The sequence below is a fragment of the Lysobacter hankyongensis genome, from assembly GCF_039543145.1.
In the GTDB taxonomy this organism is placed as follows: domain Bacteria; phylum Pseudomonadota; class Gammaproteobacteria; order Xanthomonadales; family Xanthomonadaceae; genus Lysobacter_I; species Lysobacter_I hankyongensis.
On record NZ_BAABJE010000023.1, the window covers coordinates 114586 to 172256 of the forward strand.

The 57671-nt window shown below is 67.5% G+C and carries 42 protein-coding genes and 1 tRNA gene (2 of these 43 only partly in view); 20 read left to right on the top strand and 23 right to left on the bottom strand.

From position 1 onward, the window contains the following. From proB to ABD974_RS17695, 9 genes are all read right to left on the bottom strand, one after another. Positions 1–830, bottom strand: the 5' portion of a protein-coding gene (gene proB / locus ABD974_RS17655; RefSeq protein WP_345304709.1) for a glutamate 5-kinase. Its footprint begins 376 nt before the window's first position; the window shows 830 of its 1206 coding nt (coding positions 1–830); it begins with the start codon at positions 828–830; its stop codon lies off the left edge, out of view. Then, positions 805–2118 (bottom strand): argininosuccinate lyase, encoded by a 1314-nt coding sequence (gene argH, locus ABD974_RS17660; protein ID WP_345304658.1) that lies wholly within the window; start codon positions 2116–2118, stop codon positions 805–807. The genes proB and argH overlap by 26 nt, the downstream gene beginning before the upstream one ends. Before the next feature lie 137 nt (positions 2119–2255). Further along, the gene (argC, locus tag ABD974_RS17665) at positions 2256–3242 is read right to left on the bottom strand and encodes an N-acetyl-gamma-glutamyl-phosphate reductase (RefSeq protein ID WP_345304659.1); all 987 of its coding nucleotides are present in this window, start codon (positions 3240–3242) and stop codon (positions 2256–2258) included. Further along, positions 3235–3852 carry a GNAT family N-acetyltransferase gene (locus ABD974_RS17670; RefSeq protein WP_345304660.1) on the bottom strand — a complete coding sequence of 206 codons (618 nt, stop codon included), beginning with the start codon at positions 3850–3852 and terminating at the stop codon, positions 3235–3237. Before ABD974_RS17670 ends, argC begins: the two co-directional genes overlap by 8 nt. Positions 3853–3854: 2 nt before the next feature. Beyond that, complete coding sequence (locus ABD974_RS17675) at positions 3855–5222, bottom strand: acetylglutamate kinase (protein WP_345304661.1); 1368 nt, start codon at positions 5220–5222, stop codon at positions 3855–3857. Continuing rightward, positions 5219–6349: an acetylornithine deacetylase gene (locus ABD974_RS17680; RefSeq protein ID WP_345304662.1), complete on the bottom strand. Its 1131-nt coding sequence runs from the start codon at positions 6347–6349 to the stop codon at positions 5219–5221. Before ABD974_RS17680 ends, ABD974_RS17675 begins: the two co-directional genes overlap by 4 nt. After that, positions 6336–7535, bottom strand: coding sequence for an argininosuccinate synthase (locus ABD974_RS17685; RefSeq protein ID WP_345304663.1), 1200 nt, complete (start codon positions 7533–7535; stop codon positions 6336–6338). The genes ABD974_RS17680 and ABD974_RS17685 overlap by 14 nt, the downstream gene beginning before the upstream one ends. 121 nt (positions 7536–7656) lie before the next feature. Continuing rightward, complete coding sequence (locus ABD974_RS17690) at positions 7657–8661, bottom strand: N-acetylornithine carbamoyltransferase (RefSeq protein ID WP_345304664.1); 1005 nt, start codon at positions 8659–8661, stop codon at positions 7657–7659. Between the two features lie 255 nt (positions 8662–8916). Then, entirely contained in the window at positions 8917–9330 is a 414-nt protein-coding gene (locus tag ABD974_RS17695) for a hypothetical protein (protein WP_345304665.1), read from the bottom strand. A 104-nt stretch (positions 9331–9434) separates the two neighbouring features. Here ABD974_RS17695 and cysS point away from each other — a divergent pair, with 104 nt between their 5' ends. The 4 genes from cysS (at position 9435) to ABD974_RS17715 (ending at position 13617) form a co-directional block, all read left to right on the top strand. Beyond that, complete coding sequence (cysS, locus tag ABD974_RS17700; RefSeq protein ID WP_345304666.1) at positions 9435–10835, top strand: cysteine--tRNA ligase; 1401 nt, start codon at positions 9435–9437, stop codon at positions 10833–10835. Between the two features lie 291 nt (positions 10836–11126). Then, positions 11127–11570 (top strand): SufE family protein, encoded by a 444-nt coding sequence (locus tag ABD974_RS17705; RefSeq protein ID WP_345304667.1) that lies wholly within the window; start codon positions 11127–11129, stop codon positions 11568–11570. Beyond that, positions 11567–12868, top strand: a complete 1302-nt coding sequence (locus ABD974_RS17710; RefSeq protein ID WP_425562730.1) for an MFS transporter — start codon at positions 11567–11569, stop codon at positions 12866–12868. The genes ABD974_RS17705 and ABD974_RS17710 overlap by 4 nt, the downstream gene beginning before the upstream one ends. A 107-nt stretch (positions 12869–12975) precedes the next feature. Beyond that, a complete protein-coding gene (locus ABD974_RS17715; protein ID WP_345304668.1) occupies positions 12976–13617 on the top strand; it encodes a CDGSH iron-sulfur domain-containing protein in 642 nt (213 codons plus the stop codon). 184 nt (positions 13618–13801) lie between these two features. On the opposite strand, the gene dksA is transcribed toward ABD974_RS17715, so the two are convergent. After that, positions 13802–14827, bottom strand: a complete 1026-nt coding sequence (gene dksA / locus ABD974_RS17720) for an RNA polymerase-binding protein DksA (RefSeq protein WP_345304669.1) — start codon at positions 14825–14827, stop codon at positions 13802–13804. Positions 14828–14952: 125 nt separating this feature from the next. On the opposite strand from dksA, the gene yidD reads away from it, so the two are divergent. Genes yidD through ABD974_RS17735 form a run of 3 tightly spaced genes read left to right on the top strand, consistent with a single transcriptional unit; the run spans position 14953 to position 17437 of the window. After that, complete coding sequence (gene yidD, locus ABD974_RS17725) at positions 14953–15195, top strand: membrane protein insertion efficiency factor YidD (RefSeq protein ID WP_425562731.1); 243 nt, start codon at positions 14953–14955, stop codon at positions 15193–15195. Beyond that, positions 15192–16553 carry a dihydroorotase gene (locus tag ABD974_RS17730; RefSeq protein ID WP_345304670.1) on the top strand — a complete coding sequence of 454 codons (1362 nt, stop codon included), beginning with the start codon at positions 15192–15194 and terminating at the stop codon, positions 16551–16553. The genes yidD and ABD974_RS17730 overlap by 4 nt, the downstream gene beginning before the upstream one ends. A gap of 14 nt (positions 16554–16567) precedes the next feature. Next, complete coding sequence (locus ABD974_RS17735) at positions 16568–17437, top strand: M23 family metallopeptidase (RefSeq protein WP_345304712.1); 870 nt, start codon at positions 16568–16570, stop codon at positions 17435–17437. Positions 17438–17481: 44 nt separating this feature from the next. On the opposite strand, the gene ABD974_RS17740 is transcribed toward ABD974_RS17735, so the two are convergent. The 8 genes from ABD974_RS17740 to efp all read right to left on the bottom strand — a co-directional run bounded on the left by ABD974_RS17740 (position 17482) and on the right by efp (position 25247). After that, the gene (locus tag ABD974_RS17740) at positions 17482–17928 is read right to left on the bottom strand and encodes a GIY-YIG nuclease family protein (protein WP_345304671.1); all 447 of its coding nucleotides are present in this window, start codon (positions 17926–17928) and stop codon (positions 17482–17484) included. A 75-nt stretch (positions 17929–18003) separates the two neighbouring features. Beyond that, entirely contained in the window at positions 18004–19554 is a 1551-nt protein-coding gene (locus ABD974_RS17745; protein WP_345304672.1) for a hypothetical protein, read from the bottom strand. A gap of 318 nt (positions 19555–19872) precedes the next feature. Beyond that, on the bottom strand, positions 19873–20805 hold the full coding sequence (folE2, locus tag ABD974_RS17750) for a GTP cyclohydrolase FolE2 (protein ID WP_345304673.1): 933 nt from the start codon (positions 20803–20805) through the stop codon (positions 19873–19875). A gap of 85 nt (positions 20806–20890) precedes the next feature. Beyond that, a complete protein-coding gene (locus tag ABD974_RS17755) occupies positions 20891–21598 on the bottom strand; it encodes a phytoene/squalene synthase family protein (protein WP_345304674.1) in 708 nt (235 codons plus the stop codon). An 11-nt stretch (positions 21599–21609) separates the two neighbouring features. Then, the gene (locus ABD974_RS17760; RefSeq protein WP_345304675.1) at positions 21610–22302 is read right to left on the bottom strand and encodes a phosphoglycolate phosphatase; all 693 of its coding nucleotides are present in this window, start codon (positions 22300–22302) and stop codon (positions 21610–21612) included. A 94-nt stretch (positions 22303–22396) separates the two neighbouring features. Continuing rightward, entirely contained in the window at positions 22397–23107 is a 711-nt protein-coding gene (ubiG, locus tag ABD974_RS17765; protein WP_345304676.1) for a bifunctional 2-polyprenyl-6-hydroxyphenol methylase/3-demethylubiquinol 3-O-methyltransferase UbiG, read from the bottom strand. 17 nt (positions 23108–23124) lie between these two features. Further along, complete coding sequence (locus ABD974_RS17770) at positions 23125–24483, bottom strand: TRZ/ATZ family hydrolase (RefSeq protein ID WP_345304677.1); 1359 nt, start codon at positions 24481–24483, stop codon at positions 23125–23127. A 197-nt stretch (positions 24484–24680) separates the two neighbouring features. Beyond that, entirely contained in the window at positions 24681–25247 is a 567-nt protein-coding gene (efp, locus tag ABD974_RS17775; protein ID WP_345304678.1) for an elongation factor P, read from the bottom strand. Positions 25248–25386: 139 nt separating this feature from the next. Here efp and epmB point away from each other — a divergent pair, with 139 nt between their 5' ends. Further along, the gene (gene epmB / locus ABD974_RS17780) at positions 25387–26406 is read left to right on the top strand and encodes an EF-P beta-lysylation protein EpmB (protein ID WP_345304679.1); all 1020 of its coding nucleotides are present in this window, start codon (positions 25387–25389) and stop codon (positions 26404–26406) included. A gap of 18 nt (positions 26407–26424) precedes the next feature. Here the strand turns inward: epmB and ABD974_RS17785 are convergent, their stop codons facing one another. Both ABD974_RS17785 and ABD974_RS17790 read right to left on the bottom strand, forming a co-directional pair. Next, a complete protein-coding gene (locus tag ABD974_RS17785) occupies positions 26425–26952 on the bottom strand; it encodes an SMI1/KNR4 family protein (RefSeq protein WP_345304680.1) in 528 nt (175 codons plus the stop codon). Further along, positions 26942–41152 carry a putative Ig domain-containing protein gene (locus ABD974_RS17790; RefSeq protein ID WP_345304681.1) on the bottom strand — a complete coding sequence of 4737 codons (14211 nt, stop codon included), beginning with the start codon at positions 41150–41152 and terminating at the stop codon, positions 26942–26944. Before ABD974_RS17790 ends, ABD974_RS17785 begins: the two co-directional genes overlap by 11 nt. A 271-nt stretch (positions 41153–41423) precedes the next feature. Here ABD974_RS17790 and ABD974_RS17795 point away from each other — a divergent pair, with 271 nt between their 5' ends. Next, the gene (locus tag ABD974_RS17795; protein ID WP_345304682.1) at positions 41424–43508 is read left to right on the top strand and encodes an EAL domain-containing response regulator; all 2085 of its coding nucleotides are present in this window, start codon (positions 41424–41426) and stop codon (positions 43506–43508) included. 154 nt (positions 43509–43662) lie between these two features. Here ABD974_RS17795 and htpX read toward each other — a convergent pair whose 3' ends face one another. Then, positions 43663–44568, bottom strand: coding sequence for a protease HtpX (htpX, locus tag ABD974_RS17800; protein ID WP_345304683.1), 906 nt, complete (start codon positions 44566–44568; stop codon positions 43663–43665). A gap of 126 nt (positions 44569–44694) precedes the next feature. Here htpX and gluQRS point away from each other — a divergent pair, with 126 nt between their 5' ends. The 5 genes from gluQRS (at position 44695) to ABD974_RS17825 (ending at position 48228) form a co-directional block, all read left to right on the top strand. Next, a complete protein-coding gene (gluQRS, locus tag ABD974_RS17805; RefSeq protein ID WP_345304684.1) occupies positions 44695–45615 on the top strand; it encodes a tRNA glutamyl-Q(34) synthetase GluQRS in 921 nt (306 codons plus the stop codon). An 88-nt stretch (positions 45616–45703) separates the two neighbouring features. Beyond that, on the top strand, positions 45704–46444 hold the full coding sequence (gene phbB / locus ABD974_RS17810; protein WP_345304685.1) for a beta-ketoacyl-ACP reductase: 741 nt from the start codon (positions 45704–45706) through the stop codon (positions 46442–46444). A 188-nt stretch (positions 46445–46632) separates the two neighbouring features. Beyond that, positions 46633–47136, top strand: coding sequence for a polyhydroxyalkanoate synthesis repressor PhaR (gene phaR, locus ABD974_RS17815; protein WP_345304686.1), 504 nt, complete (start codon positions 46633–46635; stop codon positions 47134–47136). A gap of 91 nt (positions 47137–47227) precedes the next feature. Then, positions 47228–47968 carry an acetoacetyl-CoA reductase gene (phbB, locus tag ABD974_RS17820; protein ID WP_345304687.1) on the top strand — a complete coding sequence of 247 codons (741 nt, stop codon included), beginning with the start codon at positions 47228–47230 and terminating at the stop codon, positions 47966–47968. An 86-nt stretch (positions 47969–48054) separates the two neighbouring features. Next, complete coding sequence (locus ABD974_RS17825) at positions 48055–48228, top strand: hypothetical protein (RefSeq protein ID WP_345304688.1); 174 nt, start codon at positions 48055–48057, stop codon at positions 48226–48228. 10 nt (positions 48229–48238) lie between these two features. Here ABD974_RS17825 and ABD974_RS17830 read toward each other — a convergent pair whose 3' ends face one another. Beyond that, positions 48239–49147, bottom strand: a complete 909-nt coding sequence (locus ABD974_RS17830) for a M48 family metallopeptidase (protein ID WP_345304689.1) — start codon at positions 49145–49147, stop codon at positions 48239–48241. A gap of 96 nt (positions 49148–49243) precedes the next feature. Next, the gene (locus ABD974_RS17835) at positions 49244–50995 is read right to left on the bottom strand and encodes an SUMF1/EgtB/PvdO family nonheme iron enzyme (RefSeq protein ID WP_345304690.1); all 1752 of its coding nucleotides are present in this window, start codon (positions 50993–50995) and stop codon (positions 49244–49246) included. A gap of 224 nt (positions 50996–51219) precedes the next feature. Here ABD974_RS17835 and rnd point away from each other — a divergent pair, with 224 nt between their 5' ends. The 6 genes from rnd to ABD974_RS17865 form a co-directional block, all read left to right on the top strand. Further along, positions 51220–52317: a ribonuclease D gene (gene rnd, locus ABD974_RS17840; protein WP_345304691.1), complete on the top strand. Its 1098-nt coding sequence runs from the start codon at positions 51220–51222 to the stop codon at positions 52315–52317. A gap of 31 nt (positions 52318–52348) precedes the next feature. Next, positions 52349–52424: transfer RNA gene (locus ABD974_RS17845), tRNA-Ala, on the top strand. 136 nt (positions 52425–52560) lie between these two features. Continuing rightward, positions 52561–55341, top strand: coding sequence for a type I restriction endonuclease subunit R (locus ABD974_RS17850; protein ID WP_345304692.1), 2781 nt, complete (start codon positions 52561–52563; stop codon positions 55339–55341). Then, on the top strand, positions 55338–56939 hold the full coding sequence (locus tag ABD974_RS17855) for a restriction endonuclease subunit S (RefSeq protein ID WP_345304693.1): 1602 nt from the start codon (positions 55338–55340) through the stop codon (positions 56937–56939). Before ABD974_RS17850 ends, ABD974_RS17855 begins: the two co-directional genes overlap by 4 nt. Next, complete coding sequence (locus tag ABD974_RS17860) at positions 56936–57103, top strand: hypothetical protein (RefSeq protein ID WP_345304694.1); 168 nt, start codon at positions 56936–56938, stop codon at positions 57101–57103. The genes ABD974_RS17855 and ABD974_RS17860 overlap by 4 nt, the downstream gene beginning before the upstream one ends. Continuing rightward, positions 57100–57671 carry the beginning of an AAA family ATPase gene (locus ABD974_RS17865; RefSeq protein ID WP_345304695.1) on the top strand. It continues 622 nt past the right edge of the window, so the window shows 572 of its 1194 coding nt (coding positions 1–572); the start codon lies at positions 57100–57102; its stop codon lies off the right edge, out of view. Before ABD974_RS17860 ends, ABD974_RS17865 begins: the two co-directional genes overlap by 4 nt.

Here is a 57671-nt window from a genome sequence, read left to right on the forward strand (position 1 = left end):
CCGGCGACCAGCCGGGTGCCGGTGAGCCGGTCCTCGCCGAGCGCGTGCGCGACCGCGGCGCGGGTGCCGTTGAACAGCACGGTATCGATGCCGGCCGCGCCCGCGCGCTGCGCAGCCAGGATCTTGGTGCGCATGCCGCCGGTGCCGACCGCACTGCCGGCGCCGCCGGCCATGGCGAGAATGTCGTCGCCGGGCGCGACCACCGTCTGCATCGGTCGCGCATCGACGTTGGCGCGCGGATCGCGGTCGTACAGGCCATCGATGTCGGTGGCGATGAACAGCACGTCGGCATCGATCAGCGCGGCGACGATCGCGCCGAGGGTGTCGTTGTCGCCGAGCTTGAGTTCGTCGACCGAGACGGTGTCGTTCTCGTTGACGATCGGCAGCGCGCCGCAGCGCAGCAGTTCCTGCAGCGTGGCGCGCGCGTTGAGATAACGGCGGCGGTTGCGCACGTCGTCGTGGGTGAGCAGCACCTGCGCCACCGGCTGCGCGAACAGGCCCTGCCAGAACGCCATCAGCTTCGCCTGTCCCAGCGCCGCCAGCGCCTGGCGCTCGGCCATCGCCGCGCCCGGCCGCGGCGCGGCATGCAGCATGGCGCGCCCCGCGGCGACCGCGCCGGACGACACGATCACCACCTCGCGCCCCTGCGCGCGGCAGGCGTGCACGAACGCCGCGAGATGCACCGCATGCCGCGGCGACAACCCGCCATCGCCGGCGAGCAGGCTGCTGCCGATCTTGAGTACCGCGCGCTTCCACGCGGGAATCGTCTGTTCGGCGAACGCGATGCGCGTGGTCATGGTGGCCTCAGGCGTCGCCCGATCGCGCGACATGCCGTACGGCGCGCAGTCGCGCGGCGAGCGCATCCAGCCGCAGATCGGCCGCAGCGCCGGGCGACACGCGCGCCTGCAGACTGGCCTCGGGATCGCCCTCCGCCCAGCGCGCGGGATCGGCGGCCTGTTGGTAGGCCTCGCGGAACGGCAGGCCCTGGCGCGCGAGATCGACCGCGAGATCGGTCGCGTACATCGACGGATCGAGCGCGGCGCGCATCGCGTCGGCCTTCCATTCGAGGTTGCGCAGCAGATCGGGCAACAGTTCCAACGCGCCGAGGCCGCGGCCGAAGGCGTGGAAGATCGCGCCCTTGCCGAACTGCAGATCGCGGTGGTACCCCGACGGCAGCGACAGCAGTTGTTCGATTTCGGTGCGCGCGGCGGCGGCGCTGGCGTAACTCGCACGCATCAGTTCGACCACGTCGGGGTTGCGCTTGTTCGGCATGATCGAACTGCCGGTGGTGTACTGCGCCGGCAGCGCGACGAAGCCGAACTCGGCGCTGGTGAACAGGCTCAGGTCCCAGGCGAGGCGGCGCAGATCGAGCAGCGCCGAGCACAGCGCCTCGATCGCCGCCATCTCGAATTTGCCGCGCGACAGCTGCGCATAGGCCGCGGAGACCTGCAGCCGGTCGAAACCGAGCGCGCGGGTGACGTGATCGCGATCCAGCGGCAGGTTCACGCCATACCCGGCGGCGCTGCCCAGCGGATTGGCGTCCACCCACGCCAGCGTGTCGCGCGCGCGCTGCGCGTCGTCGATGAAACCTTCGGCCCAGGCCGCCCACCACATGCCCAGCGACGACACCACCGCGCGCTGCAGGTGGGTGTAGCCCGGCAGCGGCACCGACGCTTCGGCATCGGCGCGCGCCAGTGCGACCTCGGCGCTTTCGATGCACAGCGCGTGCAGCCGCGCGAGCCGGTCCTTCAGCCACAGCCGGGTCGCGACCAGGATCTGGTCGTTGCGGCTGCGTCCGGTGTGGATCCTGCGTCCGGCATCGCCGAGGCGTTCGATCAGCCGCGCCTCGATCGCCGAATGGCCGTCTTCGAAACGTTCGTCGAGGACGAAATCGCCGTTGCCGAAATCCTCGGCGAGATTCGCCAGCTCGATCTTGATGCCCGCGAACTCGTCGGCGGCGAGGATGCCGATCCGCAGCAGGCCTTCGGCATGCGCGAGACTGGCCGCGATGTCGAACGGAAAGAATTCGCGATCGAGGATCACGTCTTCGCCGGCGAGGAAGCGCTGGATGCGCGCATCGACCTTGACGCCGGGTTTTTGCCAGAGGAGATCGCTCATGGGGCTGTTCTCGGAAAAGGGGGTTTGCAGATCAGCGGAGGCAGCGAAGGAAACCCACCGTCATCCTCGCTTGCGCAAGGATGACGGCCATTCGGCATTGCGCAGGATCGAACTCACGCGCGCAACAGAATTCGCGTTCACGGCGGAATACCCGTCATCTCGTCCAGACCGAACGCGAGATTGAGATTCTGCAGCGCCTGCGTCGCCGCGCCCTTCAGCAGATTGTCCTCGGTCGACACCACGACCAGGCGACGGCCGTCCTCAGACAGCGCGAAACCGCCGATCTCGACGTGATGCCGGCCGGCGATGCGGCTGACCCACGGCGCCTCGTCGAACACCCGCACCAGCGGCTCGCCGGCGTAGGCCTCGCGATAGCGCGCGCGCACCGCGTCGAGCGTGGTCGCTTCGGCCAGATGCAGGTTGGCGGTGATCGTGAGCCCTCGGAAATGCGGCGCGACGTGCGGCATGAACTCGACCGGATGGCCGAGCTGCCGGGTCACTTCGCGTTCGTGGATGTGCCCGGTGAGCGCGTACGGCATCAGATTGTCGCGCAGCTTATCCGGATCGTTCTTGTCCGACGGCGACGTGCCGGCGCCGGAATAACCGGACACGCCGAAACACTGGACAGGCCCGGCGAGCAGGCCGCGCATCGGCGCGATCGCGAGCTGCATCGCGGTGGCGTAGCAGCCGGGATTGCTGATCCGGCGCTGGCCGGCGTAAGCGCTGCGGGTCAATTCGGGCAGGCCGTAATACCAGCCATCGTCGAAGCGATAGTCGGCGGACAGATCGACGATGACGGGCTGTACGAAACCGGGCCGTGCGGAAGCGTGATCCGCGATCGCGGCATCGAACGCGGCGACGCAGGCCGCGGCCTTGCCGTTCGGCAACGCCAGCACCACCGCATCGGCGCCGAGCGCCGGCAGCGTGTCGTTCGCCGGTGACGAATAGCGCAGTTCGCCGCGATAACTGTCGATGTGATCGGCGAGTCGCTGGCCGTCGAGCTCGCGCGAGCCGACATAGGCCAGCGCGAAGCGCGGATGCGCGGCGATCAGGCGGACGAGCTCCGCGCCGACGTGGCCGCGGGCGCCGACGATGCCGACGTGGATCGGAGTGGAATCATGCATGGTCTGGGGTGTCCGGCTTGCGGTCCAGCTTGCGGCGCAGTGCATCGGCGATCGCCGGCCATTCGTCGCGGAGGATCGAGAACACGTGGGTGTCGCGCAAGGTGCCGTCGCGATGGCGCATGTGCGCGCGCAGCACGCCGTCGCGACGCGCGCCCAGACGCAGGATCGCCGCCTGCGAGCGCAGGTTCTCGTGACTGGTTTCGAGCGTCACCGACGCGCACGCCCAACGCTCGAAGGCATGGCCGATCAGCAGCAGTTTCGCTTCGGTGTTCAGGCCGGTGCGCTGCGCGCGGCGCGCGTACCAGGTGTAGCCGATCTTGACCCGCGGCACGCTGCGGTCGATGTCGTAGAAGCGCGTGCTGCCGACGATATCGCCATCGGCATCGAACACCGCGAACGGCAGCGCCATACCGGCATCGCGCTGGGCCAGCGCGGCATCGATGTAGGCTTCGGCGTCGCCGGGCTGCGGGCCGGGCACGCTGGTGTAACGCAGCGTCCACAGTTCGCCGTCGGCCGCGGCGCCGCGCAGCGCATCGGCCTGCGCGGCCTGCAGCGGCGCCAGCCGCACGTGGCGGCCGGTCAGCGTCGGCGTGGTCCAGACCTTGTCCATGGTCAGTCCGTCAGCGTCGCCGGGCGCTGCCGGCAGTGTTCGAGACAGGCCTTGATCGTCGCCGCACCGTCGCCGTCGAGATCGCCCAGCCCGTACCAGTAACTGCGCCAGCGCGCCTGTTTCACGCTGCCGTCGGCCTCTGCGTCGTAGAACGCGTTGACCTGATTGCCGTGGCGCGAACGCCAGAACAACCGCGGCTCGGCCTCGCGCATCAGTTGCCACACCGCGCGCCCCAGGCCTTCGCCCTGGGCGTCGTCGAGCACCGCGAACTTGTCGAGGTAAGGCACGCCGCCCTCTTCGGTGAGGATCACCGCGGCACGGTAGTTCTCGCTGACCCAGGCGCGATGCAGCGCGGTGCGCTCGAAGTAATCCGCGACCAGCGTGCGGCCGAAGGCGGATTCGATCAGCCCGCGCAGGCGCTCGGTGTCGAGCTCGTCCCAGCGCGCCGCCTGCAGCACGCGCTCGCCGCGGCGCACCAGCGTGCCGGAGCCCTTGTGGGTGAACAGCTCCTTCGCCAGCTCGTCGGGACGCGTGATCGACACCGACGACGACAGCGGCAGGTGATCGAGCAGTTGCTTGATCTGCTCGATCTTCACGCGCATGCCGCCGTTGATCCACGGCTGCGCCATCAGCGCGTCGTACTCGGTGGACAGGTTGATCGAGTCGATCACCTTGCCGTCGCCGTCGAGCAGGCCGCCGGTGCCGGTGAGGAACACGATCTTGTACGGTTGCAGCACCTGCACCAGTTCGTTGGCGGCGAAGTCCGCGTTGACGTTGAGGATCTGGCCTCCGACGGTCTCGCCGAGACTGGCGATGACCGGGATCGAACCGGCCTGCAGGCTGGCGTGGATCGGCGCGAGATCGACCCGCCGCACTTCGCCGACCAGGCCGTAGGTGTCGCGATCGAGATACTCGGCCTCGAACACGCCGCTGACGATGGAGGTCGCGCGCGCATCCTGCGCCTGCAGCGCTTCGACCAGTTTGAGGTTCTGCGCATGGAACACGCGACGGACGATGGCGAGGGCTTCGGGCGTGGTCACGCGCAGGCCGTTGACGGTCTGCTTGACGATGCCCGCGGCCGACAGTTCCTCGTCGAGCTGCGGACCGGCGCCGTGGATCACGATCGGCGTGAGACCCACGTCCTGCAGGAACGCCAGCGACGAGGTCAGCGCGTCGAGATCGTCGCGCAGCACCGCGCCACCGACCTTGACCACGGCGAAACGCGCGGCGTCGAGCTGCGAGAACCGCTTCAGATATTGCGATATTTCCTTCGCGCCGCTCATGCCGGACAACAGACGGACGATGGTCTGGCGGGTCTGCGGGTCGTGGACCTTGTGGTCGATGGCGGCGTGCTTGAGGATGGGCGTCATTGCGGCGGTGTCCCGTCGAGCATGCGGACGATCGACGCGGCGTAGCGTTCGAGCTGATCGAGCGCGACCCATTCGTCGGCGGTGTGGGCCTGGGCGATGTCGCCGGGCCCGTAGACGATGGCATCGAGGCCGCCCGCGGAGAACAGCGAGGCCTCGGTCCAGAAATCCACGGCGTTGCCGATCGGCAGGCCGAGTCCGTCGGCGAGATCGCGGGCGGCGAGACGGCGCTCTTCCGCAGCAGCGACGTCGCCCGCCGGCAGCGGCGGGCCGCGGAAAGTCTCCTGGTAACGCTCCAGACTGCCGGCCGCGGCGCAGGTGCCGAAACGCGCATGCAGTTCGTCGATGTCGTGCGACGGCAGCGGCCGGAAACCGAAACGCACTTCGGCGCTGGGCGCGATCACGTTCGCCTTGATCCCGCCCTCGACCTTGCCAATGTTGAAACGCAGGCCGGTGAGCCCGCCGAAACGGCGATGCGATTCGCCCTCGACCAGATCCAGCGCCTTCGCGCCCCAGCGCATCGCGTGATGCAGGGCGTTGCTGTGCATCGCGTTGGCGCCGGAGGCGTGACCGGCGGCGCCGCGGAACTTCAGCAGCACCGAGCTGATGCCGCGATGCGCGAGCACCGCCTCGCACTGCGTCGGCTCGGCGACGATGGCTTCGCGGAAACCGTGGTCCGACGCGAGGAACGCGGCGATGCAGCGCGCATCGTTCGCTTCCTCATCGGTGGTGAACAGGAACGCAGCATCGCCGGTGGTGCGCTGCGCGGCCACGATCAGGCCCGCGGCGGCGCCCTTGATGTCGCAGGCGCCGAGCCCGATCGCGCGGCCGTCGGCCACGCGCAGCGTCAGCGGATCGGTGCTCCACGCTTCCGACGAGGGCACGGTGTCGAGATGCACGTTGAACACGCGTGTGGGCCGGCCACGCACGGCGAGCAGCGAGACCGCGCCGTCGCCATGATCGGTGACCGTGCAGGCGAAGCCCGGCAACTGCGCCTGCAGGTAATCGAAGATGCCGCCCGACGGCAAGATCTCGCGCGGCGGGTTGCGTGTGTCGAAGGACACCAGGGCTTCGAGGTGCTTGAGGATCTCATCGAGCATGTCGGTCGCCACGTGATCAGTTGCCGCCATTGACTTCGGCCCACAGCGTACTGCTCATGCCGAACAACTTGATGAAGCCTTCGGCCTCCTCCACGCCCCAGTCGGCGGACTGCGCATAGGTCGCGCCCTTGGCGTTGAGCAGGTGCGGCGAACGCACGGCGACGGCATCGACGCGACCGCCGCGGGTTTCGAGCACGACCTCGCCGTTGACCATCGCCTGCGACGATGCGAGGAAGGCTTCGAGATCGGTCTTCAGCGGGTCGTGCCAGAAGCCCTCGTAGACCAGCTCCACCCACTTGCGCGCCACCTCCGGCTTGAAGCGGTTCTGCTGCTTGGTCAGCACCGCTTCCTCCAGCGCGCGATGGGCGACGAGCAGCGCGGTCAGGCCCGGCGCTTCGTACACGATGCGGCCCTTCAGGCCGATGGTGGTATCGCCGGTGTACATGCCGCGCCCCACGCCGTAGGGCGCGAACAGCGCGTTGAGTTTCGCCAGCAGCTGCGCGCCGGGCAGGTCGGTGCCGTCGAGCGCGACCGCTTCGCCGTTGACGAAGCGCAGCGTCGTGCGCAGCGGCGCCTCCGGCCACTCGCCGCGCGGCGCGCACCAGCCGCGCGCGCCTTCGCCCGGGGCTTCCCACTTGTCGATCTCGCCACCGGACATCGTCAGTCCGAGCAGGTTTTCGTTGATGGTGTAGGCCTTCTGCTTGGCGCGCACGCCGAAGCCGCGTTCTTCCAGATACGCCTGTTCGTAGGCGCGGGTCTGGGTGTGTTCCTTCTGGATCTCGCGGATCGGCGCGACGATGCGGTAATCGCCGCTGGCCTTCACCGCCAGATCGAAACGGACCTGATCGTTGCCCATGCCGGTGCAACCGTGGGCGATGGCGTTGGTGCCCAGCGCCCGGGCGCGCGCCAGCGATGCGTCGACGATCAGGTAGCGGTCGGAGACCAGCAGCGGATACTGGCCCTGGTAGGCCTCTCCGGCGCGCACGAACGGCTTCACGAAGCCGTCCCACAGCGCCGGGCCGCCGTCGATGGTGAGATGCGAAGCGACGCCCAGTTCCGCGGCGCGCGCTTCGATGAAGGCACGCTCTTCGGCATCGACGCCGCCGGTGTCGGCGAAGACGGTATGCACGTTCCAGCCGCGCTCCTTCAGATAGGGCACGCAGAAACTGGTGTCGAGGCCGCCGGAAAAGGCGAGGACGATGTCTTGGCTGCTCATGGATCTCTCTCGTGGTTTGCCCCCTCCCCCGCATGCGGGGGAGGGTTGGGGTGAGGGCATCGGGCGGGAGACGTGTCCCCATCCCGACCTTCTCCCGCGCTGCGGGAGAAGGAGAAAAGCATTACTGGTTGGCGAGTGCCGCCATCACCGCCTTCTGCACGTGCAGGCGGTTCTCGGCCTCGTTCACGGCGATGCAGTACGGCGCGTCCATCACCGCATCGGTGGCCTTGATGTTGCGGCGCAGGGGCAGGCAGTGCGAGAACACGCCGTTGTTGGTCAGCGCCATCTTCCGTTCGTCGACGATGAAGTGTTTGTACTGGTCGCGGATCGGCTTCTCGGGCTCCCAGTTGCCGAAGAACGGCAGCGCGCCCCAGCTCTTCGCGTAGACCACGTCGGCACCGGCGTAGGCGCTGTCGATGTCGTGGCTGACCTGCAGCGAACCGCCGTTTTCGGCGACGTTCTGCGCCGCCCAGCCCATATAGCGCTCGTCGAGGAGGTAATCGGCCGTCGGACACAGCAGGGTCACGTCCATGCCCATGCGCGTGGCGATGGTCAGCGCCGAGTTCGCGACCGCGGTGTTCAGCGCCTTCGGATGGTAGGTCCAGGTCAGCACGTACTTCTTGCCGCGCAGGTCTGTGGTGCCGAAATGTTCCTGCAGCGCCAGCGCATGCGCCAGTTCCTGGCAGGGATGGGTGATCGTTTCCATGTTGATCACCGGCACGGTCGCGTACTTCGCGAACCCCTTGAGCACCTTGTCTTCGCGGTCGCTCGCCCAGTCGACGAACTTCGGGAACGCGCGCACGCCGATCAGGTCGACATAGCGGCTCAGCACCTGCGCGACTTCGGCGATGTGCTCTTCGGTGTCGCCGTCCATGACCGTGCCCAGGTCGAACTCGATCGGCCAGGCGTCCTTCCCCGGGGCCAGCACCACGGCATGGCCGCCGAGTTGGAAAGCGCCGAGCTCGAAGCTGGTGCGGGTGCGCATCGACGGGTTGAAGAACACCAGGGCGATGGACTTGCCCTTCAGCGCATCGCCGATCTTCTCGCGCTTGAAGCGCGCGGCATCGGCCAGCACGGCATCCAGTTCGGTGCGGCTCCAGTCCTGGGTATTCAGGAAATGCTTCATGGCGGGTCTCGTTGGGGAGGAAGGTCGGAAGGCGATGCGCGAAAAAGAAAAGGCCCGGCGGGAGCCGGGCCTGATCTTGGAGTCTCTGTCGTTGCGAAATGACGACGGTCCGGATCACCCAGCTGGCGTGTGGGGTTCCGGTCGGCGCGCGCGCGAGGTCATGCCGGAAGCCATCCGGGCACTGGACATCGACAGGGGCTGCGGGGTCGTCATGAGGTCGGCATGCTCGCATGCGGACCCGGCCGGCGCAAGCGGCTAGCGCCTTTCCCCGGGCGGCATATCCGGCGTCACCGTGATGCGCACCCGCAGGCGTTTGCCGGGGTCCATGGGCAGCCGCGAGCGGTATTTCACGCCGCCATGGATGTAATCGACGTCATAGGCCACCGGACGCTGGAACTGCCGCTCCACCCGCACCGGGCGGCAATCGCGATTGGTCGGGGCGACGCCCGTCGCTTCGGCGGGATGGTCGCAGCGCTGCTCCACCGCCTGGGCCCGCAGGGTCTGGTAGACCGGCTCCACCCGCAGCACCTGCGCATACTCGGTGCGCACGTTCGGGGTCTGTCCGCTGGCGTTCTGGGCCTGCACCGATGAAATCGTCGTCATGCACAGGACCGCCGCGAAGAGCGGCAGGCAGATGGCACGGCGGAGGAAGGCGTTGGGTGCTGGCATCGGCCGGCCAGTGTAGGTGCCCCCGACGAAAGCTGGCTGAACCCACGCTGTCGTAAGGATGGCGAGACGGCTAGAATCGGGTCATTCCCCCATATCGATGAAACATGGACCTTCATCTCTACAACAGCCTGACCCGCAGGGTCGAGGCCTTCGAGCCGCTCGACGCCATCGCTGGACCGACGATGTACGTCTGCGGGCCCACCGTCTACAACTATGTGCACATGGGCAACGCGCGCGGCCCGGTGGTCTTCGGCGTGCTGGCCGCATTGCTGCGCCGCCGCTACGGCAAGCTGCGTTATGCGCGCAACATCACCGACGTCGACGACAAGATCAACGCAGCTGCGAAGGCACTGGGCGTGCCGATCTCGACGATCACCGACAAATACGCCGCGGCCTACCGCGAGGACATGGCCGCGCTGGGCGTCTCCGGGGATTTCGCGCCGGACATCGAGCCGGCCGCGACCGCGCACATCCCGCAGATGATCGCGATGATCCAGCGCCTGATCGACCTGGGCCACGCCTACGCCGCCGAGGGCCACGTGCTGTTCGCGGTGGACACGTTCGCGGAGTACGGCAAGCTCTCCGGTCGCGATCCCGACGAAATGCTGGCCGGCGCGCGCGTCGAAGTCGCGCCCTACAAGCGCAACCCGGGCGATTTCGTGCTCTGGAAGCCGTCCACCGACGATCTGCCCGGCTGGGAATCGCCGTGGGGCGTGGGCCGGCCGGGCTGGCACATCGAATGCTCGGCGATGGCCGAAACCCATCTCGGCGAGACCATCGACATCCACGCCGGCGGCGGCGATCTGCAGTTCCCGCATCACGAGAACGAAGTCGCGCAGAGCGAATGCAGCCACAAGCACGCCGACGGCAGCCACCGGCTGTTCTCGCGCTGGTGGGTGCACAACGGCATGCTCACGCTCAACGGCGGCAAGATGTCGAAATCCGAAGGCCGTCTGCGCCTCGTGCGCGAGGAACTGGCCGAGCATCCGCCGGAAGCGCTGCGCTATGCGCTGCTGTCCGCGCATTACCGCCAGCCGCTGGAGTGGTCAGACGCGCTGATCGACCAGTCCGTGCGCACCCTCGACCGCCTCTACGGCACGCTGCGCGATCTGGCCGACATCGACGCGCTGCCGCGCATTCCGGCCAGCGTCGAAGCGGCGCTGCTGGACGACGTGAACACGCCGCAGGCGCTCGCCGAACTGTCGCGCATCGCCGGCGAAGCGCGCCGCAGCGACAATCACGAAGAACGCGCGCGCCTGAAATCCGAACTGCTCGGCGCGGGCGTCGCATTGGGTCTCCTGCGGCAGGCCTCCGCGAGCTGGTTCGCGCGCGGCGTGTCGGGCGACGACGATGCGCGCATCCAGTCGCTGGTCGACGAGCGCAACGCGGCGAAACAGGCCAGGGACTTCGGCCGCGCCGACGCCATCCGCAAGCAACTCGCGGACGAAGGCATCCTGCTGGAAGACACGCCGCAGGGCGTGCGCTGGGTGAGGAAGCGCGTCTAGAGCGTGTTATGCACTTTTTCATATGCCGCGTTGCGCAGCCTGTGGCGCCGAGACAAGGTTCCGCGGCGCAGCCTTGGCTGGTGGCCAAGGCAAGCCGCGGGCCGCCGGATCGGGCCCGCAGACGGCCTTCGCGGCATATGAAAAAGTGCATAACACGCTCTAGCCGATACGATGTTGCGCCAAGCACGGCAGCGAAGGCATGTCCATCCCGAATGCCATGCATGAATCGCCCTGCGAGCCGCAGAGGCGCTTTCCGGAATCCTTTGCGACTTCAATTCAAAGAAACGACAGATGTCCAGCTTCCCGCTCGAACCCACCGCCGCCGAAGCCCAGGATGCGATCCGCGATGAATTCGCGTTCTTCGGCGACTGGTCCGAGCGCTATCAGTACCTGATCGATCTCGGCCGCAAACTGCCGCCGATGGACGATGCGCTGAAGACCGAGGCGAACCGCCTGCTCGGCTGCCAGTCGATGGTCTGGATCGTGGCCTCGGGCGACGCCGAGCGGCTCGATTTCGCCGCCGCCAGCGACTCGGCCATCGTCTCCGGACTGATCCAGCTCGCGCTGCGGGTCTATTCCGGGCGCAGCGCCGACGAGATCCTCGCCACCGAAACCCGCTACATCGCCGACATCGGCCTGGCGAAGCATCTGTCGCCCACCCGCAACAACGGCCTGGCGGCGCTGCTGGCCTTCATCCGCGCCACCGCGCAGCGCGCGGTCGACGCCCGGACGTGAGCGCGAACGACGTCGACGCGGCCGCATCGGTGGCGCCGCTGCGCAATCGCAGCTTCGTCGCGCTGATGAGCTATCGGCTGCTCACGATCCTGTCGTACCAGATCGTGGCGGTCGCCGCGGGCTGGCATGTGTACGAACTCACCGGCGATCCCTGGAAATTGGGCCTGCTCGGGCTCGCCGAGGTGATCCCGTTCTTCTGCGTGGCGCCGTTCGCGGGCTATCTGGTCGATCACCTCCCCAAGCGTCGCCTCGGCATCGTCGCCTGCATCGGACTCGCGCTGACGCCGCTGATCCTGATCGCGGTCGCGCTGGGCTGGGTGTTCGCCGCGCCCGGCGAAGGCGGCGCGAAACTGTGGCTGATGTATGCCGCGATCATGTTCACCGGCGGCGTGCGATCGTTCCTCGGCCCGGTCCACAACACGCTGTTCGCGTGCATCCTGCCGCGCGAACAATTCACCCGCGCCTCGGGCATCGGCAGCGTGGTGTTCCAGTCCGCGCTGGTGCTCGGTCCGGCGATCGGCGGCGGCGTGATCGGCCTTGTCGCGCGTCTCGGCGATTTCCCCGAGGGCGCGACGGTACCGGCCGGGCCGGCCTATGCGCTCGGCGTGGTGTGCGCGCTGGGCGCCGCGCTCGCGCTCGCGGTCCTGCGCACCACCGAACCCGCGCTGTCGCACGAACGCCAGCCGATCTTCGCCAGCATCGGCGAGGGCCTGCGCTTCGTCCTCCGCACGCCGGTGATGCTGGGCGCGATGGCGCTGGACATGTTCGCGGTACTGTTCGGCGGCGCGGTGTCGCTGGCGCCGGCCTTCATCAAGGACGTGCTGCATGCCGGCCCGGAAGCGCTGGGCCTGCTGCGCAGCGCGCCCGCGGTCGGCGCGGTGCTGGTCGGCCTGTGGCTGGCGCGCCACCCGATCCAGCGCCATGCGGGACGGTTCCTGCTCGGCGCGGTCGCGGGTTTCGGCGCGTGCATCATCGGCTTCGGGCTGTCGGAAACCTTGTGGCTGTCGGTGGCCTTCATGTTCCTGTCCGGCGCCTTCGACGGCATCTCGGTGGTGCTGCGCTCGACCATCCTGCAGTTGGCCACGCCCGATCACATGCGCGGCCGGGTGTCGTCGATCAACAGCATCTTCATTAGTTCGTCGAACGAACTCGGCGCGTTCTACGCCGGTTCGATGGCGCGCCTGCTCGGTCTGGCCCATGCGGTGGTGCTCGGCGGCTGCGTCACCCTGGCGGTGGTCGCGTTCACGGCACTGAAATCGCCGACCGTGCGGCGCCTGGACCTGCGCGATCTCCATTGAGGGGAGGATTTTCGATCGCCGGCCGAGCGACCCGAGGCGACGAAAGACGCGGCCATCGGCGTAGACTCGACGTGCCCGGCTGGACGGGCGCGCACCGGGAGCGGGTCATGGGCAAGGAAACGGTAAGCGGCAGGGACGTCGTGATCCACTTCGACGGACAACGCTGCATCCACGCCCGCAACTGCGTACTCGGACATCCGGATGTCTTCGTGCCGAACGTGGACGGCGAATGGATCCACCCGGACGCGGTCTCCGCCGAGGAAGTCGCGCTGACGGCGCGGCAATGTCCGTCGGGCGCGATCCAGTACGAGCGCCTCGACGGCCAGCGTGGAGAACCCGCGCCGGTGGTCAATACCGTATGCCTTCGCGAGAACGGGCCGCTCGCGCTCAACGCGCCGCTGACCGTCGCCGGCGAAGCCATCGGCTACCGCGCGACGCTGTGTCGCTGCGGCCTGTCCAAGCGCAAACCCTATTGCGACAACAGCCATGCCGAAGGCGGCTTCATCGCCAGCGGCGAAACCGCGCCGAAAGAATCGCAGCCGCTCGCGGCCCGCGACGGCGCGCTGGCGATCGAACCGCAGAAGGACGGCCCGCTCAAAATCGTCGGCAATCTCGAAATCGTCACCGGCACCGGCCACACCGTCGACCGCTGCAGCCAGACCTGGCTGTGCCGCTGCGGGCAGTCGGGAAACAAGCCGTATTGCGACGGTTCGCACCGCAAGGCGGGGTTCGCGGCGGAGGGCGCCTGAATATCGGGCGATGACAGGCGGTTCGAGCCGCTCATCCACGAAAGCAGCCGGATGCACGAGAACACCCGACGCTGTCTGGATGAGATGAACAAACCAGCAGCATCGGCGGGAAAGTCGGATGGCGAAAACAGAAAAGCCCCGCCGAAGCGGGGCTTTTCGTTGGGATCCGCAACGACGGCCGGGATCAATCGCCCTGCTGCTTCTGCAGGTGCTCCCAGCGTTCCTGCTCGTCGATCGTGCGCTCCGCGGTGAGGCGGGCTTCGAGGCGATGCAGGCCGATCTCTTCGCCGGAATCCACGCTGTAGCCGTATTCGCCGGCTTCCAGGCGCTTGAGCGTGCTGTCGATCTTGCCGATCAGCTTGCGGTAGCGGTCGCGGGTGCGCAGTTCCAGCGAGTTCTCGGTTTCGCGGGTGGCGCGTTCGGCATCGTCGCCGACATCGCGCACTTCGTCCTTGAGATTCTCGATGGTCTGCTTCGACTCTTCGATGAGGTCCGCGCGCCACTGCAGCAGGCGCTGGCGGAAGTACTCGAGCTGCAGCGCGCTCATGTACTCCTCGTCGACGCTGGGCTTGTAGCCGTCGGGCACGATCGGGCGGCCGGTGGCCTCGTCGGTCTTGTACGGCACGACCTTGATCTGGGCCTTGGGCGCGGGCGCGGCGGGACGCGAGGTCACGGCGACCGCGACCTTGCCGGCGGCCGGACGCGGCGAGACCGCAACCGGCTTGGCGGCGCTCTTCGGCGGATCGTTCGGGTTCGGCAGCGGGCCCGGCACCGGGGGCTTGGGCGGCTTCGGCGGCTTGGGCGGCGGCTGCGGGGTCGGCGGCGGCGCGGGCGTCGGACTGGGCGTCGGGACCGGTGCCGGCTTCGCGGCGGCCTTGGGCTCGACCTTGGCCGGCGGCTTGGGCGCGGGGGCCTTCGCAGCCGGTGTCTTGGCCGGCGCAGCCTTGATGTCCGCCTTCGGGGCGGGCTTGGCGACCGGCGTCGACTTGGCGGCGGGCTTCGCCGCCTGCTTGGCGACGGCCTTCTTGGCCACGGGCTTGGCGGCCGGCTTCGCGACCGCCTTCTTGGCCACGGGCTTGGCGGGGGCCTTGGCAGCCGGCTTCGCGGCGGGCTTGGCGGCCGACTTGGCCACGGGCTTCTTGGCGGCCGCTTTCGCGGGCTGCTTGGCGGCCGGCTTCGCGGCCTTCTTTGCGGGTTTCTTTACTGCCACGTCCGAGAATCCTCGTATCTTCCCTTGAGGCGGGAAAGCGGGCTGTTATACCCTGCAAAGACTGCAGCGGCAACCTTGCATTTCAGCGGGTCCCGCACGCTGCAATCCCCCGCAGGACCTCCTCCTTGATCGACCGCCTGCTGATCGCCGCACTCCGCTTCTACAAACGCTGGGTGAGCCCCATGCTGGGCCAGCGCTGCCGTTTCGTGCCGACCTGTTCGGAGTACTCGATGGAAGCCATCCAGCGCTTCGGCGCAGTCCGCGGCAGCTGGCTGACCGCCCGTCGGCTGGCCCGCTGCCATCCGTTCTGCCCGGGCGGCCACGACCCGGTTCCGCCCGCCCCCGACCGACCGAGGCCTCCCGCATGAACGACTCCGCCCCCCCGCCGACCCTGATCGTCAACGCCCGTCTGGTCAACGAGGGCCGCGAGTTCGACGCCGACCTGCGCATGGCCGATGGCCGCATCGAGGCCATCGGCAGCGGCCTGAGCGCCCGCCCCGGCGAGACCGTGATCGACGCCGGCGGCCGTCGGCTGCTGCCCGGGATGATCGACGATCAGGTGCACTTCCGCGAACCCGGGCTGGAGTACAAGGGCGACATCGCCACCGAATCTGCGGCGGCGGCGGCCGGCGGTCTCACCAGCTTCATGGAGATGCCCAACACCAGCCCGCCGACCCTGGACAGCGCGGCGCTGGAGGACAAGTACCGCCGCGCCGCGGGCCGCGCCTGGAGCAATTACGCCTTCTACCTCGGCACCAGCACCGGCAACATCGAGGCGATCCGCGCGCTGGACCCGAAGACCGCGCCGGGCGTCAAGGTGTTCATGGGCGCCTCCACCGGCAACATGCTGGTGGACGATCCGGAAGTGCTGGACGCGGTGTTCCGCGACGCGCCGACGCCGATCATCACCCATTGCGAGGACACGCCGACCATCGACGCCGAGCTGGCGAAGTACCGCGAGAAGTACGGCGACGCGATTCCGGTGGAGTACCACGGCGAGATCCGCTCGCGCGAGGCCTGCATCAAATCGACCCGGCTCGCGATCGAACTCGCCCGCCGCCACGATGCCCGCCTGCACGTGCTGCACATCTCCACCGCCGACGAACTCGCCCTGTTCGAACGCGGGCCGCTGATCCGCGCCGACGGCAGCCGCAAGCGCATCACCGCGGAGACCTGTGTGCATTTCCTGCGCTTCGACAGCCGCGACTACGCAACCCGCGGCAACTTCATCAAATGCAATCCGGCGATCAAGGACAGCACCGATCGCGAAGCGCTGATCGACGCGCTGGCCGGCGATGTCATCGACGTGCTCGCGACCGACCACGCGCCGCACACGCTGGAAGAAAAGCAGCACGGCTATCTGCGCGCGCCCAGCGGCCTGCCGCTGGTGCAGTTCGCGCTGTCGGCGGCGCTGGAATGCGTGCACGAAGGCCGGCTGAGTACGGCGCAGGTCGTGCAGAAGTTCGCGCACGCGCCGGCGCAGTTGTTCGACGTCAGGGAACGCGGCTTCCTGCGCGAGGGCTATCGCGCCGACCTCGTGCTGATCGACGACACGCCGTTCACGGTCGAGCGTTCGCAGGTGCTGTCGAAATGCGGGTGGTCGCCGTTCGAGGGCACGACCTTCCGTTCGCGCGTCGCATCGACCTGGGTCAACGGTCATCTCGTCTGGGACGGGCGCGCACTGGTCGGCAGCCCGCGCGGCCAGCGCCTGGAATTCGACCGTTGAAACGCACGGCGACAGTGCGTGCCGTCGTCATCGCAATGCTGACGATGGCGTTGTCGGCCTGCGGCGGCACGACCGTCGTTCGCGAGCCATCGCCACCGCCCGCTGGTGGCGGCGCGATCCCCGTCCGCGCCACCATGCTGCCCGCATCGGTGCAGCAGGGCACGCTGATCGTCGGCAGCACCGACCCGGGCGCCATCGTCGAATACGCCGGACGCACGGTGCGGGTGTCGCCGTCCGGGCGCTTCGCCTTCGGCGTCGGTCGCGATGCGGTCGGCCCGTTGGCGGTGAACGTACGCTCGCCTGCGACCGGCACGATCGCGCATCGCATCGAAGTGACGCCACGCGACTGGCCGATCGAACGCATCGACGGCGTGCCGCCGGCGACGGTGAATCCGCCGCCCGACATCGCCGAGCGCATCGCCCGCGAACAGGCGCAGGTCGCCGCGGCGCGCGCGCGCGACGATGCCCGCGAGGATTTCGCGCAGCGGTTCATCTGGCCGGTGGAAGGCCGCATCAGTGGCCGCTTCGGCAATCAGCGCGTGTACAACGGAGAAGCCAAGGCACCGCATTCGGGCATGGACATCGCCGCCGCGCAGGGCATGCCGGTCAAGGCGCCGGCGGCGGGCATCGTGACCTTCGCCGCGCCGGATCTGTATCTCACCGGCGGCACCGTGCTGATCGACCACGGCGCTGGCGTCAGCTCGAATTTCCTGCATCTGTCGCGCATCGACGTGCGGGTGGGCGACCGCGTCGAACAGGGGCAGGTCTTCGCCGCGGTGGGCTCGACCGGGAGATCGACGGGACCGCATCTGCATTGGGGGATGAATTGGTTCGACGTACGTGTCGATCCTTTATTGGTGCTGGAACGCGACGAGGAGCAATAGTTCATCCGCACATGATGCGTTAGTTGACGATCTGAGGCGACGTACTATCGAAGATGCAGCTTGGCCGAAATCGGCAAAAACTGCTTGAGCTCCCCCCTCTCTGATCTGATTTCATGGTGCCTTAAACGGGTGCCCTTGATGTTGACGAGGCCGTGCCCCAGAGCCAAATAGTGAGAGATGAAGGTCTCCTCAGTAATTTCCAATGCGTTCTTGTGCATCTTTCCTTTTTTAGGTGCGAACTCTGCGAAGACGAGGCGACGCTCGCCATTCCTGGCATCTTTGATGGCATCCATTAATCGGCGGTTATTGAATTGCTGCTTGATCCGGCGCCGGATGTTTTCGGATTTACCGACATATAAAGCCTCAGCGTCTTCGCCATAAATCCGAAGAAAAATATAGATTCCAGGGGCCTGAGGTATAAGCTCATAATCACAACCATCCATTTTTTTCGGCAATTTTATGGATGGATGCCAAACCAAATTCACTTGCATACGCGCCTCCGGTACAAATCGTTTTTGATACTCGGCCCGGTCTTTCGACCGGGCCGTTGCGCATCGTGCGATGGATTACTTCTTCGCTTCGGCCGGTGGTGCGGCCGCCGGCTGCGGCAGATCGTTGCGCGCATTGCCCGGCATCGCCCACGAGAAATCGGTCTTCGTGAAATCGGCGAAGCAGGTCTGGCTGCCCGGCGGGGTCGACTGTGTGCACGCGTTCGAGCTGAAGTCGATCGGCGCGGTGTAGCTGGCCGGATAGTTCATCGTGGTCGCGGCGTTGACCGGCGGCGTGCCCGAGACCGCGGCGGCGCCGAAGGTCGCGACGCCATGGCAGCTCATGCAGTTGCTGGTCTGGCCGGCGGGAATGCCGCTGGAGGTTTCCAGGAACGGATTGAAGCAGACCACCATCTCGCTCGATGCGTTGCCCTTGGTCTGGTTCCACGCCGTGCACATCGCGTAGTTGCGCCAGGCGCCCTTCACGTTGGCGGTCATGCCCTGCTTGCTGCCGGGGAAGTTGTTCGGCGCGTCCGCACCGGGCTGCCACCAGAAGGTTTCCCAGGTCCAGTTCACGATCGTCTTGCTGTTGACGTGCATGCCGGCCAGCACGCCGAAATCGCCGGCGGCGGCCTTCAGTCCCTGGCCCTGGTCGCCGTTGTTGGCGAGATTCCTGTTCCAGTTGTCGGCGTCGGCCTGATCCATCCTGAAGCTGTAGATCGTCGACAGCGGCGCGTACAGATAGCTCTGGCACGCCAGCGACGGACTGGGCACGGCCTGCTTGATCTGCTCGGGCGTCGCCACGACCGGCGCCGTATCGGGACCCCCGGTGTTGGTCGGATCCAGCAATACGCAGGTGAGCCAGGTTTCCGGCGTCGCGTTGGCCGGCGTCGTGGACTGCTGGGTGCCCTGCCACAGCGGCATCGGCGTCAGGCCGCTCGCCTTGACCAGGAAGATCACCGGCTTGGTTTCCATGCCGGCGAAACCGATGGCGTCGCCGTTGTCGGGCTGATACGGCGCATCGACGACCTTGCGATCCGCGACCGCGGTGCCCTGCGGCCACGCGGCGTTGAGGTCGACCTGGCTCTGCATCGAGGTGTAGCTGTACTGCACGCCGCCCGGGCCGGGATGTTGCGCGGCCAGATAGCCCGCCATCGACGGATTGAATTTGTTGAACGACACCACGTTGGTGTCGGCGGGCAACTGCAGGCCGGCCTTGCGCGCGCTGTGCGCGATCTGGCTCGCGGCCTGGAAGGCGCGCGCGGGTCGCGTCATGCCGGCCACGCAGCCTTCCTTGCTGAAGGTCTCGCTGATGCCGCACCAGGTTTCCCACACCGGCAGATTGGCGCCTTCCCACATCTGACCGGAGTCGCTGGTCATGCCGGCCCAGAGATTCCATGCGGCGGTGGTGATGTTGTCGATCTGCCAGGCGTCGGCCCAGGCCTGGAATTCGGCGCGGTTGCCGGGATATCCGTAACCGGCCGGGATATCGACGGGCTTGACGATGGAAGCCGCCGGCGCCGGCGCGGTATCTGCGGGTTTTTCAGGGGCCGCAGGCGGCGGTGTTTCCTTGTTGCAGGCCGCCAGCAACAGCGCTGCGGGCAGCAGCGCGAGCAATCGCATCTTCATGAGACCTCCGGTGTCGTTCGATGATGGACGGGACCGCTTCGCGCCCCACTTCCTCGCTCCGCATCCCGCAGACAGAACCCGCGCCCGCGCTTCCAGGAAGGCACATGCGCGAGGCGAGCATACGGACTCCGGCATCGGTCCACAATCGATGCGTACGCGACGTTCGCGATGCGCCGACGCATGCCGATGCACGCCGTCGATCAATCGACTGGATCCTCATCGACTGGATCCTCATCGACTGGATCCTCATCGATTGGATCCGCATCGATTGGATCCGCATCGATTGGTTCCGCGACGAAACCGATATCGGGCCTGCGGTCAGCCGGCCGCGCGACCCTTGCCCGACACCTGCGCCACCGCATCGTGCGGATGCAGGCTTTCGTAATGCGAGACGCACACATCGAAGCGTTGCACGCGGGCGTCGTCGGCGAGCGCGGCGGCGACGCGACGCGCGGCGTCTTCGCAGAACATCAGATTGTCGGCGTTGAGTTTCGCGAAGGCCTGCTCGTCCTCGCGCTTCACCGCGGTTTGCACCGGCGTGCCAAGCGCGGCTTCGGCGCGGTCGATCAGGTCCGCCACCGGCAGTTCGTCGAACGCGGGCTGCAGCTCGACCCGGATCTCGGCGCGGCTGCGCTGCGCGTGCGGCGTGGCGGCGAGACCACGCTCCGACGCCAGCCAGTCGCGCACGACATGCGTGGACAGCGGATGCGCCGCGGCGAAGTCCTCCGCGAAGCGTTCGGCATTGAGCTGCCGAGACAGCGCCGCGGACGCCGGACAGGTGCTGGAGTATTCGACCGCATACGCGACCGTCAGCGACAGATGGCCGTCGGCCAGCAGCGCGTCGATTTCGAGCGGATAGCGTTTCCAGCCGCTGTTGTCGCTGGCCAGCGCGCGGCGCTTCAGCATCTGGTCGAAGCGCAGGGTCAGGCGCGCGGAGGACGACAGCGCGCCCTGCGACTCCACGCACTCCTGCAGCACGCGACGCAGTCGCGCGGGCGTCAGCACGTCTTCGACCAGCGTGTCCTGCAGACGCAGATAGAGGCGGGACATGTGAATGCCGCGGGCGCCGGGATCGCGCAGATCGACGAAGACGTCGACCGAGGCCGGCACCTGCAGGCTGCCGCCATCGTCGCCGCGGACCCGCAGCGGCAGCGCGATGTTGCGCATGCCGACCCAATCGAGCGCGCGCGCCGCGGCGGCGGCATCGCCGGCCACGTCGGGCATCGGAAGGGAGGTCGGTCGCAGGGTCACGGGTGGGGGCCGGACAGCGGAGGGGCGGCCATTGTACCCAGCCGGGTCGCCGGCTTCCGAAACCAGGCCGGAACGGAGCGTTGTCTCAGCCCCGGGCCGCGCGCCAGCTGCGCCAGAGCGCGGCCGGCGGCGACAACGGCGCGGCCTCTGCGCCGGCGGAAACGCGCTGCAGACGGGCGCGACACAGCGCGTCGTGGATCCGTCGCGGACGCGTCGCCGCCCGCAGCGACGACGTGGCGAGCAATTGCCCGGCCCAGATCCGAACCTGAGCGGCATCGCCGGCACCCTCGCGATGCCACAGCGCGTGCAGGGCAAGCAGTCCGAAGGCATCCGTGTTCGACGCACCGGGCGCGGCCGCAGCCGACTCCGCGAACAGCGCACGCTCGCAGTCGTGCATCGCATCGGCGAGCGTCTGCAGGGTCGGCCGCAGGCGCTCGGGCGCATCTCCGCGCCGCAGCGGCTCGCGCACGGCCTGCAGCGCGGACAGGTGGGCCGCCAGTGTCGTCCATGGCGCCGCCTGCTTCAGGAGGACGCGGCCGAGCGGATGGCGTCGCGCGCCTTTCGCCCAGCCCCGCAGTTCGTCCTGCCACCAGGCCAGTTTCGCGAACCCGGGCGTCGGATCGTCGCCGGCCCAGGCGGCATCGGTCCATTCCTGCAGCAGCGCGAGCCAGGCCTCGGCCGGCAGGCGCTGCGGCTCGGGCAGGAACACCTGGGCGATGCGCCATTCCGGCCAGCGCCCGCGCCACTTGTCGAGGAAATCGTCGAGATCCGCGGCGGGACCCGTATCGGGCATGACGGCGTCGTTCACGGTGTCGCGATCGCGCCCGCGGTCGGCCACACCGCCGCGTCCAGCAGCGCGTGCGGCTGCTCGATCATCACGTCGCCGCCCCATGCCAACGGATCGTCGCCGGGCAGACGATAGCCCCACAGCGCCACGATCGACGGCATGCCGGCGGCGCGCGCGGCGACGATGTCGCGCTCATCGTCGCCGACGTAGACGCAGTCGCGCGGATCGATGCCGAGCACCGCCGCCGAATGCAGCAGTGGCAGCGGATGCGGCTTGCGTTCGGGCAGCGAATCGCCGCCGATCAGCACGCCGCAGCGATCGGCCCATCCCAGCATCGGGATCAGCGGACGCGCGAGGTATTCCGGCTTGTTGGTGACGATGCCCCAGCGCACGCCGTCGGCATCGAGCGCGTCGAGGATCGCGGCGATGCCGTCGAACAGCACGCAGTAGCGGCCGAGGATGCCTTCGTAGGCGTCGAGAAAGGGTTTGACCAGCGCTTCGCGCGCGTCGGCGTCGAGATGCCCGAACGCGCAGCCGATCATCGCCCGCGCGCCCTTGGAGACATGCGGCCGCAGCACCTCATGCGCGACCTCGGCCTCGCCCCGCGCACGGCGCAGGATGTTGATCGCCTCGACCATGTCGGGCGCGCTGTCGAGCAGCGTGCCGTCGAGGTCGAAGAGGACGCCGCGGGGGAATCGGATCGGGGACAACGGACGCTCCACTGCAATGAGACGAATCTGTAGGAGGGCCTTCAGGCCCGATTGCGCGGCATCAACGAAAAAATGCTCGGGACTGAAGCCCCGCCTACGGTTTCGTTGCGCATGCGATGTAGTTCACGTCGGTGCGACTGCCGACGCGCGCGGTGTGGCGCAGCGGGTCGTAGATCAGTCCGCTCACGTCGTCCAGCGACAGGTCCGCCGCGCGCAGCCAGGCCGCCAGTTCGGACGGCTTGATGAAATCACGGTACTGGTGCGTGCCCTTGGGCAGCATCCGCGCGATGTACTCGGCGCCGACGATCGCCAGCGCGAACGCGGCCGGCGTGCGATTCAGCGTGGACAGGAACAACCGCCCGCCGGGCTTGAGCAGCGTGGCGCAGGCGGCGATCACCGCGCCGGGATCGGGCACGTGTTCCAGCATTTCCATGCAGGCGATGGCATCGAAATGCGCCGGCATCTCTTCCGCCAGCGCTTCGACCGCGCTGAGCCGGTAATCGACCTGCACGCCGGACTCCAGGCGATGCAGTTTCGCGACCTTGATCAGATCCGGTGCCAGATCGATGGCGGTGACCTCCGCGCCCTCGCGCGCCAGCGCCTCGCTGAACAGCCCGGCGCCGCAGCCCACATCGAGCACGCGCGCACCGCGCAGCGTCGTGCGTTCACGCACATAGCCGAGCCGCGCGGGATTCAGCGCGTGCAGGGGTTTCTGGGGACCTTCCGGGTCCCACCACCTGTTCGCCAACGCATTGAACTTGTCGAGTTCGACCTGACTGAAGTTGTCGTGCTGTTCTGCGCTCATCGTCTCGTCCAATCCTCTCAACCGACCTTCACCGCGCCGATCCGCGCCTGCCACTGCCGCGCGTTGGCGAGGATGCCGTCGAGATCCATGTCGACCAGAATGCGGTCGCGCAGTTTCGCGCGGCCGGCGATCCACACGTCCGACACCTGATGCCGGCCGGTGGCGTAGACCAGTTGCGACAGCACGTGATGCAGCGGCTGGGTTTCCAGCGCCGACAGATCGACGCAGGCCAGGTCCGCCTGCTTGCCCGGTTCGATCGAACCGACCAGATGATCGAAGCCCATCGCCTTCGCGCTGCCCAGCGTGGCCGCATGCAGCGCGCTGGCGGCGTCGAAGGCGGCGGCATCGTCGGCCACGGCCTTGGCCAGCAGCGCGGCGGTGCGGGTCTCGCCGAACATGTCGAGATCGTTGTTGCTGGCGCAGCCGTCGGTGCCGATCGCCACGTTCACGCCGGCCTTCAGCAGCTTCGCGACCGGGCAGAAGCCGGAAGCGAGCTTGAGATTGGATTCGGGGCAATGCACCACGCTGACGCCGCGCGCGGCGCACAGCGCGATTTCGGCGTCGGTGAGCTGGGTCATGTGCACCGCGATCAGGCGGTCGTTGATCAGGCCGAGACGGTCGAGCCGCGCGATCGGCCGCTGCCCGTGTTTTTCCTGCGACTGCTGCACTTCCTGCGCGGTCTCGTGCGTGTGCAGGTGCACCGGCACGTCGAGCTGGTCGGCGAGCATCCGGATGCGTTCGAAATTGTCGTCGGAGACGGTGTACGGCGCGTGCGGCGCGAACGCGGTCGCGATCAGCGCATCGTGACGCCACTGGTCGTGGACTTCGCCGGCGCGATCGAAATATTCGTCGTCGCTCTTCGCCCACGCGGTCGGGAAATCGATGACCGGCAGGCCGACGCGGGCGCGGAAGCCGTGGCGCCTGTAGGTCGCGGCCTGCACGTCGGGGAAAAAGTAGTTTTCGTTGCAGCAGGTGGTGCCGCCGCGCAGCATCTCGGCGATCGCCAAGGCGATGCCGTCGGCCACGTAGTCCGGGCCCATGATCGCGCCTTCGATCGGCCAGATGTGTTCCTGCAGCCACTGCTTCAGCGGCAGGTCGTCGGCGACCCCGCGCATCAGCGTCATCGGGTTGTGGACGTGGGCGTTGACGAGGCCGGGAATCAGCGCGCCCTCCGGCCGCGAGACCGTCTCCTTCGCCTCGAACCGGGCGCGGGCCTCGGCGATGGGCAGCACGGCGAGGATGACGCCGTCGCGCACCGCGACCGCGTGGTGTTCGAGCACCGCGCCGCGGGGCGCGATCGGGACCACATGGCGGGCTTCGATCAGGAGATCGCAGGATTCCGGGACAAGCGCTTCGGACACGGGCTGATAGGTCATGGCGGCATTGTCGCATTCCGGCGCCGCAGGCGGCACTCAACCCGCCGTGGGCATATTCCGGGGATGGCCGCAGGCGGCCCGGAAACGCGGAAGCCCGCCTTGGGGGCGGGCTTCCTTGGACGGCAGATCCCGCGCCTGCGGCTCGGGATGATTGATTCGCGACGCAGCCGGCCGATGGCCGGCTCGCTGCGAATCGATCACTTCACGCGGCTGACGTATTCGCCGGAACGGGTGTCGACCTTGATGATCTCTTCCTGCGCCACGAACAGCGGTACGCGGACCACGGCGCCGGTTTCGAGGGTGGCCGGCTTGCCGCCGGTGCCGGCGGTGTCGCCCTTCACGCCCGGATCGGTCTCGACGATCTTCAGTTCGACGAAGTTCGGCGGCTGGACGTTGATCGGGTTGCCGTTCCACAGGGTCACCACGCAGGCTTCCTCGCCCTTCAGCCACTTCTCGGCGCCGCCCATGCCGGCCTTGTCGGCCTGCACCTGCTCGAACGACTCCTGGTTCATGAAGTGCCAGTATTCGCCGTCGCCGTAGAGGAACTGCATGTCGGTGTCGACCACGTCCGCGACTTCCACCGAGTCGGTGGCCTTCATGGTCATTTCGACCACGCGGCCCGACTTGATGTTGCGGTACTTGATGCGGGTGAAGGCCTGGCCCTTGCCCGGCTTCACGTATTCGGTTTCGGTGATGACGCAGGGGTCGTTGTTGACCAGGATCTTCTGTCCGGTCTTGACGTCGTTCATGCCCAGGCTGGCCATGGAATGCTCCTGATGGATTCGTCTGCTGGACCGTCCCGGGCCGTGGAACCCGAGGGCGGCTTAGAATGGAGGGCCAAGTCATGCAGGACCGGACCCGGGATGCCGGCGCGTCCCGACGAACGGCCCGACCGAACTCCCTATGATACCCGCTGCCCCCCTCTCAACCCAGCCCGCCCACGAGGCCGGGCCGGACTGGAAGCGCCTGTGGCGCGACGCCGTGCGCGATCCGGCCGAACTGCTGGCCCTGCTGGGTCTGGACGGCCGGGTGCCGGGGCTGTCGGCCGATGCCGCCGCGCAGTTCCCGCTTCGGGTGCCGCGGGGCTTCGTGGCCCGGATGCGGCCCGGCGACCCGCACGATCCCCTGCTGCGCCAGGTGCTGCCGCTCGACGACGAACTGCGGCCGATGCCCGGCTTCGGTCTGGACGCCGTGGGCGACGGCGCGGCGAAGGCCGCCACCGGCGTGATCCACAAATACCGCGGCCGGGCCCTGCTGATCGCCACCGGCAGCTGCGCGGTGCACTGCCGCTACTGCTTCCGCCGCCATTTCCCGTATGCCGACGAGACCGCGGCCGCCGCGCAGTGGCGCGAGGCGGTCGAGGCGATTCGCGCCGATGCCAGTCTCGACGAGGTCATCCTCTCCGGCGGCGATCCGCTGTCGCTGAGCACGGCCAAGTTGGCCGAGCTGACCGCACAACTGGCCGGCATCGCGCACGTCCGCCGGCTGCGCATCCACACCCGCCTGCCGGTGGTGCTGCCCGAGCGGGTGGACGCCGAATTCGACGCCTGGCTGCGCGCCCTGCCCTGGCCGGTGGCGGTGGTGATCCACGCCAACCATGCCAATGAATTCGATGCGGATGTCGACGCTGCCTTGGCGAGCCTGCGCGACGCGGGCGCGACCGTGCTCAATCAGGCCGTGCTGCTGCGCGGCGTCAACGATTCGGTCGACGCCTTGGCCGCCCTGTGCGAACGCGGCTACGCCGGCGGCGCCCTGCCCTATTACCTGCACCAGCTGGACCGAGTCCAGGGCGCGGCGCATTTCGAAGTGGGCGACGACGAGGCCCGCGCCCTGCATCGCGCGCTGATCGACCGCCTCCCCGGCTACCTCGTGCCGAAACTCGTGCGCGAGGTGCAGGGGGATGGGGCGAAGCGGGGGTTGTGAACCGCTGTCACTGAAAGGCTAGAAATCCAGAAAGGATTTGCTCTCGTCGATCTTGGGTGTCGTGCCTTCGGAAATGCCCTCATCCGCGACGAGCCGTTCGCGGAAGGCATCGAAGCTTTCGGCAACCGCCGTCAGCGCGGCTTCGTCATGCTCGGCTTCATGATTCCAGAAATAGATGCGGCCGCTGGTTCTTTCGATACAGAGTTGGTTTCCTCCGGGCGACTCGCCGATCACGGCCATCAACGGGGGCACCTGATCGGAATACATGCGATTCATCGCGAGCAGGCCGGAGTCGCCGGCCCCAGGACCGTAGAGCGTCAGCAAGGTGAGATGACCGTCGCGGCCTTCGACCCCGCACAGGGTGTCGGGCCTGAACCTTGCACCGTGGGCGAATACCACCGGCGCTGCGTACTGCAACAGGATCTGGCGCAGGCTTTGCGGCAATTCAATATCCAGATCGCGCTCGGTTTGGAGCAGATCGATCTCTGGTTGCGCGGAGGGCGCCGATAGCGCCTCCGGTCCGAGTTTGATGAAATCACTTGCCATAGCCACCTCGCATATCGGACGCAGACCCGATGTGCGGAATATTGCCATGCAACTTCGTGGGAATCAGCAAGATCGTCGTGTTGTTCTGATGATGTGGCGTGAGCCCCTGTTGTTTCAGATACGTCTTGGCAGCATTGGGGCTGGCGAGATTCTTCTGCTTGGCGACGTATTCGTACACGGCCTTGAAGTCGTCGTCCGTTCCGTTCAACTGGCCTGCCTCGAATGTGATCTGACCCTTCGACCAGGGCGAGAAGTCCGGCCGGCCGTCCTTGAACATGATCGGCTTGCCTCCGGTGATCAGATTGACATCGTCCAGATCCGAGTACCAGGCGCCGTTGCCGGGATCGCCGTCCCAACTGCCATTGCTTTTCGGCAGGCGAGTCCTGGGGTTCGTCGGAACGTCGTCGAGACTCTCTGACAGGCCCAGCGAGCGCCGATCGCTGCGCACCTTCTTCGCGAAATTGCGGATGTCCTTGGCGGCATCGATGATTTCGTCCGCGCCTCCGAAAACCATCGAGAAGCCAAGCCCCGCCGCCTTCGACCCGAGCGTGCTCGAAACTTCACCCCATCCCAATTGTTCGGTGAGGAAGGCCTTGGTCTGTTTTTCTACGAATTCGGAGCCCTTGTCGATGAGCGCCTGAAAAGCTTCACCGAATACGGATTTGGCGAAGTTCCTCAGGATTGTCTTGACCGGCCCACCGGTAATCAACGCCTGAACGCCCGAGGTGACGATGGTGGCCAGGATCGGATGATCGTCGGCGAAATCGGCCAGCGCTTCAGCGCCGGAGACGATCGCATTGGAGACATGCTTGAAGGAACTCCCCCCCTCGGCCGTGACGATCACTTCCTGGAGAGTGACCGTATCGATGGCGGGGGCGGTATTCGTCTTTGGCAACTCCTCCTGCTTGGGGGGGATGACACCAACGGTATTCGTCCGGGCAAGATTCTTCATCTTGCCGAAGTTCTCGGCCCTCGCGACGCTCACCAGCGCCTTCTGCATGTTTTCGTTGTTGATGGCTTTCGCCATCAAAATCGACTTGTCCTTCTCGCCGATCAATCCCTGTTCCGCGAGCCGCTGCAGTTCTTCGGACATGCCGCCCAGAAGATCGACCGCACCGTATGAGTCGATACGGACGATTTTCCCATCGTACTTCACGTCGATGCCGGCCAACAGGCGATCGCGGCTATCGCGTTTGAGATGAACGCCTATCTTCTCCAGTTCGTCGCTCATCGCTTCAAGTCTGGCCTCGCGTTCATGGCGGGTGATCTTGTCGCGCTGCAGATCGGTGATCGCCTTCTTGGTCGCGGTCGCGAGCCCGTTGCCGAACGCATCGACCAACATCTGTCCGTAATCGGCATCAGCTTCTTCGCCAAGCAGACGAGCGACGTGGTGCTGGGCGGCGCTGCCGACGAAACCGCTCACGGTGCCGCTAAGCGTGGTCTGCACAAACGAGTTCTTCAGAACAGGCGTCTTCTCGAACCACTTCGACATGCCTGCTCGGCTATCGAGCCATGCGCCCAGCTCGGCCGTGATCGCACCACTGACCGCGCTGGCGGCCAGGTTCGCCCAGCTGAACTGTTCGTTGCTGCGATCGCGTGAAGGATCGATGCGATTGACCGCCCAGTTGGCGCCGTAATTGGCGAGGTTGCCACCGACCGCCTGCGCGGCCCCCTTGGCCCAGTTTGCGCCGAACTTGAACGCGCTTGCCGCCGTGCCCGCCTTCTTCGCGGCTTCGGCGGCCGCTTCCGCGGCTGCGGCGCCGGCGCGACCGCCGGACACCGCGGAGCCGACGCCCATGCTCGCGACGCTGGTGAGCGCGCCCACCGCGACCGCACCCCAGTCGAACTTGTCCGTCATGCCGAACGCCATCGACGCCAGCTGGCCGGCTGCGGAACCGACTGCGCCGGCGATGGCGGCCACGCCGATCGCGGCCCAGGTGAAGCCGGCCGCACCGCCGAGGACCGCGGCGCCGACCGCCATCGTGCCGCCGGCAGCGGTCGCCGCCGACACGCTCGCGCCCAGCAGCGGTGCAGCTGCGCCGGCGGTATAGACGGTCACCACCGCCACGATCACCACCACGATGATGGTGAGGATGACAGAGAGGACGTTGCAGCTCTTCTTCGGCGGCGGCGACACGTAGTCGAGCGACGGCGACGTGCTGCCGATCACTTCGGCCGGGTTGTACGGCTTGAAGGTGGTGGCGTCGTTCTTGTTGACCTGGACTTCCGGGACCTTGAGCGTGGTGCCCGCGGCGAGGGTTTCGCCGCCGGTCAGCGCGTTGGCGGACGCCAGCACGTACCACAGGCTGTCGTTGCCGTAGACGCGCTGGGCGATGCTGCGCAGGGTGTCGCCGGCCATCACCGTGACCGTGCTGCTGCCGGCTTCGCTGTTGCGATAGGCCGTGAGGTTGCTGATGGCGTCGACGTAACCGCTGTTGCTGGCCGCGACCTGCTGCCCCGACACCAGCGCATAGCGCGTGGTCTTGAAGTTGGTCGCCCCGCTGTCGTAACGCTGCAGGATGTTGCCGCTGGCATCGTAGGCGAACAAGCGATCCTGCCCGTCCTGCACGGCGACGCGACGGCCCCAGCCATCGTAGACGCTGGACGTGGTGGCCGGCTGGAAGTTGCTGTTGCTGCTGCTGCCCTGCACCTTGGTCTCGAGGTAGGCCTCGCGCGCGTCGTAGGTGTAGCCGTAATACCAGGTGAAGGCGCCGATGTTGTCGGTTTCCTTGCTGGTATTCGAGAACCGCTGGTAATGGCTCAGATACATCCGCGCGTCGCGGGCGAGGTCGTAGTAGCTGCGGGTCTCGTTCCGGTCGACGATGTTGTTGTAGTAGAAATAACCGCTGTACCACGTGCCGCCCTGCGTGCGCACGCCTTCGGCGAAGCGCTGGGTGAGCTGGCGTCCGTCGGCATCGTAGGTATAGACGTAGCGTTCCTTCACCTGCCCCGCGAATTCGGTGCCGGTCTCGTGCGGGACGACGCGCGAAGTCAGCCGCCCGGCCGCATCGTAGCTCAAGATTTCCGAGATCTGCGGATTCACGCCGAGCGCAGCCGGCTTGTAGACGTAGGTGCGCTGCCCGCGTTCGTTGTAGGTGGTGTTCTCGTACTTCGTCGTGCCCGCTTCGAGGAAACGACGGCGGATCGCACGCCCCGCATCGTCGTAATCGAGCGCGTAGCTGACATCGGAATCGGCACCGTCGATCTTGCCGAGCACGATCTGGCCGCTCACGAGCTTGGCATTGGCGACCGTGACGCGGTTCATCGCATCGTAGTCGTACCAGAACGACTTGAAGCTGGAACTGGCGTAGACATAGGTCGCGCCGGGCGTGGTCGGGGTGTAGGTGCCACCGCCACCGCCGCCACCGCCGCCACCACCGCCACCACCGCCACCGCCACCGCCACCGCCACCGCCATCGTCGATGGGATCCTCGATCGGCACGAGCAGCATGGTCTGCTCGGGGGCGACACGACTGGTGCTTGTGCCGCCATCGGTGGTCCGCAACGCGGCCGCGGAGAGGCTGGGATCCTGCGGACTCTGCATCGCGATGTAGGGGTCGAGCGGATTGTGCGGATCCGGCACGTAATCCGATGCGATGTCGAGGCGGATCGATTCGGTGTACGAACGCAGGCCGTGGACGTCCTTGGCGTAGACATACACGTACTGGTAATTGCCCGCCTGCGTGGGCGCGCCGGACAACAGACCGGTGGCGCTGTTGAACGACATGCCGGCCGGCAGACTGCCGTACTCCAGGTGGTAGGTCAGCGCCGATCCTTCGGGATCGCTGAAGCCGGTGCTGACGTCGAACTCCCAGTACTGCCCGACCGTCAGGTAGGCCGGATACGGCCAGTAAGCCGGATAGGTGAAGACCGGCGGTCGGCTCGGGAGGATGTTGACGTTGATGTCGCGCACGACCGTGAACTGGTCGTCGATGCTGCGCGCGGTGAGGCGCAGGGTGAACGTGGCGCCGGCCGGCGGCGTGCCGGTGAGCGTACCGGTGGCCGGATTGAACGTGAGCCACGACGGCAGCGGGCTGCCGTCGGCCATGGTCATGGCCGTGGTGAACGTGGTCTCGGGCGCGAGCTGCGCCACCATGTAGGTGTAGTTGTTGCTGAGCGCTTCGCCGGCATAACCGGACAGACTCCACGGATAGGTGGAACCACTGCCGGAATTGCCGACGGTGACGCGGCGGCGATTGCCGGCGGCGTCGTAGCTGTAACGCGTGGTCATGACCTCCGAGCCGGTGGCCACGTCGATCTGGCGGACCATGCTGATCCGGCCGTTGGAATCGTAGGTCGAAATGGTCCGCAGATGGACGACGGTAACCACGGTGCCCTTGGTGTACGTGGTGTAGGTCTCTTCCATGGTGCGGTTGCCGGCCGCGTCGTAGGCGTAGCGCGTCCAGTTGTTGCCTTCGCGGATTTCCTTGATCAGACCGCTGGCGTAGTAGTACTGCGCGCGATCGCTCGCGCCCAGGCCGGTCAGGCCGAGCTGGGTCGCGAGCGCGGCATTGCCGTCGGTGCCGTCCGGCGCCGGCGCGTTGGGATCGGGCCCCGAATAGCCGTCGCTGAGCTCCACGTACATGTTGGTGGAGGTGGCTCGGGTGGTCTTGAGCAGCTGACCGGTTTCGGCGTGGTAGATGTAGTCGTAATCGGCGCCGCCGAGATCGTTGTGATCGACGATGCGGCCGAAGACGTCGTAGTCCCAGGTCTGCTCGTCGATGAAGACGTACTCGCCTTCGCGGTCCTTGCGGATCGCCGGGCCGGTGTAGTACTCCGGCACGTAGTAGTAACCGCCGCCGTAACCGTAGCCGTAATCGTCGTAGTACCAGGTGCCGGTACCGAAGCCGGTGATCGTGCCGTTGACATCGCCGACCGAGAGCAGATAGCGCCAGCGGTCCGCATCGCCGTTGGTTTCGCGGATCTTGCGGCCCTGCAGATCGTTGGCATAGGTCTTGACCACGCCGGCGGCGCTGCGGCTGCCGAGCAGCAGACTGCGGCTGTCGTAGTCGTAACGCGAGGACTGGCCGAGCGCGTTGGTCACGCTCCAGCGGTCGGCGCTGCCCTGCAGGCCGTAGGTCTCCAGAGTGTTGCTGTGCCGTCCGTTCTGCCCGGACGGATTGGACCCGAGGGTGTAGTCGCCGTGGGCGGACACGCGACCGGCGCGGTCGTAGCGTTTCCAGGTGAGGTAGCCGAGCGGATTCTGGACGTAGCGCTCACGATCGAACAGGTCGTAGGCGATCTTCGTCGATTTTCCGAGCGCGTCGATGCTTTCGACGGCGCGACCGACGTTGTCGTAGAGCACGCGCTGCACGTTGCCATTGGCGTCGCGGCTTTCGGTAAGCCGACCGAGGCCGTCGTAGTACCAGTTGAGCACCGGGCGCGCGCGGGTCTCGGTGCCGTTGGCGGCCACGATCTTGACCTCGGGACGCGTTTCCTGGACCACCTTGTTGAAGCTGTTGTAGCGGTACAGCGTTTCGTAACCGCGGGCGTCCACGCGACGCACCACATTCCCCCAGCGGTCGTATTCGCTGAGCACTTCCGGACGCTGCGCCAGATCGTCCGAATTCGACGGCAGGCGTTCCAGCACCGCGCGGCCCAGCTTGTCGTAGGCAAGATCGGTGACCGCGGACACCACGCTCTGGGTGCCCTGCGCGTTGACGGTGAAGCTCTTGCGGGTCATGCGCAGGGTGCGACCCGCGAGATCGTAGGCGAGATCGCGCCAGGCGCCGCCCTGACTGTTGTCGCGGACGGCACGGCCGGCCTTGTCGTACTCGTAGGCGATGAAGTTGCTGCCGGTGAACGCATCGGCGATGCGATCGTCCTTCTTCACGACCTCGCCGAAGGCGTTGTACTGCACGATCTCGGACTGGTCCGTGGACGTGCCCTTGAGCGTGCGCACGCCGCCGACGACGTCGTAGCGTTCGCGCAGGGTCGCGGCGCTGAGCTGGCGGCCGGTGCGGTCGTAGGTGTAGTTGACGAAGAGATCGGATTCGATCGTGGTGCTGCTGCCGTCGATGGCGCCGCCGCCGCGCAGCGTGGTGCGCACCTGGACGACGCGGTCGCCCGCATCGTAGCTGCGATAGGTCGCGGTGCCGGCGGCGAGGTCGCGTTCGGCCGTGACCCGGCCGCGCAGATCGTAGTCGGTCTCGCTGATGGCATCGTTGGCGCTGGCGACCGCGGCCGCGGCGCCGATCTTCCCGTTCGCGAAACGGACCACGCGCACCGCGTTGCCGAACGCGTCGTAGGCCAGCTCGGTGTACGGCGAGCGCTGTTCGTACAGCGCGGCGGTGGAGAGCGTGTTGGCGAGCTGGTCCAACAGCGTATCGCTGTTCGCGACCAGCACCGCACGCGACGGCTGCTGCACCGAAATCATCCGACCCAGCGCGTCGTAACGCGTCTGGGTGGTGCCCTGCGCGTCGACCACGGACGTGATCCTGCCCTCGCCGTCGTAGCCGAACTGGGTCGACACCGACGACCACTGGCCCGCGGTGCCGCCGGAGGCCTGGACGAACAGTTGCGTGGACTGCGCGACGACGCGGCCCAGGGCGTCGTAGCTGAAGTCCATGCGCCGGTCGTAGCCGGTGACGGCATCGCCCGCGGCCGGCAGCGCCGGCGGCAGCACGGTGCCGAGCGCGGCGATCGTCGCCGTCGACAGTTTGCGCGCATGTTCGGTCTTGCTCTGGATCTCGCCGTAGGCGGTCCAGACCTGCGAACTGACATAGCCTTCGGCGTCGACGCTGACGATCTCGCGCCCCAGTCTGTCGTAGTAGCGCCAGGTATCGGCCCAGACCGCGTCGGCGGTGTCGGGCGTGCCTTCCAGCAGGACCGAGGTCTTCACCACCTCGCCGTAGGCGTTGAACTGGCTGCGTACCGTCGGACGACCGGTCGCCACCGTGCCGTTGGCCTTGAGGTAGGACACCGCGTCCTGCTGCACCTGCACCTTCTGGCCCAGCGCGTTGTAGCTGCTGTCGACACCGCGATCGCGCGCGGCATCGAGGGTCAGACCCGACTGCACCAGCGACTGCGTCAGCGCCTTGTCGGGCTGCCAGCCCGCCGCGGCGAAGGCGCTGCCCGTGGTGACGAGCGCGTTCACATGACGGACGGTCCGCGTCTCCTCGCCGAAGGCGTTGTAGACGTGCGCCGTGACGTACTTTTCCTCGTCGATGTCGTAGACGACGCGACCGAGATTGTCGTAGACCTTGTAGCTGCGATTGCCGAGCGGATCCTTCTGCGAGACCGCGTTGCCGAGCGCGTCGTAGAGGATCTCGACGGTGTCGGCGTTGCCGCTGGCCGGCGTGCCGCCGGTGATCGCGTCGGGCAGCACGATGCGCACGGTGTTGCCGCGGTTGTCGTACTCGTAGCGGGTGATCCGCGCCTGCGCGGTGTCCGCGTTCTCGATCCTGCGCAGGATGTTGCCGGCGCCGTCGTACTCCATCCGCGCGACGATCGAACGCGTGGTCGTGGTGCCGCCGGTCCTGACCGCGACCGCGGGGCTGATCTCGGCGGTGCGGCGACCGGCGCGGTCGTACTCGTAGTTCCACGCCGCGCCGGTGCGATCGGTGTGGCGGGTGATGTTGCCGGCGGCGTCGTACTGGTAGGACTCGGTCTGGCCCAGCGCATCGGTGCGGGTCGTCACCTGCCCGGCGCTGTCGTAAGCCATCGCGATGGCGCGATAGGCCGAAGCCGGCTGGGTCGCCACCCAGGTGGCGAGCGCGGCGGTATCGGTGGTGTTCGACGGCAGGTTCGCGTAGACCAGCGTCTGCACCACGCGACCGATGGCGTCGTAGCGCTGTTCGCTGAGCGTGCCGAGCGCATCCAGCGCGAAGCGCTCGCGGTTGCCGGCGTCGTGGAAGTAGCGGAGGGTGCGGCTCTGGGTCGCGCGGATCGCGGGATCGGTGCTGAGCGCCGCCGATATCGCGCCGGCGACGGTCGAGGTGGTCGCGCCGGGCGCGTAGGCGATGTCCACGCCGTAGCGGGTCTTCGCGGTGACCCGGCCGATGGCGTCGTACTGCGTTTCGGTGACCTGACCGAGACCGCTGCCGCTGCGCATGACCTGATACCGGACGCGGCCGGCCTGGTCGTAGTGCAGGCCTTCGACGCGCGCGGTGGCTTCGTTGGCGGAGACGTGCGCGGCGAAACCGGCCTGGGTCGCGGTGCCGGCGGCGAGCTGCGTCATCAGCGTGCCGCTGACGGTCGCGGCATACGCGAGCGTGCTGCGCACGCGGCCGACACCGTCGTAACGGATCTCCTGCACCGAGGCATCGCCGCGCACGCGGAACACCACGCGCGCGGCGGCGTCGTAGACGTTGTAGTCGACCTGGTCCTGCGCGGTCTCGACCAAGAGCGCGGCGACCTGCGCGGTGTCGATGTTGCCGCCGAACAGGCCGACCGAGATCGTCTGCGCATGGCGACGCACGGACGCGACCGCACCCAGCGCGTTGTAGCGCGTGCTGGTGACCGCACCGGCACCGTCGATGCTGTAGGCGACGCGTCCGGCGGTGTCGTAGACCAGACGCTGCACCTGGGCGGTGCCGCGATTCGCGGCCATCCACGACGACAGCGACGCTTCGGTGGCGGTGCCCTGCGACAGTGCGGTGGACAGAGTCGCATCCACCGCGAGCGCGGCCGTGTAGGCGTAGGCGCCGACGATGCGGCCGGCCTGATCGTAGTGACGCTCGACCACCGCGGCCTGGGTCGCGGAGGTGCGGGTGACGGCCAGACGTTCGCGGCCGGCGTTGTCGTACACGCTGTACTGCGCGGCCGCACCGGCTTCGTTCGCGGCGACGAACGCAGCGAAATCGGACACCTGCGCGGTGCCGGCGTGCAGCGGGGTGTTGAGGCTGTTCTGCAGCGACGTGGCCGCGACCATGTAACGCAGGCTGGCAATGATGTTCCCCGCGGCGTCGTAGCGGGTCTCGCGCAGGGTGCCATCGGCGTCGAGCTGGAAGCGCAGGCGACCGGCGCCGTCGTAGACGCGGGACTCGCCCTCGAAGCCCGCGCCCCAGTCGAGCTGGGCATCGAGGCTGGCGAGCGTGGCGGTGGCCAGGGTCGCGACGTTCGCGGCCTTGGCGAACAGGCGCGTGGTCACGACGCGACCGGCCGCGTCGTACCACGCGCGGGTCATGCCTCCGTTGCCGTCGACCGTGTAGACCAGACGATCGGCGGCGTCGTAGAAGAAGCGGACGACGCTGTCGTTGGCGCTCGCCGGCGTCGCCGCCAGCAGCGAGGCGACGGTGGCGGTGCCGGCGGCGATCGAATCGCGCAGCGCGGCGGTCAGCGGCAGGGCCTGGGCATAGCGCTTCTCGGCGATGCGGCGGCCGGCACTGTCGTACACGTTCTCGACCACGCCACCGGCGCCGTCGATGCTCAGGCGCAGGCGGCCATCGCCGTCGTAGACCATCGACTGCAGCTGATCCTGTGCGTCGTCGCGCAGCGACTGGCTGGTGACGAAACCGGAGAGTTGCGCTTCGGTCGGAATCGCGCCGGCCAGCGACGACAGGTTCACGGTCTTGGCGTACGCGCGCTGCGCGGTGACGCGACCGGCGCCGTCGTAACGCGTTTCGACCAGACCATTGGCGCCGTCGACGGTGAAGCGCAGGCGGTTGGCGGCGTCGTAGGCGTACTGCACGGTGCCGCCGGCACCGGTCCTGCGCACGACGTTGTCGTTGAGGTCGTAGGCGTAATTGGTGGTGACGGCGGCGCCGCCCGTGCCCACGGTTTCGCTGGTGCGGCGGCCGAGGCCGTCGTAGACGTAGGTGGTCTGGCGCGCGGCGATGGTGCCCGCGCCTTCGATCACCGACAGCTGGCGACCGTCGCGGTCCCAGGTGTAGGTCGTGCGCAGATTCAGTCCGCTGGGGTCGACCGCGGTCTGGGTGAGATTGCCCTTGCGGTCGTAGGTCATCGCCACGACGCGGCCCGAGGGATCGGTCACGCGCACCGTGCGGCCCTGGCCGTCGAAAACGTGGCGCGTCGTCAGGTTGAGCTTGCCCGCACCGGGATCCTCGACCCGCGTCAGCGTGCGTCCGGCAGCGTCGTAGGTATAGGCGACCTGGCGGCCGGTGGCGTCGGTACTGGTGGCGAGCAGGCCGCGTACGTCGTACGTGTTCTGCGCGATGTTGCCCAGCGGATCGGTCTGCTGGACGAGATTGCCGTTGCGGTCGTAGACCGACGTGGTGACCGCGGTGCCGCCGCCGGGCTGCGGCTGGCGCACTTCCACCGTCTCGCCGAAGCGGTTCCGGATCGTGGTGACGCTGACGCCTTCCGGCGAGGTCACGGTGACGCTGCGCGCGGTGTCGCTGTACTGGTAGGTGGTGATGCGGTTGCTGGCGTCGCGGCGGGTGAGCACGCGATCGAAGGCGTCGTACGACACCTGATCGACCAGATCCTGTCCGCTGACCGCGCGCACCGTGGACGAGATCTGGCGGCCGCGGCGGTCGTAGGCGAAATCGTACAGCGTGCCGCGCGCGTCGACCTGACGCGTGATCCGGCCGAAGGCATCGTAGGTGCTGGTGGCGGTGCGGGTGAGGCTGCCGGCGGTCTCGGTCTGCGAGATGCGCAGACCGCGGCGGTCGTAGGCGTAGGTCGTGGTGCTGGCGGCGCCGTTGAGGGTCTTGCCGACGCTGGTCAGGTCGCCGAAGCGGTTGTAACCGTAGGTCGCGACGTGGTTCTCGGCGTCGGTATGCTGCAGTAGCCGGCCCATGCGGTCGTAGACGTACTGGTTGCGGCTGTCCTGCGCCGCGACGTAGCTGAGGGCGCCGATCGCGCTCTGCGCGCTGGCGCGGTCGCCCGGCACCGCGATCGTGATGCGACCGGTGTAGGCGAAGGTTTCGCTGGTTTCGCCGAAGGCGTTGTAGCGGATTTCGGAGACTTCGCCGCGGGCGTTGCGCAGGCCGGCATCGTCCTCGACGCCGCGCACGATGAAGGTCTGGCGGCCGGCGCCGTCGTAGAAGTACCAGGTCTTGTTGCCGAGCGCATCGACGCTCTCGATGCGGCGGCCGACCAGGTCGTAGGCATGGCGCACGCCGTACTGCGCGTACACGCTGTCGAGCTGGGCTTCGGTCATGCCCGCGAGCACCTGCACCGCGCCCTCGCCGCTCAGTTCGCCGATGAGATTGCCGAACACGTCGTAACGCAGGCGCCCGTCGCGTACCTCGCTCAAGCCCTGCGCGGATTCGGTGCGCACCAGGCGCCCGGCCTCGTCGTAGGTGTAGCGGGTGACGGTGCCTTCATGGTTGAGCGACGTGACCAGCTGGCCGAGACCGTTGTAGCTGTTGCGGGTCAGGCGGAAGGCTTCGGCCGGCGCGCCGGTGGCGGCGGCGGTGCGCAGCGCGGCCAGCGTTTCGCTGCCGGTGAGGCCGGTCAGGCGCTTCGCATGAGCCTTCACCGCGCGCTGGTTGGCGGCTTCGTCGTACAGGAATTCGGTGAGATGACCCTCGGCGTCCAGTTCGCCGATCACCCGCCCGCGGGCATCGTGGAACTGGCGCGTGGTCTGGTCGTCGGCGTGGGCGACGGGACGCAGTTGCGCCAGCGTGCCGCTGGCCCAGTAGGCGCTGTTGGTGCGCGTGGCGTAGCCGACCGTGCGGACGAGGCGCCCGCCCGCATCGTAGATCTGCTCGGCCAGATAGCCCTCGGCATCGAGCGTGGCCACCAGGCGATTGGCGCCGTCGTAGAACATGCGCGTGGTGCGGGTGCCGTTGGCGCTGGCGTCGGCGGGATCGTTCGACACCTGGCCGACCAGGCGCGAGGCGGCGTCGTAGAGGTGGGTGACCACCCGGCCGGCGGCGTCCGTCACCGTGGCCAGCCGGCCGGCGCTGTCGTAGGTGCGGGCGGTGGCGCGGTCGTTGGCGGCGTCCGTGGCGACCCAGACCTGACCGGCGGTCAGGGCCGGCGCGGTCGCGGCGAACACCAGCTCGCGCACCACCACCGCATCGCCCGACATCCAGGCCGTGGTGTTGACGCGGGTGGCGCGCTGGACGGTGCTGGACACCCGGCCGACCGCGTCGTAGAGCGTCTGCAGTACCGCGCCGGTGGCGTCGACCGCGGCGCTGAGGCGTCCGGCGGCGTCGTAGAAGGCGTAGTTGCGCCCGCCGGCGGCGTCCTGGCTGGCGACCAGACGTCCGGTGTTGTCGTACCAGTGGCGGGTGGTGCGGGTGACGGTGGCGCCGTTGACGGTGCCGGCCTCGCTGATCGAGAGCACATCGCCGGCGCGGTTGCGGGCCTCGGTGCGGATCAACCCGGTGTCGAAGGTGACCCGGATCTGGTTGGCGGAATCGACGTAAGCGTAGGTGCTGCGAATGGTGAGCGCATCGTCGCCGGCGGCGCTGGCGCTGTCGCGGCCGAGCACGCTGAGCAGGCGGCCCATGCCGTCGTAGACGTACTCGGTGACCTCACTGCCGGCGAGCGTCGAGCTGTCGGTGCGCCCCGCGCCGCGCGAGACCACTTTCTGCAGCAACTGGCCCTGCGCATCGTGGACGAAGCGGGTGATGGACGCACCGGCATCCAGCACGCCGTTGCCGGCGGCGTCCGCGCCGACGGTGGCGTATTCCACGGTCTGCTGCAGACGGCCCTTGGCATCGTAGGCGTAGGTCGTGAGCGCGCTGCTGGCACGGCGCATCGCGACGGCATCGGCGGCCCACGTCGACAGCGCGGCCTCGGTGAAGGCGCCGCTGTAGGCCGCGCCGAAGTAACGCCGTTCCGACGCCAGCGCACCGATGCCGTTGCCGCTGGCGGCGTAGGTCAGTTCGCGCACGGCGCCGGTGGCGTCGACCACGAAACGCAAACGATCGCGCGCGTCGTAGACATACTGGGTGGTCAGCGCGCCCGACGGCAGATTGGTGGTGCCGGCATGGGTGGGATCGAGCCCGTCGGCATCGGCGGCGGTGTAGCGGGTTTCGGACAACACCTGGTTGCTGGCGCCGTAGGTCCAGGCGACGGTGTTGCCGAGCAGATCGCGCTGCAGGATGCGGTTGCCGTTGGCGTCGTAGCGGAACACCACGTCGAGCTGCGCCGCGCCGGCGGTGGCGCCGGTCATCGCATTGCCGGTGATGCGGACGAGATTGCCGGCGGCGTCGTACTGGTACGCGGTCTTCGCGCGCATGCCGCCGACCGCCGGTTCCAGCACCGCGGTCAACTGCTTGTTGGCGTCGTACTGGTAGGTCCAGGTGCGCCCGGCGGCATCGCTGACGTCGGTCGTGCCGCTGCCGTAGGTGAAAGTCAGGGTGCGCGCGGAACCGTCGGTGGCGCTGCCCTCGGTGACGGTCTTGACCCGGAAGCCGCCGGCGCCATCGGCTTCGTAGGTGTAGGCGACGGTGGCGCCGTCGCTGCCGGTGACGCGCGAGATGCGCAGGTCGCTGGCGCTGGCCGTCGCGTATTCGTAGCTGGTGCGGAACAGGCGGCCATCGTTGGCGGCGGCGTTGCCCGCATCCCAGACGTTGTCGGCGGCGTTGTCCGGCGTCAGGTCGGTCTGCACCCAGGACAGGCGGCCGTAGGCGTCGTAGCCGTAGCTCACCTGGGCCTTGAGCGCGCCGCCTTCCCGGGTGCTCACCGAGGCCAGTTGCAGGGTCGTGCCGACGTAGGCGTAGACGATGGCATCGGCGGCCGCGCCCGCACCGTCGATCGAACGGATCTCGGAGACCCGGCCCTGGGCGTCGTACAGGACATCGAACTGGGCCGGGGTCACGCCGTCGCTGCGCAGGTCGCGGATGCGGATCAGGCGGCCGAGCTGGGCGGCGTCGGCGTGGTTCGCGTAGGTCTCTTCGCGCCGGCTGCTGCCTTCGATGTAGCGCCAGGTCGAGGTGGCGCCGTCCCAGGTCAGGGTGTCGTGCGCCCCCTCGCCATCGGTGCTGGTGTAGGTGGTGCCGCCGGTGAGCGTGAAGGTCCGACGCTGGCCATCGCCGAGGACCAGGGTCGCGGTCGTGCTCGCGCCGCCCGGGGTGCCGGTGAACTGGACGCGGCGCTCGTAGCCGGTGATCCAGCCGTCCTGGCCGACGTCGGCGACCTGGCCGCGACTGTTGTAGGTGCGCAGGGCCGCGGCGCCGAGACCGCGGACCAACAGGCTTTCATCGAAGGATTGCAGCACCAGATTGCCGGTGGCGGCGTTGATGCTGAAGCTGTCCCTGCCCTGCCCGAGCCGGGTCGCCCCGCTGCCCAGGGGCGAATCGAACAGACCGAACCCGTTTCCCGTGAAAATCGCGACCATTCCCCAGCACTCCGTCAAGTCCACTGCGTCCGGGCGGACTCCTCCCGGTCCATTCGAAGTGCAGTCCCGGCGAGCGGGGCAATGGTTTAGAGCGGATTTGCGATCTTCGTGCGGAATGTGTCGTTGGTCATGCTTCCCGGCCGGGCGGCGCGAGGCCGGTCGCGGCGCCGGACCGGTTTCCCGCACCCGGAAGGCGCACCGGGGTGCCGCGAATCACAGCAACCGCAGCACGTAACATATAGAGTGTCCCCATCCCCACGGAGAGCCCCGCATGTCGAAACGCCAGGACCCCGCGCTGCGTCTGATGCTCGTGGATGACAGTGTCGAAGAGGCCGAAGGCATCGTCAGCGGTCTGCGCAACGCCGGGATCGCGGTGCGCCCCCTGCGCCCGACCACGGGCGACGAACTGACCACGATGGTGGTCGGGCAACCGGTGGACCTGGTGCTGGCCGCGCATTCCAGCCGCAGCCTGCCGTTCGCCGACGTGCAGCAGCGGGTCTCGACCAGCGGCAAGGACATCCCGCTGATCGCCGTGGTCGAGGACGTGGACACCGAGACCTTCGCCGAACTGCTGGGCACCAGCGTCCGCGCCCTCGCCCTGCGCCACAAGCCGCCGCAACTGCTGGCGACCGTGCGCCGCGAGTGGGCTGATCTCGAAGCCCGCCGCGCCCAGCGCCGGCTCGAAGCCCAGGTGCGCGAGACCGAGCGCCGCTGCGACGCGCTGATCGAATCCTCGCGCGAACCCATCGCCTACGTGCACGAGGGCATGCACATCCGCGCCAACGCCGCCTATCTCGAAATGTTCGGCTACGAATCCTTCGAGGACATCGAGGGCATGTCGCTGCTCGACCTGGTCGCGCCGCGGCATGTCGAAGGCTTCAAGCAACTGCTCAAGAACATGAGCAAGGGCGAAGCGCCGCCGCCGCGCTACGAACTGGAAGCGCACGACATCGAGGGCAACGCCTTCCCGGCGGTGATGGAATTCACCCTGGCCCAGTACGAAGGCGAGGCCTGCCAGCAGGTGATCTTCCGCCGCCAGGAACCGGCGGTGGACCCGGAACTCGCGCGCAAGGTCGAGGAACTGCGCCAGCGCGACCAGGTCACCGGCCTGCTCAACCGCCCGACGTTCCTGATCGCGCTGGAAAACGCCGTCTCCGACGCCGCCCAGCACGGCAACCAGCACGGCCTGCTGCTGATCGAACCCGACCACTACCAGCGCCTGCTGCAGGAGATCGGCCTGGATTCCGCGGACACGATCATGGCCGCGATCGCGGAACGCCTGCGCAGCGAACTGGATGGCGAAGCCGTCGCCGCACGGTTCTCCGAAAACAGCCTGGCGGTGCTCGTGCGCGGCAGCGATCACACCGCCACCGCCACCCTCGCCACCCGCATCTGCAACACCTTCGCATCGGAAGTGTTCGCCATCGGCCAGCGCTCCAGCGTCATCACCGCCAGCATCGGCGGCGTGCAGATCAGCCAGAAGAACGCCAGCGTCAGCCAGATCCTCGCCAAGGCCGCGGCCGGCGTGCAGTCGGCGTCCGGCGTCGGCGGCAATCGCACCGAACTGTTCGACCCGAACGCGATGGACCGCGCCGAAGCCGAACGCATCCAGGCCTGGGTGGAACGCCTGCAGGAAGCGATCGAACACAAGCGCCTGCTCCTGCATTTCCAGCCGGTGATCAACCTGCAGGGCGACAACCACCCGGTCTACGACACCTTCCTGCGTTACGACAGCGGCGACGGCGAACTGATCTCGCCCACCACCTTCCTGCAGATCGCCGAAGACCACGGCATGCTGGAAGCGATCGACCGCTACGTGGTCGAACGCGCGATCGAACTGATCGCGCAGCGCGAACACGCCGGCAAGCCGGTGACGCTGCTGATCAAGGTGTCGCAGGCCTCGCTCCAGAACGATGCGCTGGCCACGTTCGTGGGCGAACAACTGGCGATGCGCGGCGCGTCGGGCGAATACCTCGCGCTGCAGTTGCAGGAAGCGAAGGTGTTCACCCACCTGCACGCGGTGCAGCAGTTCGCCGCGGCGGTGAACCAGTACGGCTGCCGTCTCGGCCTCGAACAGTTCGGCGCCGGCCTCGATTCGTTCCAGTTGCTCACCCACGTGCAGCCGCAGTTGCTCAAGATCGACCGCAGCTTCATCGAAGATCTGCCGAAGAACGCCGAAAGCCAGCAGCGCGTCCGCGACATCGCGCGCAAGGCGCGCGACCTCGACATCCTCACCATCGCCGAATTCGTGCAGGACGCGGCCAGCATGTCGATCCTGTTCTCGGCCGGCGTCGATTACGTCGAAGGCCACTTCCTGGCCGCCGCCGGCCCCGAGATGAACTACGACTTCGAGTGAGGCGTCCGGCTCGCTTTCTGACCCCGTAGAGCGGCCTTCAGGCCGCCGTGTCGCCCGAAACGAAACGCCCGCCTTCCGGCGGGCGTTCGTCGATCGGTGGTGGAAGCCTTCAGCGGCCCGAAGGCCGCTCTATCGAAGCGCCGGTGCTCGATGATCAGGACACCACGCTCGGCCGGTTGAAGGCACCGGCTTCGGAGGCCTGACGCAACGCGGCGATGCGTTCCTCCAGCGGCGGATGGCTCAGGAACAGGCGGCGCAGACCGTGGCCGACGCCACCGGAGATGCCGAAGGCCTGGACCTGCTTGGGCAGGGTGCTGGTGCCGTAGGTCATCGACAGGCGCTCCAGCGCGGCGATCATCTTGCGGCTGCCGGCCAGCTTCGCGCCGCCGGCATCGGCGCGGAATTCGCGATGGCGCGAGAACCACATCGCGATGACGCTGGCGAGCACGCCGAAGACCATGTCCAGCACGAACACGCTGAGGTAATAACCGATGCCGACGCTGCCGTCATCGCGCTGGCCGCCGAGGAAACCGTCGACGACCCGGCCGACCAGCCGCGCCAGCACGATCACGAAGGTGTTCAGCACGCCCTGCAACAGCGCCATGGTGATCATGTCGCCGTTCGCGACATGGCTGACTTCGTGCGCCAGCACCGCTTCGGCCTCGTCGCGGTCCATCGCCCGCAGCAGGCCGGTCGACACCGCGACCAGCGCGTTGTTGCGGTTGGCGCCGGTGGCGAAGGCGTTGATTTCGGGCGCGTCGTAGATCGCGACCTCGGGCATGCCGATGCCGGACGCCTCCGCCTGGCGGCGGACGGTCTGCACCAGCCAGCGTTCGACCTCGCTGCGCGGCTCCTGGATGACGTGTGCGCGGGTCGTCATCTTCGCGATCCACTTCGAGCTGAGCAGCGAAATGAGCGAACCGCCGAAACCGAACAGGACCGCCATCACCAGCAGGCCGGCGTTGGTCCGCGGATCGATCCCGAACACCGCCATGACCACGCTGAACACCAGCAGCACGGCGAGATTGGTGGCGAGAAACAGGGCGATGCGTTTGAACATGGTCGACATCCTGCGCGCGGGATGCGCGTCGATGTCGTTAAGCTGTGGCGGCCGCGCGCGGAATCAAGCCGTGCACGGCAGCCACGGGCCACCGACCGGAACGCGATTCAGTCGACAGACACCTACATGACGATCCCACCACCGCCGCACGCTGGTCATCGCGGACGTTTCGCGCCCTCGCCCACGGGACCGTTGCACTTCGGCTCGCTGGTCGCCGCGCTCGGCAGCTGGCTGATGGCGCGGCACGCCGGCGGCGAATGGTGGGTACGGATCGAAGATCTCGATCCGCCGCGCGAGGTCCCGGGCGCCGCCGATGCGCAACTGCGGACCCTGGCCGGCTTCGGGCTGATCTCCGACGCGCCCGTGGTGCGCCAGAGTGAACGCCACGCGCTGTACCGCGAGGCGCTGGACCGGCTGCTGGCGGCCGGTCTCGCCTTCGAATGCCGCTGCAGCCGCAGCGACCTCGCCGCGACCGGCGGCATCCATCGCGCCTGCCGGCCGCAGACGACCCGGACGCAGGCCGCGGTGCGCCTGCGCGTCGACGACGACGCCCGCGTCGACTTCGACGATGCCGTGCACGGCCGCATCGTGCAGGAGGTGGCCGCCGAGGTCGGCGACGTGGTGCTGCTGCGCGCCGACGGTTACTGGGCCTACCAACTCGCGGTCGTGGTCGACGACGCGGCGCAGGGCATCACCCACGTGGTCCGCGGCGCCGATCTGCTCGACTCCACCCCGCGCCAGATCCTGCTGCAGCGGGCGCTCGGGCTGGCCACACCGGGCTACGCCCATCTGCCGCTGATCGTCGACGCGGAAGGCCACAAACTGTCGAAATCGCTGGCCGCGCTGCCGGTGGATGGCGACGACCCGCTGCCCGCGCTGCGTCTGGCGTGGCGGGCGCTGGGGCAATCCGTCCCCGCGTTCGACGGGCCGGGCAGCATCGCGCATGCGCTCGCGCGCGCCGCGTGCGAATTCGATTTCCGACGCATTCCGAAGGGCCCCATTGCCTTCGCCGCGTTGCACAATGGCGGCCACGGCCTCCCCGCATAGAATCGCGACGAGCCGGACCGCCAGCAGGGCCGAGACCCTGCGGCGATCGCCACCCACTTTTACCGAAACGAAGGGAAGGGAGAACGACATGACTGCACGCGTCGCACTGGTCACCGGCGGCACCGGCGGCATCGGCACCGCGATCTGCAAGCGCCTCGCCGACATGGGGCACAAGGTCGCCACCAACTACCGCAACGAAGAAAAAGCGAAGGCCTGGCAGGCGCAGCTGAAATCCGAGGGCTACGACATCGCGCTGGCCAAGGGCGACGTGACCTCCGCCGACGAGGCCGAAGCGATGGTGCGCGAGGTCGAACGCCAGCTCGGGCCGGTCGACATCCTTGTCAACAACGCCGGCATCACCCGCGACGGCACCTTCCACAAGATGACCGCGCAGCAGTGGCAGGACGTGATCAACACCAACCTCAACTCCGTGTTCAACGTCACCCGCCCGGTGATCGAAGGCATGCGCGACCGCAAATGGGGCCGGGTCATCCAGATCAGTTCGATCAACGGCCTGAAGGGCCAGTACGGTCAGGCCAACTACGCCGCCGCGAAGGCCGGCATGCACGGCTTCACCATTTCGCTGGCGCGCGAGAACGCGAAGCTCGGCATCACCGTGAACACGATTTCGCCGGGCTACATCGCCACCGACATGGTGATGGCGGTGCCGGAGGAAGTCCGGGCCAAGATCGTGGCCGACATCCCGACCGGTCGCCTCGGCACGCCGGACGAAATCGCCTACGGGGTGGCCTTCCTGGCCGACGATCGGGCCGCGTGGATCACCGGCTCCAACCTCGACATCAACGGCGGCCATCACATGGGCTGGTAACGGCTTCACCGCCGGGTCGGGCCATCCGGCCCGGCCTCTTCCGGGCGGCCCGCTGCGCCGCCCATTGTGATCCTCGTCACCTTTCCAGCCGAGCCCGGTCCGCCCGACACTCGCGGCAGGCCGCCGAGTTGCAAGCCGCCTCCGGCTGCGCCATGCTCGCGGACCGACTCCTTTAGAGTAAAGGCTCCATGGCCTCCACGCGGATCATCAAGAAGTATCCGAACCGCCGTCTCTACGACACCAAGATCTCGAGCTACATCACGATCGAAGACGTGCGCCAGCTGATCGTGGACGGCGAGGACTTCGAAGTCCGGGATGCGAAATCCGGCGACGACCTGACCCGCCAGGTGCTGCTGCAGATCATCGCCGAGCACGAGCAGGACGGCGAACCGATGCTCTCCACGCAGTTGCTGAGCCACATCATCCGGTTCTACGGCGACTCGCTGCAGGGCTTCATGGGCAACTATCTCGAACGCTCGATGCAGATCTTCCTCGATCAGCAGCAGCAGTTCCGCCAGCAGATGGGCGGGCTCATCGGCCAGACGCCGTGGACGATGATGAACCAGCTGACCGAGCGCAATCTGGAAATGTGGCGCGAATTCCAGCACAACCTCATCGGCGCGATGGGCCGCAGCGCCTCCCCGGGCAAACCGAAGGACAAGGCCGCCGCCGGCAAGGCGCACGAGGACTGATCCAATCGATCGATCCCGGCGCGGCACCGCCGCGCCCGGGCATGCCTGTGCGCCGCACCGGCATCCAGACGGCTTTCAGGGGAAGCGGAACATGAGCAGACGCGTGGCTGTCGTCACCGGCGGCATCGGCGGGCTGGGAACGGAGATCTGCGTGGCGCTGGCCCACGCGGGGCGCAGCGTGATCGCAGCGGACCTCGGCGCGCGCGCCGAGCGCATCGAACAGTTCGCGCGCGATGTCGAAGGCCTCGACATCCGCTTCGAAGCGCTGGACGCCGGCGACTTCGAAGCCTGCGGCGCGCTGGTGCGCAAGGTCGAAGCCGACCTCGGCGCGCTCGACATCCTGGTCAACGCCGCCGGTATCACCCGCGACGGCACCCTGCGCAAGATGGACAAGGTGCAGTGGGACGCGGTGATGAACGTCAACCTCGACAGCGTCTTCAACATGTGCCGCCATGCGGTCGACGGGATGATGACGCGCGGCTTCGGCCGCGTCGTCAACATCAGTTCGGTGAACGGCCAGACCGGCCAGTTCGGGCAGACCAACTACTCCGCGGCGAAGGCCGGCATGCACGGCTTCACCATGGCCCTCGCCCGCGAGGTCGCGCGCAAGGGCGTGACCGTGAATTCGATCTCGCCCGGCTACTGCGAAACCGCGCTGGTGATGGCGATCCCCGACGACATCCGCGCCGGCATCGTCGAGAAGGTGCCGGTCGGCCGCCTCGGAAAACCGTCGGAAATCGCGCGCACCGTCGCTTTCCTCACCGACGACGAGGCCGGCTTCATCACCGGCGCGAACATTCCCGTCAACGGCGGCATGTTCATGAGCTTCTGATCGGCAGGCCCCGTGGCGCCCGCGCATTCCGGCGGGGCCACGCTACCATTGCGCATCTTCTTCTCTCGCGATGTCCGGTCTCCCGCATGATCAAGCTCACTCCGCCCAGCACGCCCGCCTTCCTGATTTCGCTGCTGCTCGGTGGCGCCGGCATCGCCGGCAAGCTCGGCTACTTCGCCATCGCCGCACCGAACGCGTTCTGGCTGCTGACCACCGCGTTCGTGTTGCTGCTGCTGTCGACGATCTTCAGGGGTCTCTGAGCCGACGCGCTCAGCGCGCGACCGCCTGATCGCAGAACTTCTGCCGGTACTCCATCGCCTTCGGCATCAACTGCTGCAGATTCTGGATGCGGGTACCGGGATTGGGATGGGTGGACGAAAATTCCGGCGGCGCCTGCCCGCCGCTGGCTTGGCTCATGCGCTCCCACAGCGGCACCGCTTCGTTCGGGTCGAAGCAGGCGGCGGCAGCGAGCATCAGGCCCACGGCATCGGCCTGGGTTTCGTGTTTGCGCGCATACGGCAGCAGATACCCGTAGCCCATCGCGGCCTGCATCATCTGCTGCTGTTGCGGGTCCAGCCCGCCCATCGCGCCGGCCATCTGGCCGATCTGCCCGAGCTTCTGCTGCGACATGCGCTGCGCGCCGTGGCGCAACAGGGCGTGGGCGATTTCATGTCCCATCACCACCGCCACCGCGTCGGCGTTGCCGGCGACCGGCAGCAGCCCCGTGTAGACCGCCATCTTGCCGCCCGGCAGGCAGAACGCATTCGCCTGATCGGACTGGATGACCTGCACGTCCCATTCGAATTCCTGCCACACCTGGTTCGGCTGCTTGCCGTTCTCGGCGGCGAGCGCGGCCTCGACTTCCGGCACCTTGGCGATCAGGCGCTTCGCGATCTCGCGCACCTGGCGGGCGGTCTGCGAATTCGGATCGATCGGCCGTTCCTTCGACAGGATGTCCTGATAGGCCTGCAGGCCCATCGCGACTTCCTCGTTCACCGAGATGCTGCTGTCGATCAGCACCTTCTCGCCGGTGTACGGGTCCTCGGTGCGGTTCGAGAACCAGTAGTACGCGCCGTACAGCGCGAACAGGATCAGGATGATGAAACGCGGATTGATGCCGCCGCGGCGCTGGCGCCCATTGCCCTGGTAACGCTGATCGCCGAAAGGGTTCTGTCGCATCGTCGTGGCCTCGCCGGAGGAAATAATGAAAGGAAACACCCGCTGGTCCATCCTGGATTCGTCGCCCGTACACGCATCCGGCGCGCGATGTCGGCTTCACAGATCCCGCACCACCCGGAAACCGGTCAGCGCGTTGGTCGCGTCCGCTTCGGCCTGACTGCGCCAGGCCGCACGCGTCTGCGCGGGCGAGTTCGACCAGGCGCCGCCACGGATCACGCGGATGCGGCAGCCCGGATTCACCCATGCCTCACCGTGGGTCGGCGCGCGACGATAACCATCATGCCAGCAATCGGCCACCCACTCGCTGACGTTGCCTTCGAGATCGTGGATGCCGAACGCATTGGCGCGGAAGCGTCCCACCGGCGCCGGGCCCCAATAACCGTCGCTGTAGCCGACGAACGCATTGCCCCAACTGCGCCCGCCGGGCGACCGGTCGCCACCGCCGGTGAGGTTGCCGGTGCCCGGCCGCGGCGGATGGTCGCCCCAGGGATACCGTCCCGGCTCACCACCGCGCAGCGCGTATTCGAATTCGGCCTCGCTCGGCAGGTGGTAACGCTGACCGGTACGCTCCGACAACCAGCGCGCGTAGGCCTCGGCGTCCTTGGCGCTGACGTGCACCACCGGCATGTCGTCCGCGGCGAGCCGGCCGAACGCGTCGTGCCGCCAGTCCACGCCGCTGCGGCGGACGAAATTGCCGCCGCGCTCGTCGTACACCAGCGAATGGCCGCGACGCACCGCGCGCGGGCGATGACCGCTGGCTTCGACGAAACGCCGGAACTCGGCGACCGTGATCTCGGTCCGCGCGATCGCGAAGCCGCGATCGAAACGCACGTAGCGCGACGGACGCTCGGCCTTGCCGGCATCCGGCTCGGCATCGCGCGCGCCCATCCGGAAACCGCCGTGCGGCACCACCACCATCTGCGGCGTGCGGCCGCCGCCCTGCAGGCCATCGGTGAAGCGCTGGCCCGGCCGCAACAGGCCGTAATGCGTGGCCAGATCGATCCGCGTGCGCAGCTCGGCGGCGGCGGGGTCGCCCGGTTTCGCGATGCGCAGCAGCTCCGCCAGACGTTCGCGCGCCCACGGCAGATGATTCGGCCGCTGCGGCTGCGACAGCAGGGCCAGACCCTCGTCGCGCAATCTGGAAATATGGATCCGGCGGATTTCCTCGACCAGCGCACGGCCGGCCTCGGCGGTCTCCATTCCCGGGCGTACCTGCTTCGCCTTCGCGAGCCAGCGCTCGGCCTGGACGAAGTCGGCGCGCACCGCCGCCTCTTCGGCGCGGCGGATCATCGCGCTCTCCACCGCGGCCACGCCCTGGCTCGCCCGCGGCTGGCCGGGCGCCAGCGTCAGGACCTGCCGGAACAGCGCCAGCGCGTTGCCGTCGCCCTCGTCCAGACGCCCGTCGGCGAGCGCCTGCTCCGCCGCCTCGTTCAGTTCCCACAGCCGGTCCGCGCGATCCAGGCGTTCCAGATAGGCCGCATCCTCCGGCCCGCGCGCGCCACTCACGCTGCGCATCACCGCGGCCACCGCATGCGCGCGACGCAGCGCGTCGGCATCTTCGCCGGCCTCGGCCAGCGCGGCATCGCCCACCGCCGGCAGTCGCGCCAGCGCACGCTGCAGGCCGTCCTTCGCGGCCGCATCGGCCGGGTCGCGCTTCAGCAGTGCGAGATACAGCGGAATCGCCGATTCGACATCCTCGTACAACCGATCCGCCGCGAGCGCCTTCGCGGCGCGCTGGCGCGCCGCGGGCACCTCGGCCTCGATCAGCGCGATCTCCGGGCTGCGCCAGGTCAGGCGCTCGGCGATGGCGTCGTCGCCGCTCACCGTCACTTCGCCGTCGGCGCGCATGCCCGCGCCCGTGGGCACCTCGTCCGTGGCAGGGGTCGCGCCGCGATCGCACCCGCACAGCAGCGCGAGCGCCAGCGCGCCCGCCCCCCATGCCTGCCGTGTCGCACGCGATGCCACTGTCCGACCCACCTCCAACCGATCCGCGCCGGTCACCTTATCGTATCGGGCGTGACCCGCACCGCACTCCGGTAGCATAGCCAACCCCCGTCGCCGGACCGTTCCCCTTGCCGCACTGGATCACCGACCCCGCCGCGCTCGACGCCCTCATCGCCGCACCACCGGCCGTGCTCGCGCTGGACACCGAATTCGTCCGCGAACGCACCTACTGGCCGCAGCTGGCGCTGGTGCAGATCGCGGCAGGCGAAGGCGACGACGACATCCTGCTGGTCGATCCGCTGGCTCCGGGCATGCCCGCCGCCCTCGCCCGGGTCCTCGCCGACCCGCGTTCGCTGAAGCTGATGCACAGCGCCGGCGAAGACCTGATCGCACTGAAGTACACCTGCAACGCACTGCCGCAGCCGCTGTTCGACACCCAGATCGCCGCGGCCCTGTGCGGCATCGGCGCCGGACTGGGCTATCAGCGGCTGGTGCAGGAACTGCTCGGCGTCACCGTCGACAAGGGCGAAACCCGCTCCGACTGGCTACGTCGTCCGCTGTCACCGTCGCAACTGCATTACGCCGCCGACGACGTGCGCCACCTCGCCGCCGTCTGGCGCACGCTGCGCGACCGTCTGGACTCGGCAGGGCGCATGCCGTGGCTGGAAGAAGACTGCGCGCGGATGCTGGCCAACGCCGCGCAGGACGAACCGGAACGCTGGCCGCACCTCGCCATGCGCTCGGCGCAGTTCCTCGACCGCGACGGCCAGGTCCGCCTGCTGCGCCTGCTGCGCTGGCGCGAGACCCAGGCCCGGGCCTCGGACCGACCGCGCAGCTGGATTCTCGACAACGAACTGGCGCCGTTGCTGGCCCGCACCCCGCCGCGCGATCTGGCCGAACTGCAGAAGGTCTTCGACGGCCAGCCCAAGGCCCCGCGGAAACTGGCCGCACAGGTGCTCGACGCTCTCCACGCGCCGCTGCCCGACGAGGACGCGATGCCGCTCGCGCGCATCGACGACCGCGACCGTCAGGCCTATAAACGCCTGCAGCAGGCCGTGGCCGAACGCAGCGCCGAGCTGGGCCTGCCAGACGGCGTGCTCGCCTCCAGGCGCTGGCTGGAAGCCCTGCAGGACGGCGAAGACTGGCCCGGCGCCCTCGCCGGCTGGCGCCGCAGCCAACTCGAACCCGCCCTCGCCCCCGTGCTGGCGGCGATTGGCAACCGCTGACGCCCGGGCTTATACTGCGCGTCCCACGCGTGGGGCCATAGCTCAGCTGGGAGAGCGCGTCGTTCGCAATGACGAGGTCGGGAGTTCGATCCTCCCTGGCTCCACCAACATTCCAGAAAAGCCCGGGCTTCGGCCCGGGCTTTTTTGTGCCTGCACGCCCGCCGCCGCCGCGCGGCAACGCCTATCATCTGGATGCATCGATGGCCCAAGACCATCGGCGTCGCTGAAACGGGGACAGCACGGATGACACCTGAAGCCAAAGCGCGGCAGTTGATCGACGACAAGCTGGCGCAGGCCGGCTGGATCGTGCAGGACTACAAACGCTTCGATCCCGGCGCCGGGCCCGGCATCGCCGTTCGGGAATACCCCACCGACACCGGCCCCGCCGACTACGTACTGTTCGTGGACCGCACCGCGGTGGGCGTCATCGAAGCCAAGCGCGACGAGGCCGGCGAAAACATCACCATCGCCGAGCAGCAGACCGCGCGCTACGCCAACGCCACCCTGAAATGGCGCAAGGACAACACCCCGCTGCCGTTCCTGTTCGAGGCCACCGGCCAGATCATCCGCTTCACCGACGGCCGCGACCCCGCGCCGCGTTCGCGCGAGATCTTCCACTTCTTCACGCCCGCGCGGATCGCCGAATGGCGGGCGCAGCCCGATACCCTGCGTCGGCGTCTCGCCGAGCGCATGCCCGAGCTGCCCACCCGCGATCTTCGCGACTGCCAGGTCGGCGCCGTCACCGGGCTGGAAACCTCGCTGGCCGCCAATCGCCCGCGCGCGCTGATCCACATGGCCACCGGTGCCGGCAAGACGTTCACCGCCATCACGTCGGCCTATCGGCTGCTGAAGTTCGGCGGCGCCAAACGCATCCTGTTCCTGGTCGACACCCGCAACCTCGGCAAGCAGGCGCATCAGGAATTCATGGCCTACACGCCGCCCGACGATGCCCGCAAGTTCACCGAGCTGTACAACGTGCAGCGGCTCGCCTCGCCCAACATCGACCCGCATGCGCAGGTCTGCATCAGCACCATCCAGCGCATGTACTCCATCCTCAGCGGCGAGCCCATCGACGACTCGGCCGAGGATGTTTCGCTCAACGAGCTGCAGCAGACCGGCAAGCAGCAGAAACTCTTGCGCTACAACCCGGCCGTGCCGGTGGAAACCTTCGACGTCATCGTCATTGACGAGTGCCACCGCAGCATCTACAACCTGTGGAAGCAGGTGCTGGACTACTTCGACGCCTTCCTCATCGGCCTCACCGCCACCCCGGACAAACGTACTCTCGGCTTCTTCAACCAGAACATCGTCGCCGAATACACCTACGAGCAATCCGTCGCCGACGGCGTCAACGTCACCTACGATGTGTACGTGATCGATACCGAGATCACCACCAAAGGCGGCAGACTGGAAGCCAGGGAGTGGGTGGATCACCGCCACCGCCTCACCCGCAGGAAGCGCTGGGCCGAAACCGAGGACGACATCGTCTATACCGGACAGCAGTTGGACCGCGCCGTGGTCAACCCCAACCAGATCCGGCTGGTGATCCAGGAGATGAAGCGCGCGGTCGAAAGCAGTATCTTTCCCGGCCGCAGGGAAACGCCGAAGACCCTGATCTTCGCCAAGACCGACAGCCACGCCGACGACATCATCCAGATCGTTCGCGAGGTCTACGGCCAGGGCAATGCGTTCTGCAAGAAAGTCACCTACAAATCCGAAGAAGACCCCGACAGCGTGCTCGCCAGCTTCCGCAACGACTATCACCCGCGCATCGCCGTCACCGTCGACATGATCGCCACCGGCACCGACGTGAAACCGCTGGAAGTGCTGCTGTTCATGCGCGACGTGCGCAGCCGCGGCTACTACGAACAAATGAAGGGCCGCGGCGTGCGCTCGCTGGATGCCGACGGCCTGCAGCGCGTGTCCGCCAGCGCCGACGGCGCCAAGGAACGCTTCGTGCTGATCGACGCCGTGGGCGTGGAGACGTCGCTGAAGACCGAAAGCCGGCCGCTGGAGAAACTGCCGACAGTGGCGCTCGCCAGCCTGTTGCAGGGCGTGGCCATCGGCCACCGCGACGACGACACCGTGCTGTCGCTCGCCAACCGTCTGCTGCGCCTGGCCAAGCATCTCGCCCCCAAGGCGCAGGCCCGCATCGCGGCGCTGGCCGGCGGCGTCACCGTCGGCGCGCTGGGCAAGGCGCTGATCGAAGCGACCAATCCCGATGCCATCGTGCAGCACGCGCTGGCTACCGCGCAGGCGAACGGCATCACACGCGATGAAGACAGCCTTACCGCCGCCGAACTGCAGGCCGCGCGCGACGCCCGCGTCGCCGCGGCCTGCCGGCCGTTCGACAACCCCGATCTTCGCGAAGCCATCGAGAATGCGCGCCGCGATCACGAACAGTTGATCGACCACATCAACCCGGATCAGATCATTTACACCGGTTTTTCCGAACAGGCCGAACAGGAGGCGAAGCAGGTCATCCAGCGTTTCGCCGACTACATCGCGCAGCACAAGGACGAGATCGAGGCCCTGAGTTTCTTCTACCAGCAGCCGTACCGCCGCCGCGCGCTGACCTTCGAGATGATCGAAGACCTGCACGAACGCCTGCGCAGTCCGCCGCTGCTGCTCACCACCGAGCGCCTGTGGGGCGCGTACGCCCGCGTGCAGGCCAGCCACGTCGCCGGGGCCGAGCGCAAACGCCAGCTCACCGATCTCATCGCGCTGGTGCGTTTCGCCATCGGCCTGGACAGCGAACTGCGGCCGTTCAGCGATCAGGTCGACAAGCGTTTCCAGGCCTGGATCTTCCGCCACAACGCCCAGCGCACCACGTCCTTTACCGCCGAACAGACCGAATGGCTGCGCCTGATGAAAGACCACCTCGCCACCAGCGGCTGCATCACTCGCGACGACTTCGACCTGCCCGGCCTGTCCGCCAAGGGCGGGCTGCAGAAAGCGTGGGCGGTGCTGGGGAATGAACTGGATGGATTGATGGATGAGATGAATGTGGAGTTGGTGGCTTGAACGACCATAGCAACCTGCCGAAAGGTTGGACTCGAACAACCCTGTCTGAAATTATCGAACCGAGATCAGATCGTGTCCTGCCATCAGCCATGCCGCTTGCTCAGTACATAGGCTTGGAGCACGTCGAGGCACACACGAACAAGCTTCTAGCGACGATTCCAGCCGGCAATATGTCGAGCAGCTCTGCTCGTTTCTTCTCTGGGGACGTGCTCTATGGAAGGATGCGCCCGTACCTCAATAAAGTAGTGCAGCCAAAATTCGATGGAGTAGCTTCAGCTGAATTTATCGTATTTCCGACTACCGAAATAATCAGCAGTGATTTCCTTATTGGCCGAATTTCTGCGAGTGACTTCGTAGATTTTGCCTGCAGCCAGTACGAAGGTGATAGGCCGCGGGTCAAATTCGAGCAGCTAGCAAATTTTGTGGTGGATCTCCCCCCACGTTCCGAACAAATTCGCATCGTCGAAAAGCTAGAAGAGCTGCTCTCCGATCTCGATGCCGGCGTGGCCGAACTGAAGGCTGCGCAGGCCAAGTTGGTGCGCTACCGGCAATCGCTGCTGAAAGCCGCCGTCGAAGGCGCACTCACCGCCGAATGGCGCGCGGCCCGCGCCGGCGCACACCCTCCCCCGCGTGCGGGGGAGGGCCAGGGCGGGGGCACTGCGCCCCCATCCCAGCCTTCCCCCGCACGCGGGGGAAGGGGCCAAAGCGACACCGGCGCGCAGTTGCTGGAGCGCATCCTCAGCGAACGCCGCGCCCGCTGGGAAGCGAAGCAACTCGCGAAGTTCGCCGAACAGGGCAAAGCACCGCCCAAAGACTGGCAAAAGAAATATCCTGAGCCGGTGCAGCCCGATACCCGTGACTTGCCGAAGCTGCCGGAGGCGTGGGTGTGGGCGAGCCTGGATCAACTGACAGAATTCATCACGAGTGGTTCACGCGGATGGGCCGATTACTATTCGGCCGAGGGCGCAATTTTCATTCGCTCTCAAAACATCAACAAAGACCGGCTCGATCTTTCAGACACTGCGTTCGTCAGGCCTCCTAAAAACAACGACGGCTTACGTGCCAGCGTTCAAAAGCATGATCTTCTGCTGACGATCACCGGTGCGAATGTAGGCAAAACGGCATGCGTAGAAATCAATCTGAATGAAGCATATGTCAGCCAACACGTCGCACTCATACGCCTAGTTGAAGCGGCGTTGGACAATTTCATCCATCTCTTTCTGACTTCATCGTCTGGTGGACGCGGACAGCTGGACAAAGAGGCCTATGGTGCCGGGAAACCAGGATTGAACCTGCAGCAAGTTGGATCGGTGCACATACCACTGCCCGGGCGTGCTGAAATTTCAGCGATCATGGCTATTCTGAAAGCCCAATTGGAAGTAATTTCAGAACAAAATCAGTCCATCGATGGATTGCTCAAACAATCCACCGCCCAACGCAAAAACATCCTCCGCGCCGCATTCTCCGGCCAACTCGTGCCGCAGGACCCGAACGACGAACCCGCCAGCGCGCTGCTGGCGCGCATCCGCGCACAGCGCGAGGCGGACACGGGCGCATCCGCAAGCAAGCGTGGCCGCAAGGCCAAGGGGGCGGCATGAGCGAGGGACAGGGCGAGCTGATTCTCTACCGCACCGAAGACGGCCGCACTGCCGCCGAGCCGATCGTGGCGCGCCGATGCCGTGCATCCGGACCGGACGTGCTGCAGCGCCTTGGACTACACTACGACGCCGCAAACGCGCTGACGCGGGTGAATGACGCATGAAAATCGAATCGATCCGCCTCAAGAATTTCAAGGCCTTCCGCGATGTTCATCTTCGCGATATTCCGCCGTTCCTGGTGGTGGTGGGAGCGAATGGCTCCGGCAAATCCACGCTGTTCGATGTCTTCGGCTTCCTGCACGACTGCCTCAAGGGCAATGTCCGCAAGGCACTGGACAACCGCGGACGCTTCGGCGAAGTGCTCAGCCGGGGCTGCGATCCCAAGCAGGATTCGATCCTGATCGAATTGCAGTACCGCATGGAGATCACCGGAGTGGAACGTCTGGTCACGTACTCGCTCGAAATCTCGGAGCACAACGGCGCACCAGTCGTCTCCAAGGAATTGTTGCGCTACAAGCGCGGCCGCTACGGCAGCCCGTTCCACTTCCTCAGCTTCTCCAACGGCGAAGGCTACGCGATCACCAACGAAGAAGACTTCAACAAATCCGACGAGGACCTGGACCGCGAGACCCAGCGCGTATCGCCGGACACATTGGCGATCAAGGGCCTAGGCCAATTGGAACGCTTCAAGGCGGCCAACGCCTTCCGCCAGCTGATCGAAAACTGGCATGT

Bases quoted from the DNA above. Each gene is read 5' to 3' on its own strand.
- ABD974_RS17790 (WP_345304681.1), bottom strand. From the start codon at position 41,152: ATGGTCGCGATTTTCACGGGAAACGGGTTCGGTCTGTTCGATTCGCCC.
- ABD974_RS17740 (WP_345304671.1), bottom strand. From the start codon at position 17,928: ATGCAAGTGAATTTGGTTTGGCATCCATCCATAAAATTGCCGAAAAAA.
- gluQRS (WP_345304684.1), top strand. From the start codon at position 44,695: ATGACGATCCCACCACCGCCGCACGCTGGTCATCGCGGACGTTTCGCG.
- ABD974_RS17680 (WP_345304662.1), bottom strand. From the start codon at position 6,349: ATGGCGGCAACTGATCACGTGGCGACCGACATGCTCGATGAGATCCTC.
- ABD974_RS17825 (WP_345304688.1), top strand. From the start codon at position 48,055: ATGATCAAGCTCACTCCGCCCAGCACGCCCGCCTTCCTGATTTCGCTG.
- argH (WP_345304658.1), bottom strand. From the start codon at position 2,118: ATGAGCGATCTCCTCTGGCAAAAACCCGGCGTCAAGGTCGATGCGCGC.
- phaR (WP_345304686.1), top strand. From the start codon at position 46,633: ATGGCCTCCACGCGGATCATCAAGAAGTATCCGAACCGCCGTCTCTAC.
- ubiG (WP_345304676.1), bottom strand. From the start codon at position 23,107: ATGAGCGCAGAACAGCACGACAACTTCAGTCAGGTCGAACTCGACAAG.
- ABD974_RS17685 (WP_345304663.1), bottom strand. From the start codon at position 7,535: ATGAGCAGCCAAGACATCGTCCTCGCCTTTTCCGGCGGCCTCGACACC.
- ABD974_RS17830 (WP_345304689.1), bottom strand. From the start codon at position 49,147: ATGCGACAGAACCCTTTCGGCGATCAGCGTTACCAGGGCAATGGGCGC.
- epmB (WP_345304679.1), top strand. From the start codon at position 25,387: ATGATACCCGCTGCCCCCCTCTCAACCCAGCCCGCCCACGAGGCCGGG.
- ABD974_RS17715 (WP_345304668.1), top strand. From the start codon at position 12,976: ATGGGCAAGGAAACGGTAAGCGGCAGGGACGTCGTGATCCACTTCGAC.
- ABD974_RS17690 (WP_345304664.1), bottom strand. From the start codon at position 8,661: ATGAAGCATTTCCTGAATACCCAGGACTGGAGCCGCACCGAACTGGAT.
- phbB (WP_345304685.1), top strand. From the start codon at position 45,704: ATGACTGCACGCGTCGCACTGGTCACCGGCGGCACCGGCGGCATCGGC.
- ABD974_RS17675 (WP_345304661.1), bottom strand. From the start codon at position 5,222: ATGACGCCCATCCTCAAGCACGCCGCCATCGACCACAAGGTCCACGAC.
- ABD974_RS17695 (WP_345304665.1), bottom strand. From the start codon at position 9,330: ATGCCAGCACCCAACGCCTTCCTCCGCCGTGCCATCTGCCTGCCGCTC.
- ABD974_RS17850 (WP_345304692.1), top strand. From the start codon at position 52,561: ATGACACCTGAAGCCAAAGCGCGGCAGTTGATCGACGACAAGCTGGCG.
- ABD974_RS17705 (WP_345304667.1), top strand. From the start codon at position 11,127: ATGTCCAGCTTCCCGCTCGAACCCACCGCCGCCGAAGCCCAGGATGCG.
- efp (WP_345304678.1), bottom strand. From the start codon at position 25,247: ATGGCCAGCCTGGGCATGAACGACGTCAAGACCGGACAGAAGATCCTG.
- ABD974_RS17770 (WP_345304677.1), bottom strand. From the start codon at position 24,483: ATGACCTATCAGCCCGTGTCCGAAGCGCTTGTCCCGGAATCCTGCGAT.
- ABD974_RS17785 (WP_345304680.1), bottom strand. From the start codon at position 26,952: ATGGCAAGTGATTTCATCAAACTCGGACCGGAGGCGCTATCGGCGCCC.
- phbB (WP_345304687.1), top strand. From the start codon at position 47,228: ATGAGCAGACGCGTGGCTGTCGTCACCGGCGGCATCGGCGGGCTGGGA.
- htpX (WP_345304683.1), bottom strand. From the start codon at position 44,568: ATGTTCAAACGCATCGCCCTGTTTCTCGCCACCAATCTCGCCGTGCTG.
- cysS (WP_345304666.1), top strand. From the start codon at position 9,435: ATGGACCTTCATCTCTACAACAGCCTGACCCGCAGGGTCGAGGCCTTC.
- ABD974_RS17745 (WP_345304672.1), bottom strand. From the start codon at position 19,554: ATGAAGATGCGATTGCTCGCGCTGCTGCCCGCAGCGCTGTTGCTGGCG.
- ABD974_RS17860 (WP_345304694.1), top strand. From the start codon at position 56,936: ATGAGCGAGGGACAGGGCGAGCTGATTCTCTACCGCACCGAAGACGGC.
- ABD974_RS17835 (WP_345304690.1), bottom strand. From the start codon at position 50,995: ATGCGCGCCGACGGCGAAGTGACGGTGAGCGGCGACGACGCCATCGCC.
- ABD974_RS17670 (WP_345304660.1), bottom strand. From the start codon at position 3,852: ATGGACAAGGTCTGGACCACGCCGACGCTGACCGGCCGCCACGTGCGG.
- ABD974_RS17795 (WP_345304682.1), top strand. From the start codon at position 41,424: ATGTCGAAACGCCAGGACCCCGCGCTGCGTCTGATGCTCGTGGATGAC.
- ABD974_RS17730 (WP_345304670.1), top strand. From the start codon at position 15,192: ATGAACGACTCCGCCCCCCCGCCGACCCTGATCGTCAACGCCCGTCTG.
- ABD974_RS17755 (WP_345304674.1), bottom strand. From the start codon at position 21,598: ATGCCCGATACGGGTCCCGCCGCGGATCTCGACGATTTCCTCGACAAG.
- argC (WP_345304659.1), bottom strand. From the start codon at position 3,242: ATGCATGATTCCACTCCGATCCACGTCGGCATCGTCGGCGCCCGCGGC.